Source organism: Paenibacillus etheri (assembly GCF_001012825.1).
GTDB lineage: Bacteria > Bacillota > Bacilli > Paenibacillales > Paenibacillaceae > Paenibacillus_AQ > Paenibacillus_AQ etheri.
This window is the reverse complement of sequence record NZ_LCZJ02000019.1, coordinates 354811-412481: the sequence shown is the minus strand read 5'-3', so window position 1 is coordinate 412481 and position 57671 is coordinate 354811. Positions and strand designations below refer to the sequence as shown.

The 57671-nt window shown below is 43.1% G+C and carries 32 protein-coding genes and 5 pseudogenes (2 of these 37 only partly in view); 27 read left to right on the top strand and 10 right to left on the bottom strand.

Translation table 11 applies throughout. The features are described from left to right. The 4 genes from cydD to UQ64_RS11415 form a co-directional block, all read left to right on the top strand. Positions 1 to 1335, top strand: partial view of a thiol reductant ABC exporter subunit CydD gene (gene cydD, locus UQ64_RS11435; protein ID WP_060623587.1) — the 3' portion only. Its footprint begins 498 nt before the window's first position; the window shows 1335 of its 1833 coding nt (coding positions 499-1833); the start codon falls outside the window, past its left edge; it ends in the stop codon at positions 1333 to 1335. Next, positions 1332 to 3059 (top strand): thiol reductant ABC exporter subunit CydC, encoded by a 1728-nt coding sequence (gene cydC, locus UQ64_RS11430; RefSeq protein ID WP_060623586.1) that lies wholly within the window; start codon positions 1332 to 1334, stop codon positions 3057 to 3059. Before cydD ends, cydC begins: the two co-directional genes overlap by 4 nt. Before the next feature lie 862 nt (positions 3060 to 3921). Further along, positions 3922 to 4161 carry a site-specific integrase gene (locus UQ64_RS11420; protein ID WP_245237929.1) on the top strand — a complete coding sequence of 80 codons (240 nt, stop codon included), beginning with the start codon at positions 3922 to 3924 and terminating at the stop codon, positions 4159 to 4161. Between the two features lie 459 nt (positions 4162 to 4620). Continuing rightward, positions 4621 to 5781, top strand: a complete 1161-nt coding sequence (locus UQ64_RS11415; RefSeq protein ID WP_060623584.1) for an amidohydrolase family protein — start codon at positions 4621 to 4623, stop codon at positions 5779 to 5781. A 101-nt stretch (positions 5782 to 5882) separates the two neighbouring features. Here the strand turns inward: UQ64_RS11415 and UQ64_RS32855 are convergent. Next, positions 5883 to 6722, bottom strand: a pseudogene (locus UQ64_RS32855) (IS110 family transposase). Between the two features lie 647 nt (positions 6723 to 7369). Here UQ64_RS32855 and UQ64_RS11400 point away from each other — a divergent pair. Genes UQ64_RS11400 through UQ64_RS11390 form a run of 3 tightly spaced genes read left to right on the top strand, consistent with a single transcriptional unit; the run spans position 7370 to position 11758 of the window. Then, complete coding sequence (locus tag UQ64_RS11400) at positions 7370 to 9073, top strand: molecular chaperone HscC (protein ID WP_060623581.1); 1704 nt, start codon at positions 7370 to 7372, stop codon at positions 9071 to 9073. Continuing rightward, positions 9074 to 11086 (top strand): J domain-containing protein, encoded by a 2013-nt coding sequence (locus UQ64_RS11395; RefSeq protein ID WP_060623580.1) that lies wholly within the window; start codon positions 9074 to 9076, stop codon positions 11084 to 11086. It abuts the gene before it with no gap. Between the two features lie 21 nt (positions 11087 to 11107). Beyond that, positions 11108 to 11758 (top strand): DUF1266 domain-containing protein, encoded by a 651-nt coding sequence (locus UQ64_RS11390; RefSeq protein ID WP_060623579.1) that lies wholly within the window; start codon positions 11108 to 11110, stop codon positions 11756 to 11758. A gap of 332 nt (positions 11759 to 12090) precedes the next feature. On the opposite strand, the pseudogene UQ64_RS11385 reads toward UQ64_RS11390, so the two are convergent. After that, positions 12091 to 12912 (bottom strand): annotated as a pseudogene (locus UQ64_RS11385) (ABC transporter permease); the annotation flags it as partial. After that, a pseudogene (locus UQ64_RS11380) lies at positions 12887 to 13543 on the bottom strand (dihydroxyacetone kinase subunit DhaK); the annotation flags it as partial. The pseudogenes UQ64_RS11385 and UQ64_RS11380, both read right to left, overlap by 26 nt. Positions 13544 to 13733: 190 nt before the next feature. Between UQ64_RS11380 and dhaS the strand changes: the two are divergent. Together dhaS and dhaQ are read left to right on the top strand one after the other, a co-directional pair. After that, positions 13734 to 14318, top strand: coding sequence for a dihydroxyacetone kinase transcriptional activator DhaS (dhaS, locus tag UQ64_RS11375; protein WP_060623577.1), 585 nt, complete (start codon positions 13734 to 13736; stop codon positions 14316 to 14318). Further along, positions 14315 to 15313, top strand: a complete 999-nt coding sequence (gene dhaQ, locus UQ64_RS11370) for a DhaKLM operon coactivator DhaQ (protein ID WP_060623576.1) — start codon at positions 14315 to 14317, stop codon at positions 15311 to 15313. Before dhaS ends, dhaQ begins: the two co-directional genes overlap by 4 nt. A gap of 113 nt (positions 15314 to 15426) precedes the next feature. Here the strand turns inward: dhaQ and UQ64_RS11365 are convergent, their stop codons facing one another. Both UQ64_RS11365 and UQ64_RS11360 read right to left on the bottom strand, forming a co-directional pair. Continuing rightward, positions 15427 to 15972: a DUF1097 domain-containing protein gene (locus UQ64_RS11365; protein WP_060623575.1), complete on the bottom strand. Its 546-nt coding sequence runs from the start codon at positions 15970 to 15972 to the stop codon at positions 15427 to 15429. Positions 15973 to 16028: 56 nt separating this feature from the next. Beyond that, a complete protein-coding gene (locus UQ64_RS11360; RefSeq protein ID WP_060623574.1) occupies positions 16029 to 17081 on the bottom strand; it encodes an alpha/beta fold hydrolase in 1053 nt (350 codons plus the stop codon). Positions 17082 to 17645: 564 nt separating this feature from the next. Here UQ64_RS11360 and UQ64_RS32850 point away from each other — a divergent pair. Then, positions 17646 to 17927, top strand: a pseudogene (locus UQ64_RS32850) (hypothetical protein); the annotation flags it as partial. Here UQ64_RS32850 and UQ64_RS11350 read toward each other — a convergent pair. After that, the gene (locus tag UQ64_RS11350; protein WP_060623572.1) at positions 17928 to 18488 is read right to left on the bottom strand and encodes a histidine phosphatase family protein; all 561 of its coding nucleotides are present in this window, start codon (positions 18486 to 18488) and stop codon (positions 17928 to 17930) included. An 18-nt stretch (positions 18489 to 18506) separates the two neighbouring features. Beyond that, positions 18507 to 20534: a M28 family metallopeptidase gene (locus tag UQ64_RS11345; protein ID WP_060623571.1), complete on the bottom strand. Its 2028-nt coding sequence runs from the start codon at positions 20532 to 20534 to the stop codon at positions 18507 to 18509. Between the two features lie 176 nt (positions 20535 to 20710). Here UQ64_RS11345 and UQ64_RS11340 point away from each other — a divergent pair, with 176 nt between their 5' ends. The 14 genes from UQ64_RS11340 (at position 20711) to UQ64_RS11275 (ending at position 51336) form a co-directional block, all read left to right on the top strand. After that, positions 20711 to 22693, top strand: coding sequence for a M36 family metallopeptidase (locus UQ64_RS11340; protein WP_060623570.1), 1983 nt, complete (start codon positions 20711 to 20713; stop codon positions 22691 to 22693). Positions 22694 to 22821: 128 nt separating this feature from the next. Continuing rightward, on the top strand, positions 22822 to 24111 hold the full coding sequence (locus UQ64_RS11335; protein ID WP_209445757.1) for a hypothetical protein: 1290 nt from the start codon (positions 22822 to 22824) through the stop codon (positions 24109 to 24111). A gap of 582 nt (positions 24112 to 24693) precedes the next feature. Continuing rightward, positions 24694 to 25287: an RNA polymerase sigma factor gene (locus tag UQ64_RS11330; RefSeq protein WP_060623569.1), complete on the top strand. Its 594-nt coding sequence runs from the start codon at positions 24694 to 24696 to the stop codon at positions 25285 to 25287. 85 nt (positions 25288 to 25372) lie between these two features. After that, positions 25373 to 26197 (top strand): hypothetical protein, encoded by an 825-nt coding sequence (locus UQ64_RS11325; RefSeq protein ID WP_060623568.1) that lies wholly within the window; start codon positions 25373 to 25375, stop codon positions 26195 to 26197. Between the two features lie 383 nt (positions 26198 to 26580). Then, positions 26581 to 27528 (top strand): ABC transporter permease, encoded by a 948-nt coding sequence (locus UQ64_RS11320; protein ID WP_060623567.1) that lies wholly within the window; start codon positions 26581 to 26583, stop codon positions 27526 to 27528. 13 nt (positions 27529 to 27541) lie between these two features. Continuing rightward, positions 27542 to 28411 (top strand): carbohydrate ABC transporter permease, encoded by an 870-nt coding sequence (locus tag UQ64_RS11315; RefSeq protein WP_060623566.1) that lies wholly within the window; start codon positions 27542 to 27544, stop codon positions 28409 to 28411. A 65-nt stretch (positions 28412 to 28476) separates the two neighbouring features. Further along, the gene (locus UQ64_RS11310) at positions 28477 to 30063 is read left to right on the top strand and encodes an extracellular solute-binding protein (RefSeq protein ID WP_060623565.1); all 1587 of its coding nucleotides are present in this window, start codon (positions 28477 to 28479) and stop codon (positions 30061 to 30063) included. A 288-nt stretch (positions 30064 to 30351) separates the two neighbouring features. Further along, positions 30352 to 32091 carry a sensor histidine kinase gene (locus tag UQ64_RS11305; protein WP_060623564.1) on the top strand — a complete coding sequence of 580 codons (1740 nt, stop codon included), beginning with the start codon at positions 30352 to 30354 and terminating at the stop codon, positions 32089 to 32091. Beyond that, positions 32088 to 33713, top strand: a complete 1626-nt coding sequence (locus UQ64_RS11300; RefSeq protein WP_245237927.1) for a response regulator transcription factor — start codon at positions 32088 to 32090, stop codon at positions 33711 to 33713. Before UQ64_RS11305 ends, UQ64_RS11300 begins: the two co-directional genes overlap by 4 nt. 84 nt (positions 33714 to 33797) lie before the next feature. Continuing rightward, the gene (locus UQ64_RS11295; protein ID WP_060623562.1) at positions 33798 to 36029 is read left to right on the top strand and encodes an FAD-dependent oxidoreductase; all 2232 of its coding nucleotides are present in this window, start codon (positions 33798 to 33800) and stop codon (positions 36027 to 36029) included. Between the two features lie 17 nt (positions 36030 to 36046). Then, positions 36047 to 37255 (top strand): SGNH/GDSL hydrolase family protein, encoded by a 1209-nt coding sequence (locus UQ64_RS11290; protein ID WP_060623561.1) that lies wholly within the window; start codon positions 36047 to 36049, stop codon positions 37253 to 37255. Positions 37256 to 37528: 273 nt separating this feature from the next. Next, entirely contained in the window at positions 37529 to 43135 is a 5607-nt protein-coding gene (locus tag UQ64_RS11285) for a golvesin C-terminal-like domain-containing protein (RefSeq protein WP_060623560.1), read from the top strand. Between the two features lie 364 nt (positions 43136 to 43499). Beyond that, positions 43500 to 44441 carry a hypothetical protein gene (locus UQ64_RS11280; RefSeq protein WP_060623559.1) on the top strand — a complete coding sequence of 314 codons (942 nt, stop codon included), beginning with the start codon at positions 43500 to 43502 and terminating at the stop codon, positions 44439 to 44441. A 109-nt stretch (positions 44442 to 44550) separates the two neighbouring features. After that, positions 44551 to 51336, top strand: a complete 6786-nt coding sequence (locus UQ64_RS11275) for a putative Ig domain-containing protein (RefSeq protein WP_060623558.1) — start codon at positions 44551 to 44553, stop codon at positions 51334 to 51336. 421 nt (positions 51337 to 51757) lie between these two features. Here UQ64_RS11275 and UQ64_RS32060 read toward each other — a convergent pair whose 3' ends face one another. From UQ64_RS32060 to UQ64_RS11265, 3 genes and pseudogenes are all read right to left on the bottom strand, one after another. After that, positions 51758 to 52474 carry a discoidin domain-containing protein gene (locus tag UQ64_RS32060; RefSeq protein WP_280818190.1) on the bottom strand — a complete coding sequence of 239 codons (717 nt, stop codon included), beginning with the start codon at positions 52472 to 52474 and terminating at the stop codon, positions 51758 to 51760. Next, positions 52451 to 53599: pseudogene (locus UQ64_RS32055) on the bottom strand (family 8 glycosyl hydrolase); the annotation flags it as partial. The gene UQ64_RS32060 and the pseudogene UQ64_RS32055, both read right to left, overlap by 24 nt. Positions 53600 to 54249: 650 nt before the next feature. Then, on the bottom strand, positions 54250 to 54453 hold the full coding sequence (locus tag UQ64_RS11265; RefSeq protein ID WP_060623557.1) for a hypothetical protein: 204 nt from the start codon (positions 54451 to 54453) through the stop codon (positions 54250 to 54252). 545 nt (positions 54454 to 54998) lie between these two features. Between UQ64_RS11265 and UQ64_RS11255 the strand changes: the two genes are divergently transcribed. From UQ64_RS11255 to UQ64_RS11245, 3 genes are all read left to right on the top strand, one after another. Continuing rightward, complete coding sequence (locus UQ64_RS11255; protein ID WP_082651078.1) at positions 54999 to 56852, top strand: peptidoglycan D,D-transpeptidase FtsI family protein; 1854 nt, start codon at positions 54999 to 55001, stop codon at positions 56850 to 56852. Then, entirely contained in the window at positions 56849 to 57067 is a 219-nt protein-coding gene (locus UQ64_RS11250) for a hypothetical protein (RefSeq protein WP_209445756.1), read from the top strand. The genes UQ64_RS11255 and UQ64_RS11250 overlap by 4 nt, the downstream gene beginning before the upstream one ends. 275 nt (positions 57068 to 57342) lie before the next feature. After that, a protein-coding gene (locus UQ64_RS11245) for a response regulator transcription factor (RefSeq protein ID WP_060623553.1) crosses the window boundary here: on the top strand, positions 57343 to 57671 show its beginning. The gene runs 349 nt beyond the window's last position; only the first 329 of its 678 coding nucleotides appear in the window; it begins with the start codon at positions 57343 to 57345; the stop codon falls past the right edge of the window.

Here is a 57671-nt window from a genome sequence, read left to right as displayed (position 1 = left end):
ACTGCTCCGTTCATTCCGCTGTTCATGATTTTGGTAGGGCTGAAAACGAAGAACAAATCCGAAGAAAAATATGCGCAACTGGCTGAGTTTTCAGGTACGTTTCTGGATTCTCTTCAAGGGCTGGTGACGTTGAAAATATTTGGACGGGCTCACCGTCAACAACAGAAGATTGAACGCAGTAGCCTGAGTTACCGAGATGCCACGATGGGCATTTTGAAGATTGCGTTTACGAATACCTTCATGCTGGAATCGATCGTGATGCTAAGCATTGGCATCGTCGCTCTCGAACTGGCCATCCAGTTGCTCGTTTTCAAATCGATGACCTTCCACACCGCCTTTCTCGTTTTGTTGCTCGTTCCCGAATTTTACAGCCTGTTAAAGAATACGGGAACGGCCTTTCACAGTGGTCGCACAAGTATGGGGGCGGTTCGTAAGGTGGAGCAGATGCTCGAAGAACCGACAGGGGAGAGCAAGGACGCAAATGGCAATGAAGGAGCATTAACATCCGATGGAATCGACGAGATTGACAACATGGATAGGGTCGACAGGATAAGCAAATTAGAGATTGCCCATTCCGGAGACCTTTCTTTGCCGCCATCCATCGTAATTGACCATCTTCGGTTTCGATATGCTCCAGATTCATTCGAGCTTAAGACGGGTCGGATCCAGTTTAATCCGGGAGAACACATTGCGATTGTAGGTAAAAGTGGTTCCGGCAAAACGACTTTACTCCATCTCATTGCCGGTTTGCTGAAACCTGCATCGGGAACGGTTCTGGTGAATGAAAGCCCACTCTCGCAATACGATGAGACAGCATGGTTCGAACATGTTAGCTACATTACACAGCATCCGTATATTTTTGCAGGTACATTTTCTGAAAATATCGCGATTGGTGCTCGCGGGAGCATCTCCAAGGCAGAAATTGAGCGGGCGGGGGAGGAAGCAGGACTCGCAGCTCTTACAGCCCAATTGGAGCATGGCTTTGATACCTTTGTTGGTGAAGGAGGCAGAGGACTGTCTGGTGGGGAAAAGCAACGGCTTGCCTTGGCACGCGCTTTTTTGAAGCGCCCTGCCATCATTTTGTTTGATGAACCCACAGTTGGACTGGATTTGCACACCGAGCGGGTACTGCAAAGCTCCATTGCCAAGCTGGCAAAAACGGCTACGATGATTACGGTGGCTCACCGATTATATACGATTCAACAAGCCGATAAGATTTTGTTTATGGACAATGGAGTGCTGGTGGACTCCGGACGACATGACGAGCTTCTGGAGCGCCTACCTCAGTATGCTGAGATGGTTGATGTAGAGCGGAAAGGGGGGGTATCCTCATGAATGAGCTGGCTGTTCTGTCAAAAGCGATGATTCAGGAACGCAAGGATATCATTCTTTCAATTTTGGGTGGATTTATTGCCGGCATAGCCGGTGTGGCACTCTTTTCTACGAGCGGATATCTAATTTCGCAAACGGTATTTGAGCCACCACTTTATACTTTGATTGTACTCACCTCGATGGTCAAACTGCTTGGTCTCCTTCGGGCGGCGAGTCGTTATGGAGAACGCTTGTATTCTCATCGAGCGACGTTTTCCATGCTTAGCCGTTTACGTACATCCTTTTTTGCCAAGCTTATTCCTTTAACGCCGGGTATATTGAACAAAAATCGAAGCGGGGATCTGCTTGCGCGGATCGTTGGGGATGTGGAAAGCTTGCAAAATTATTTTTTACGCGTCGCTTATCCCCCGATCATGGTCGTCATGGTGTTTTTGGCTACGGTGTTGTTTACTTCTGCTATTTCGTTCTGGATTGCCGTCCTGTTTTTGCTAGGTATGCTGATAACAGCATTCGTTGTACCGGGAATTGTTTTGCTCGGGCAGCGGAGAATACATGGACGCGTTCGTGAGCAGAGGGCGCAGCTTTCCACGGAAGTCACCGAAGTGTTATACGGTTTCCGGGATTTAAAAGTGTACGGGCAATTGGCACAGCGTGAGGAGCAGCTTCAGCAGGCTTCCTCTGTATTGGCAGTTGAGCAGAAACGAGCAGCAGGGCACTTACTGCGCGGGCAATCGATGCACACTTTTGTTACGTTTCTCATTTCCTGGGGAGTGCTGGCGCTTGGCGCCTATTTAATTATGGAAGGAGCGCTTGCCGGCGTATTTCTTGCCATGCTGGTCATGGCTTCGCTAACCGTATTTGAAGAAGCAGCGGCTATGGCCACATTACCCGCGTATAAAGAAGATAGTGAACACGCAGCCAAACGACTGACGGAAACGGTACAGAACTTAGATGAGGAGTCTTCGCAGCCAGGCGGCGCATTGTCTTTAGATCATGCCGTTACGATGGAACTATCCGGTGTTACGTTTCAATATGAAGGGGAGTGGAGACCGGCGCTTAAGGATGTGTCCCTGCACATTTTACCTGGCTCCAAAACGGCGATTGTCGGGCCGAGTGGGTCAGGAAAATCAACGATTATCGAATTGCTGCTCAAGCTGCGAACACCAACGGCTGGCGATATACGATTAAACGGCATTTCGGTGAAGGAACTGGATGAGACGAGCATTTGGCAAACGGCTAATGTGGTATTTCAGCAAAGTCATTTCTTCCGAGGAACGATCCGGGACAACCTGCTGCTGAATGGAGAAGATTATGCTGACGAACAATTGTTGGATGTGCTAGCTAAAATGCAGCTGCCCAATACATCGTTGACCGATATAGTGTATGAAAAAGGGGAGAATCTGTCAGACGGAGAGAAGCAGCGGCTGGCTCTGGCACGAGCGATGCTCCGCAAAGGACGGGTATGGCTTCTGGACGAACCAACTTCATCGCTGGATTATGTGACAGAGCATCACGTTTTGAAGCATCTTTACGCACAGGCGGCAAATGATACGCTTCTCCTGATTTGTCATCGGCTTACCGGATTGGAAGAAATGGACCGGATTGTAGTCATGGACCAAGGCAAGGTAGTCGAAACGGGTTCCTATTCGGAGCTGATGGGACAAAAAGGCTATTTTTATGAGATGAAAAAAATCGAACAGCAAATGATCGGAGAAGTTGGAGTGTAAAAAAACAAGACATCCTCTGAGTGTTTTGTCAATCTTACTATGCAACAGGCTAGAGAACAAATTCCATTGGGATAACGGAGGCCGTTCTTTAGCCTGTTTTGCGATTTTCGCCCCTGGACTATAACCAGGGCATGTATAAGCCAAATAAATCAATTCATTGCAAATGTCACTGTTATTTCCGAAGAGAAGATTGTAAGCGAAAGCGGGTGAATAACTTGGAAGTACCACCATTGCTGGACGGAGCAAATGTTTTGATTTATACAGCAAACGAGCATTGCAATAATTACGGATATGTTTTGTTCGAAGGTGAAAACAAAAAAAAGTGGGTATCACTGCTTTCGCGGTAACTAAATATGACGGTGCGAGAGGGTATTATCTATTCTCTTGCGACCTAGATTGGAATGTTATCCGTGAAACTCTGCACGATTCACTACAGAAAGCTAAAGAATGCGCAGAAAACTCAAACCATGTACCGATAAATTGGATTTCAATAGGCATACATCATTAGAAATCTTAGTCGAACGTTTTAAGAATAATGAATACGGCATTGAAGAATTACAGAGCAGATTAAACACCGCTGTAATGCCTGATCCTCCAATAACTGAAATTTCGAATAGACTCTTAGACTTGGATAATGATTTAGAGATTATCCTTTATACCCAGTCAGATTCTGAACAATATCAATTAGCGGTCAACGTACGTATTGGATGCCTTCATTGATTTTTTACGGAAAAATCATTGAGCTAAGGGAGAAACATTAGTTCAAATCAGAAAGATTAAAACCTTCTATATAGAAGCAAACTAGATTTAATAGCTCTAATAGGAGGTTTTGTTATGATCTTAAGTGAGTTGTGGCGACTGTATGAGACTGATAACTATTCAAGGATTTAGTCCAAAAACATTGAAAGCATACGCTCTCCAGCACAAAATGCTGATGAAGGAACTCGGTGACCTGGATATCACCGAGATAACTTTAACTCTGCTGAAGGAGTACTTAGCGAAGCAATCTGATTGGTTGAAGCCACTTAGCCTAGGACATCGGATTCGGTTTGTTCGTTCCCTTTTTCGCTATGCTTTTGAAAAAAACATACTTGACTTCTAATCCCTCCTTAAAACTACGAGAACTTAAAATGGATAAACGAATACCTAAGTTTTTAATCGAGGAAGATGTAATTCACTTAAAGATCGCTTTCAATCACTGAGGGAAAGGGCGCTGCAATTGTTAATGGCAAGGGTTCAAAGCAGAGAGAGGTTTATTTCACGACAGAGTGAAAAGTGTGGCTAAAGAAGTATCTGGCGAGTCGTCAAGACAACTGTAAAGCCTTTACGACGACGAGAACTTTATCGTCGAATTTTTTTAGCATTTTGAATAACAGCAGATTCCCCTTAAAGTCCGCCTTTATTCAACTAACGGGCAGTTTGATCGAAAGAATGATTATGGCGAAAAGGGTCAGCGTGAGTATGTATAAAATGATTTACAAACAAATAGTATCTACCTCGCTCCTCCATCCGGTACTATAATATTATGGAGGAATAAATAACAAAAAGTGAGGTTTATACCATGGTTTGCGAAAAAATATTGCTTACAAACGGAACCTTAATTGATGGGACCGGACGACCGCCCGTCCATCATGTAACAATAGAGATTGCAGATGGACGAATCGGTTTCATTTCGCAAGAATTGGATAACTATCCTGTGAATGAAAATGTAAAGCTTATAGACTTGAAAGGCCTTGTGATCCTACCGGGATTTATTCATACTCATGCCCACACCGGTTTCAAATACCTACAGAATGATCCTCTACATGGGTACCATAAAGAATATTTGGCAGCATGTCTTAAAGAGGGTATTACCACGATCCGGGACGAGGGATTGACGACAAACGCAACGATTGATGAAGTCATCTCACATACGAACGCACTCGATGGCTGTACATCACCTAGAATTCTTACATCCGGCAAAGTTTTTACAGCACCCGGGGGATACGGCGGGCAAGAACCGATTGGCGTAGGAAGTGCTGATGAAGCCAGGAGTAGGGTTCGAGAAGTGTTGGATAAAGGTATTCATTTTATTAAAACAGCACTTGAAGACGGGTATGACCCTAGCACGTTCGGATTGCCTAAATTGAATCAAGAGATTCTGGAAGTCATCTGTCAGGAAGCACATGCTAGGGGAACCTACGTCTCTGCCCATGTAACTAACGCTAAAAATCTTCAGATTCTTGTAAATTCCGGGATTCATGATGCTGCACATATGATCTACGACCGTTTGGACGACGGTTTAATTCAGCAAATGGTACAGAAAGGCGTCCGAATCGTTCCAACCCTTACCGTACTAAAAATGTTTCAGGACAAATTTGGAGCCCCCTTATTAGAACAAGGATTAGACAATGTTCGAAGATTTGTCCAAGCAGGTGGAGAAATCGGCTTGGGAGACGATTTTATTGAAGAAGAAAAACCATGGTATACATTAGGTATGCCGTGGGAAGAAATCCGATTGTTGGGACAAGCCGGCCTCACACCCATGCAAATTATCGTGTCGGCAACTTCTGTTGGCGCCAAGATATGCAATCTCACTCACGAAATTGGAACCATCGAAACTGGTAAGAAGGCTGATTTATTTGTAGTTGATGGAGATCCACTCGCTAATATAGAAAATCTTCGCAAGGTTAAATTTGTCATGAAGGAAGGCAAGGTTCTTTTCAACTCCCATGAAAATTAAATCTGTAGTTTCTGTAAAAGGGCAAAAGTAAATAAGACGCAGTCCATTCATTTTTTTGAAGGGCACAGCACCCGAAATAGGAATATTGGTATATTAATGAATTAAGAGACTTCTGCAATAGTTATAGAATAACCTAAGTTTTCTAGTCGTCGAACTGCGTATTTCACAATAGATTGTTGCTTCTGTTTGTCAAAGTAATCTTCGCCTAGGTCCACATACATTTCTTCGCGTGTTAACAGAAAGTAGGCTATTCTCAACATAGCATGCGCAACAGAGATTGCTGCTCTTTTTCTTCCTTTTCGTGCTGCCGTTCGTCTATACATAGCACCACGATAGTTCTTAGAGGCTACTACAGAATGGGCTGCCTCAACGTTCGACATCGTCATGAAATGGGACTACCCTCGTAGCGATTTCTTGATCTAAAAGCAGGGTCTGTTCACTTAAAAAATCAATATGAGTTAAAATCGTCTTTATCATCAGCCGCTGGTGAGGGGTTACATAGCCTTGCAGAGCTAGTTCAAGTTGATCTTTCTTTCGTATCATGGTAAGTCTAGCGAAGTTTGCCAATTTTCTCAGGATCATCTTCACCATCAGTAATGGCACGGAGCATGTCGCGAGAGGATACACCCATTATATCAGAGACAACAGAGCTAAGTTTAATATTGGCTCCTTCTAACACTTTTTGAATTCGGTTATTTTGTCTAGCTCTTTCTTCAATGGTACTCCGACGATACCGTACAAGTTCTCGAAGTTCCCGTTGATTTCGATCTGGAATGAAACTTGCTTTAAGTATGTTGTTTAATCCAATCAATTAATTGTAATAGAAACACAGTTTTAGTTGAAAACGTTTGAATCTCCTTTCCTTTAGACGTTAGAATACATGCAGTAATGTTATCCTTATGAATATCCATACCACACACTCGTTCAACTACGATTTCCACCTTAAAGCATCCTCTCTACGGCTAAATTAGATAAGAGGCTGTTGCTCCCATGAGTGCGTCCCAATAGGGAGCGACAATCTGTGATGCACCGTGATCGTTGGAGTCAGACTAACGGATGGGCTCACAGGCACCATAGTTCATCGACCTTCCTCTCCATTCTTTCGTGGAAGCATGGAAGCGATATGGGGAGGGCGCATTGCTGGTAGCGATGAGGTCAGGGGTTCGATCCTTCTTGGTTCTACCAAACGTAAAAACACGCCAAATGAGGCGTGTTTTTTGCGTTTGGTGAAATGTTACAAGGTGTAGGCCATGCACGTATAGCACAAGCGTAGGAGCACGACATCAAAAATTTTTCGTTGCGTATTGTAACTTTGAGACGACTTCTTAGAATTGGGCTTCTCGTTGGAACAAATTCGTCAGATGATGGGCGAGCAAGTCCCGATCGAACAATCAGGGGTATGTTTCAAATAAAGCAAAACGTATCCAATTTCCATATCCCCAACCTTCATTGGAATCAACCATGTCCCCCGAAAAAGTACTTCCTACAAAAGACGTTTAGGAACAACTTCATAATATATGAAAATACACCGATAAATAGGAGTGGAGCAAGCATACTCTATAATTACATATAAAGTGAGGAATTCAGTTTGACAATGATAGGGATTGACCTAGGTACGACGAATAGTCTGGTCGCTTATTGGACAGAAACGGGTCCTGCGATTATACCGAATGTACTTGGAGAGCATTTAACGCCATCCGTCGTTAGCTTAGATAGTAATGGAGAAATTTTGGTCGGTCAAATTGCTAAGGAACGTTTAATTACGCATCCGAACGCTACAGTATCCACCTTTAAGCGCTATATGGGAACGGAGAAAAAGTATCGGCTGGGTTGTTATTCTTTTTCTCCAGAGGAATTGTCTTCTTTTATAATAAAGGCATTGAAGGAGGATGCAGAGACGTTCCTTGGAGAAGAGGTGACGGAAGCGGTTATCAGTGTGCCTGCTTATTTTAATGACACCCAACGAAATGCGACGAAACGTGCAGCAGAGATAGCGGGCCTTAAGGTAGAACGGCTCATTAACGAACCGACAGCTGCAGCGATCTCCTACGGTCTTCATCAGCAACAAGAGGATACGAGATTTCTCGTCTTCGACTTGGGAGGGGGAACGTTCGACGTTTCGATCCTTGAGTTCTTCGAAGGTGTTATGGAAGTTAAGTCGATCGCGGGAGACAATTATTTGGGTGGGGAGGATTTTAGCCAGTTGCTGGCTTCTCACTTTATTTATTCCCAAGGTATCGATGGTGACCAATTGGACTATAAGACGAGCTCTGCCATCTTAAAGCAGGCGGAGGTATGTAAGTTGGCTTTAAGTCGTAATAGCATAGGGGCGATGAGCTTAACGCTGGGAGAACGGACGTTTGAGATGGAAGTAGATCGGGACGATTTTGAGAAAATAGTGAATCAACTGCTCGTCCGTCTACGTCATCCGATTGAACGCGCGATGAGGGATGCCGCACTGTTGCCTGAAGAACTGGACGCGATCATTCTTATTGGGGGAGCGACTCGGATGCCGGTTATTCGTTCGATCATTGGGAAGATGTTCGGAAGGCTACCGTTTACTGAGATTAATCCCGACGAGGCTGTGGTACTTGGCGCAGCTATTCAAGTTGCGCTAAAGGAGAGAAATCAAGCGTTAAGTGAAGTGGTACTGACGGATGTGAATCCCTACACACTCGGGATAGAGATGTCGAAGCAGGTAGACAGGGACCGTAACTATGAAGATGGCTATTTCAGCCCGATAATCGAACGGAATATGCCGATTCCGATCAGCCGTGTAGAAGAGTTCTGTACGATAAGGGATAATCAATTGCGGATCAGAATCTATATTTATCAAGGCGAGAGCAGGCGGGTTGAGAACAACATCAAGCTTGGAGAATTAGCTGTCGAAGTACCGCCCGCACCGGCAGGCGAACAGAGTATTCTTGTCAGATTCACCTATGACATTAATGGTATTCTCGAAGTGGAAGTCACCACAATAAGTACAGGAATCATGAAACGACTTGTCATTACGCAGAATCCAGGGAATTTAACGGATCAGCAGATTGAAGATCGTTTAAAGGTACTTAAGGATATAAAGATTCATCCTCGTGACAGGGTCGCGAACCGACTCCTCCTCGCCAAGGGGGAACGACTGTATGAAGAAGTGCTCGGTGATAAGCGCTCTGAAGTAGAGTTTGTGATGCATCAGTTCGAACGCGTGCTGGCAACCCAGGATGAGAAACGGATAGAGGAAGTCGCTTCCGAGCTTAAGAGGAAGTTGGATCACCTAGAAAGGTGGCGTGATTTCTAGATGAATAAGTATTGGACAATTCTCGAATTGGAACCGACGGATGATAAAACGGTGATCAAGAGAGCCTACTCTCAAAAGCTGAAAGTTTACCATCCTGAGGATGATCCGGAAGGTTTTCAGAGGCTACGTGAAGCCTATGATTATGCAATGAAACAGGCCAATAAGCAAGGGCAAAGCGGAAGGGCCAGCGATCGCTATAATGGTCCCAAGGATGATGAAGATGACGATGACGACGACGACGTTGAAGATGACGACGACGATCGCCGAGAAAAACGTGTCCCGCGAATGTCGATTTGGGAGCATTATACGAATGTAAATGAGACGGGTGCGGAGGATATAGATAGTAATATTCTACACCCTAAGGGATATCACGAGTTCAGTCAACCGTTTGACAAAGGAGAGGAAGACGACAAGCCTGACTTCGATGAACAGCTAGCAGATTTCGAAAAACAACTAGAAAATCTATACCAGGATTTTCCTTTGCGGATCAATCCAGTCAAATGGCTTGAACTACTCAATTCTGATCTTTTGTGGAACATCAAATATAAGAAGTCTATGACGATCACCGTATTAGAGTTTCTCGAAGAGAATCTTTTACTTCCGAGAGCAGTATGGGATGCGATTGAATCGGTCTTTGGTTGGAACGGTCTGAACGTGGAGGAACGGGAACAATTTAATGAAGAGTATCCCAACGTGTATGCCTACATATTCAACAAATTCGGTGCCCAGAACTTCGACTATTATATTCTTCTTCGCAAGGGTAATCTTGATTACGATGCTTATCTGCTCGCTCGGCTAGCCGCTTACGAGGGACTCTTGGACGATGATCTTCAGACGGCGGGGAATATGCTCAATCGAGCATATAGTCTTTTCAAGGGCGACCCCGACCTGCTTCGCTTACTAGTGAATTATTTCAATCGCTTGCATGATGAGGAACGGGTATTAACCTTTTACACTGAATTAGTGTCGCTTGTACCTGATGATCGGGATGTTCGACTATCTAGAGCCCGCTTACTTCTTCGGAAAGGGGACTGGTCGAATGCGCTGAAAGATGCCAATCATATTCTCGTACTGAGCCCGTACGATGCGGATGCCCTGTTTTTTGCGGGGCAATGCTTTCACAAGCTTGGTCAGTTGGAGAATGCGCGGGAGATGTTGGAGCGGTTACTTCAGGTCAATCCAAATGATGTCGATGGCATCCTATCGATGGCAGAGTTAAATAAAGATATCGCAAACCAATTGCGGCAGAGCGGTGGGGATAGAACAGCTCTCAAGAGGGTGGAACGGGAATTAGGGAAACTGCCTTGGCGAGAGCGTCTGTTGACAACTGTGCTGAATTTTTTCAAGGGGAATTACTTCGTCCTTTTCATTTTGGTGATTCTGCATGTAACCATCACAATCTCGTTCGTCAATCAGAGCGGCTATTCACAAATTCAGTACATGATTGAAACGTATAAACGAGTGGAGATTAGGGATGTTACGACGATAGAAGAGTTGAATCTTTTGTCACCTAACGACAATGCAGTACGCTTGAAGCTTACGGATACCAGATATTTAGCTATTCGTGAGATCATCAAGTCTGATAAAAAAGGGAATGAGGTACTCACTTATCTTCCTTCTAAAGAGAGCGAAGACTTGGTGACGAGTAGCTCTGGTTACCTATGTATCGGTAAGTTGGGTGATTCCTTGATCCTTATTAATGCCGATTATGAACAAGCAATGGAAATGTTCAAAAATCATACCATCGAAATCGAGGGTAACGTGTTGACGTTGGACAACGTAGAGCTCCAGACCCAGATGGACAAATGGTCAGACTATACAAACAATACCTCCTCGTATATAAAGGAAAGCTCAATAGCGAGTAAGTATGTTCTCTCTAAGGATGGGGCGAAAAAGCCATCTCTTCCTAAGATTCCGGTTTGGATCCGTATTTTAGAGCTCATTTTACTCCTTTTTTACGTAGCTATCTTCAAACAGATCAGAAAATTTTGGAAATTATTCTTGTATATTTAAGCGATCGGAGGCTACAAGACAATGAATCTCAATAAGGAAGAAGACAGAACTGCATGGAAGCCATTTCTAGATGTCATTCTCTCGTTATGTGTAAGTGGAGATAATGCTGATTTTTTCATTCTGAATCCGGAGCGCATTTATTCATCCCGCAGTTCGTGCAGAGCAATCATTGAGTCATATGGCATCACGGATGCCGACAAGCTGAGTGAAATCCTTTCCTGGATGGCAGTTGGTAATGGGAGCAAAGAATATCTAGACATGCGGAATACGCTGTCTTTGATGTCACTAACTGAACGAAACTCCTATATCCAGATAGAGAAGCACAGTCCGGAATACAAATACAAGCTGTCGATCGTGAATCATTATATGGGACGCCTCCCTTCGAGCGGAATTGACGCTTATTCTTATGGGTGGGCGATGTTTTATTGCTATGCAGGCAAAGAGTTGGAGTATATGAAGGAAGAGGAAAAGTGGGAGTATGTAGGTTCAATACTTCAGAAGGTATTGAAATCCTACTCCAGTTGGCGAGAATTTATTCATGCCTTTGCAGTAGGGAGATTGTTCCATTCCTCTACGTTGTCTGCTGATATTTCAAGGCAGACCAGGGCATCACTGATTAAGCTTCTAGTATCGCCACTTAGTCCAATTCACAAGGCGCATACTTGGAAATAGAGGACATAACGAGGTAATGAGTGGGGGACTGAAAGTTCCTTTTCGAGTTCCGCTACGACCTATATTCCAATATATTTAATGTGGCAACTAGTCCTCATAACATAGTATTTGTATATTCACTGTATAAAGCAATTTTGGACTATAAGCTTGGGCTAAAAGAAATCAGTAAAACAGTAGGTTTGAAAGTATCAGAAGAGAAGATTCTTGAGTTCTTAAGTCATTCTGGTTCGATCTGAAGGCTTCGTGAGCCGACCTCCACCCGAGACATTTACAAGGGCGGTTGTTAATCAAACGAATGGCATATTGCCGCGATCAGTTGTCGCCGTCTGACACTATTCTGTACTTTTTAATGATTCAATCATATTTATTTGGGTTACTTTTCTCCGAATCAATAAGTTCGAAAGAATAGTGAGCGTAAATGCAGTAGAAACAGAGATCACTATGACAACCAGATTTACTTGATCCGGGATTTGCTGATGGGCGCTTGCCATTGCATTAACAGCTAATTTATACAGATAGGCACCAATCGGTAACGCTACAACAACCGCAAAGGTGGTCAGTATCATATTTTCAAAAAAGATAAGCCGGTTTATTTTATTCCTAGGGTAGCCTAATACCTTTAGTGTCGCCAGCTCACGATTTCTTTCATAAATGTTAATGGAGGATATCGTATAGATGGTACCAAAGGAAAGAACAACGGCACTAATGATAAACAAGATAAAAACAAAACTATTTTGCTTCAACATATAAACCGCGGATCTCTTTAAATCACTCTTATCTGCGACTGTTTCTACTTGTTGATCCTGTTCGAAGTAAGTACGAATGTTTGTAAGGACTGTGGTGCTATCGGCTTCCACTAATAGTGACGTAGGATTGTAGTCAATGCCAAAGCTCATTAGGTACGATGGTGTAATATAAAACGACGGATTCGAATACTGGGTGGATATGTGTAAAACCTTCATATCGACCGTTTTATTTGCAAACTCTGGCGCAGTGAACTTGATTCCGATGCTATCACCTTCTGCAATCCGATACTCGTCGGCATACGATTTAGGTACTAGCACACCACTGTTGTTCAAACCGATCCGATCTCCATTATCGTCCACGTATTGAATAAGATTGTTTTCTTTCTCCGTTATAACTAACCCCATATTCAAACTCGTCTACACCCAACGCGAATGTAGGCGAGCCTTTGGCGGGAACGGTGCAGGAAGTAAGGGTGACGCCAATGCTTCGTACGTTTGCGGCCGCTTTTTCTGCTGCTTCCTTAACCTGCCCGAGATCTCTGCCTTCTTCCGCCGCAGCCCCAGCGATTTTATGAACCAGCACGGTTCCGGCAACACCGTGGCGCCCAACAGAATACAAGCTATCTTCGACTGCGATATCGTCATCCACCCGAACGTATTCAACCTGCAAGCCTTCTTCTTGCGCCAATGCCGCGCCATTTTTAAAATTCATCATATCGCCGCTGTAATTCTTAATAATCATCAGAGCGCCTTTGCGACCGGAAGTTGCCTTGATGGTTTGATACACCTGGATCTGCGATGGAGAAGCGAATACGTCGCCGCATACTGCAGCATCCAACATGCCTTTCCCCACAAATCCCGCGTGAGCCGGTTCATGTCCGCTGCCGCCGCCGCTGATCAGACTTACTTTATTTACATTGATTGCTTTTTTCTTGATGATTTTATACTTTTTCAGAAACTCCAGTTCTGGATGCGCCATCACCATGCCGTTACACATCTCCACCACGAGGTTTTCGGGTTTATTCATGATATTTTTCACTTGCGTTTCCCCCTTATTTAGACATGGAAGAAGTCCGAATGAATGCTTATTGTCAATACTCGTATTAGAGTGTAAGCGTTTCAAGGTAAACGGACAAAAAAGCGCATCTGTCAAAGACGCACCTGTTTATCTTTACTAACAGATTTTGTTATTATAAGGATGGAATGAATATGGTGACAAGGAGATTTTGATGACCTCATCGATCATTACACAAAAAATGATTGCAAAATCATTAAAAGATCTAATGGAGACGGAAACGTTCCATAAAATCTCAGTGAGCGACATCATGATAAACTGTCAGATGCGGAGGCAAACGTTTTATTATCATTTTCAGGATAAATACGAATTGCTGGGTTGGATCTATAAAGAAGAAACGAAGGAGAACATTACTGACTTTATTGAATATGAGAAGTGGGAAAATATTTTTAATCAGTTATTCGGGTATTTTTATGAAAATCAGCGTTTTTATCGAAATGCGTTTAAAGTTGTCGAGCAAAATTCGTTTAACGAGTATTTATATGAGCATACAAAGAACTTATATTTAAAAATTATCGATGAACTATCGTTGGGTTTTGGAATAAGCGTTTCCGAAGAGAAAAAAAGTTTATTGGCCTCTTTTTATAGTCACGGGTTTGGGGGCACGATCAAAGATTGGATCCAGAATGCTTGCATGATCAACCCATCTGTCATGTCGTCTTTGATGAAAACGATGATTCATGATCAATTGATATTATCCCTGCGGCAATCAGCAAATCATAAGGTGGAGAAACGATGAAAACGATTAAAAACGATGTTCAAAATATAGTTCGAGATATGTTGCAAGGTTTTTATTTCGAACATAAAGAAAGGGTTTATTATGACTCGAAACATCACATTATTTATCGGAAAGACCTGGGTGACATTGGGCAAAACGTCGTTCTTTTAAGCGGCGGGGGGAGTGGCCATGAACCCGCGCATTTCGGTTACGTTGGAGACGGAATGCTCTCCATAGCGGTTAGCGGACCTATATTTATTCCGCCTACACCGGAACAAATATTGGCTGCGATTCGTAAGGCAGACAAAAATAAAAGCGTCCTGATGGTTGTGAAAAATTTCAAAGCGGATGTGGACAACTTCTTAACTGCAGAATCCATCGCCCTAAAAGAAGGACGATCTGTTGATCATATCCTTGTAAACGATGACGTTTCCATTGAAAACGACGCAACATTTAACAAAAGAAGAAGAGGGGTAGCCGGCACCGTTTTTGTGCATAAAATAGTTGGTGCGGCAGCAACGGAAGGATTTTCTTTGCAGAAGCTGAAGGAGATTGGCTCTTCTGTCGTTAGTAATCTGCATACTTTGGGCGTTGCGCTGACCCCTGCTAATAACCCTACTCAAACAGAGACTTCGTTTACTCTGGAGGATCACGAAGTTTATTTTGGCGTCGGAATTCATGGCGAAAAAGGATACCGCAAAGAGACTTTCGATTCATCCGAAAAGCTGGCGATTGAATTGATGAACAAGCTGAAAAGCATTTACCGTTGGAAAAAAGGGGACAAGTTTGCCGTCTTAATCAATGGATTAGGCGCAACGCCCTTGATGGAACAGTATATTTTTTCCAATGACATCAGGCGCTTAACACAACTGGAAAGCATCGATGTCAGATTCTTCAAAGTCGGTTCGCACTTGACATCCATGGATATGAAGGGGATTTCCTTAAGTCTGTTAAAGATCGAAGACCCCAACTGGGAAAAATGGTTGAAGGCGGATGTTCGCGTATCAAGCTGGTAGTTGGAAGACTCCATTCACGATGGGTAAATAAAAATCTCCTATGATTTGGACACGGCGAGTAACCGCAGCATAGGAGATTTGAATCATTCAAGCGCTTACATATTGGCGTTTATTCAATTAATTTGGATTCCGTTTGTTTTATTGTTTACAAAGTGCTTTTCATACCAGCCTCTGAACGTAACGGTAACATATCCGAATAAAAGTCCGAGAGCGCAATAGATTAATTCGGTGATGGCCGCGCCGGTATAGGTAGCGGCTTCGATATAGCTCATAAATCCGAAGTATACGCCCGCTCCCACAAACATGGCAGGCACATAACTTAGTAGGGACGGTGCAAGCTCAAAGTAAATGACAATCGGCACAACAATCAGAAGCACAACAGGTATTGTGAAAAATCCAAGACCCGATAGCATTCCGCCGCTGACCATGATCGCTACGGAAGCTAAAATTCCGATTCCGTAGCTGAAAAACGCCTTGACGGCTCCAACAACATTTAACCCTGATAAAAAATACATCGCCCACGCCTGGAAAGAAATCCAGCCAAAACCCACATTTCCGTCCGGTGGACATAGCGGAGCCAGCACCTGATCAATGACTTGGAGTAAGAAAGCTTGGGCCCCTATAAAAAATGCGATCCAGAAAAACTTTCCTTTTGTCATAGTTTCAGTCTCCCAATTATTTTTTGGATTTTTCGATCCGCGTACTGTTCACGCGCTTACATCGACAACAGCTCACGCAAACAGGCGTCGACTTGCTCCATGTATTTCGGCTCGAATCCGTTCAACGCGAAATGACCTTCCTTGGACTCGATCAATCTGAATTGGGAGTCGGGAATCAGCTTCTGGTCGGCTTCGCATTCATGCGGAGGGAAAAACATGTCATGGCTGATGGCCAACACGAAGGTTTTAGCCTTGATGCTTTTCAGGGCTGTTTCAAGGTTGCCACCGGTATTTCGCGAGATATCGGCCCGCTGCCATTTCCATACTTCGTACAGCAAGGCGTTCGGATCCATCGGTTCAAAATAGGCCTTCATGAAGCTGTTCATGAAATCTGTGAGCGAAGACATGCCTAAGATGGTTCGGAAGCGTTCTTCTTGATAAAATTCTTGGCTCCATCCCTGGAGAGCCACAATTTTTGCCATCCGATCCATACCTCTTCGAACGTGCATTCCGTCTTCGTACCATCCATCTTTCCAAGCGGGGTCCGACATCAGGGCTTCTTGCAAGGTTTCGGTGAAAATGATCTGGTGCCGCGAAATTCGAGCGGTCGAAGCAATAGGCGCCGCGCGTTTGACCATATCCGGATACCGTACAACCCATTCATACGTCTGCTGTGCGCCCATCGAACCGCCGGTCACCAGAGCGAGCTGGGTAATGCCGAATTTTTCAGTCAAAAGCTTGTGCTGTGCGCGCACGTCGTCTCCGATTCGGATTTTCGGGAACTTCGCCATCGACTGAGGAGCAGGTGTGTTCTGCGGTGAAGAAGAAGTGCCGCAACCGATCTGATCCACGATGACGATAAAGTACTTGTTGGGATCGAGCGCATGTTCAGGGCCCACATAAACGTCCTCCATGATTTTGCCGGTGCCCGAAAACCAGGTGGTCACAAGGATCGCATTGTCTTTGGCAGCATTAAGATGACCAAACGTACGATAGGCCAGTTTGCAGCCGCGCAGCGTTTCGCCTTCTTCAAGCTCCAGACTGCCGATCTCATAAGACTCGTACTTCCCCTGAAAATGTTCGGATGTGTAGAAAGGGTTCTTGATCACACATTTTTCCTCCTTTTATGGATGTTCTCCAATGATTAGTAAGTTTCACTCGCTTCTTTCTATACCTATATTAAAATGTAAGCGCTTTATAGTAAACGGACAAAACCAGTTTTCTGTCAAAAAACACTCTACCAATATACCAAATATTCTACAGTGCTCTGGCTCATCTTCAGCATTCTTAGGAGGGAAGGGACAGGATATAGAACCTATCATGAAAAATTCAGCTAGGTGAAGCAGGGAAGAAGTTTTGATATTATCCATATCGAGGTGAAAATCGAAAGGGAAAGTAAAGATATTGGATTTTCTGTTTGGCGAATCTATAATTGAAACAACAGTTTCACCTTCATAAAATACATATCTGAGAATGGTCAGCGGCGGGTGTGATATCGATAAATTGGTGGAAGGCAATGTTTGAAAAGTTTATCAGCCAATTTAAAGATATATAATCTTGATGCATTTACCTACATGCTTGGGAACTTTACAGAACTCTCTGCTGTCACAGTACAACAGTTTCCTAAATTCGAATTGGTGGATATTCATAAATTCATTTAGAAAACGACGGATGATCAAATAATGATTACAGGAAAATTAACTAACGTTGCAGCAGCCAGCGTTCATTTTCAAGGTGGATTCAAACATCAGACTGGACTTAAAATGGATATATTCGGAGATAAGGGCACAATCGTGTTGAGTTCTACAGCTTCGATTCAATTCGGGGAGCAGGACCTAAGGAGCAAGAGTTACATGACTTACGCTTCATATTACTGGTTAATCGTTCATAGTAGGATAAGAAGAAGCAGAAGCAGAATTAATTTGAAAGTAAATTCTGCTCCTTCTAAAAATTAATTACAAACTCCAAACCCGTCTAATACTAGGTATTTCATCAACAAATTGTAATTCATACACATCGGGGTTCGTTATTGACACTCCCTTATCAAAATCCCAATTTTGATCGTAATAATTAAACAAGATCATCATTGTCAAACGATGGGTAAACAAGAAAGTGGGATGTTGATTATCATGCCTTATTTCATCTATTAGGCTGGTTGCACGAACACGTACTTCTCCGTTAGATTCACCATTTGGAAATCTATGATTCGTATCGGAAAAGTGATTTTTTAGATCTTCAAATAAGTTACTTCCCTGGTAATCGCCTATATTGCGTTCTTGTAGTCTTTTATCTTTGGAGAAAGTTTGGTTTATTCGTGCCGCAACAATTTCAGCCGTTTTGCTTGCTCTCAAATAAGGACTGCTAATTAATCGACTATTTTCAATATTGGTGAACCGAGATAAAAATTCAGCCAATTGTTGAGCCTGCTTCTGGCCAACTTCAGTCAGCGGTGCATCTGGTTCGTTAGAACTTGCCTCACCGTGTCGAATAACGTAAATAGTTGAGTTTTGATCCATATAAAAACACTCCCTCATTTATTTTCTGGCGAGTTCTAAAACTGCATTGGCTAACACATTTGTTATGCTCGACCCATAAGAAGCATCGATAAACAAATCGCTTGCATGATGATAATTTGGATTTGGATCATCCACAGGTTCAGATGGAAAATTGATAAAAAAATCTTCAGAAACAACAACAGCCGGATACCCTTGTTGATGGAAAGATGCATGGTCACTTCTACCGATCGCACCATCGAATAAAGTTCGGTCGGGGTTAGTATCCGTACTTGTCCCTTGATAGATTTGAGGTGGGGACAGAGATGGTACTCCAACAACATGATTTGCTATAGTTTGAGCTATAGGTAAAGAAGCATTCCGAATATCTGCATCAATATGACCTGCATGGATTTCAAACAGATGGTTTTGATCACTGTTGAAGCCAATCATATCAATACATATTGCAGCTTTGACGGGTGCGCCTGTCGCTTTAAGCATAGATGCATATACCTTGCTGCCAACAAGTCCTGACTCCTCAGCATTAAAAAAACAAAATCGGACGGTATGAGTTAGCTGCTCCTTATACTCCAATAGACACTTAGCAATTGACAAAACAGCCGCTATTCCAGAAGCATCATCATCTGCTCCAGGCGCGGGATCAGAATCAGGATGGTAGATGCTATCATTAGCAGCTGTAGAATCCAAATGACATCCTACAATAATTAATTTAGCCTCAGAGTCTGGAAGGGTACAAGATTGTAACCACCATGGATACCAAGGACTTAGCCCAACCGAATCCTCTATTGATCTTCTTAGAGCAATTGGATTCGCATCATTTGTGATTTTAGATGTGAACCATTCGTTTCCAACAATATTTTTAACGGAAGGTAACCAATTTTCAATGGGCATAGGGTTTGGGTATTGTTGAAACAGTTCTCTTAGTTTTTCTTTAACATTTAGTTCAAAAGAGGAAGGTACGATACCGGGTAAATCAGCAATTACGTTATTTAAAGAAATCCCATTGAAGTTAAAACGATGTACGGTTGGACATAATCCGAGTTCAGATAAATCCTGTTGAAGTGCATTAATTACTCTGACATTATCAGGATGTAAAACATGACGAGATTTAATGGGTCCGTCATGGTCTATGTCTAGTTTTCCACTGTAACGCTTTACTATAGCTTCAAAGGATTCTGGAGTAGAAGCTGTAATTTTCTCCATGTTCAATTCACTAAAATCGGTATTATTAACAACTTTATTATCATTCCTAAAGTCGTTAACTGGATACAACATTTCTGGACTGGGTAAAAGCAGTTGTGGATGTGCATGACCGTTCGGCCCATGTACATGTAGGGATTCATTGAGTTCAGCGGGGCCTAACGCAACAATGATCTTTCTACCCTCGATGGATAGTACTTTATGCTTCTTCAGAATTTCCTCCGTTTCCTTATTCCATTCTTCAATCTCTACGAAGATCGGATCTTCAGTTGACAAATCTATAGATAACTTTTCTACTATAACCCCATTTTTTTGTAATTCTGAAAAGTTCTCCTCCACCATAACTGAAAGCATACACCAACGATTATCTTCAATTTTGTAATAAAAATAGGGTAACCCGTCACTTATACTTCTACATTGTTCTTTTGATCCAAAAATCAGAACCATTTCAGATATCTTATTATTCAATATATTTAAGGCTACTTGGGGATGGGGAGTGGATATAAAACCTAATTCAGCAGCTGAACTTCTCAAGACACGATCGGAAGAAACTAAAATCGTTGAATTAGCACGTACAAGATATGGGTTTAACTCTTGCTGAAGCACGCTTGTATTTTGATAAATGACAATTCGATTGAATTGAGGAAAATAATTCTTCAAATTTTCCACAGATTCAGATACTTCAGGCAAGAACAAAAACATTTCTACATTAAAACTTTGTAAGCTTTCCATCAATGTGATGATCCCCGGTAAGAAATCAACTCCAACTACTTCACTCTTCTCACTAAAACGAAGCATGCCGAATGATTGGTCAAACAAAAAAATAATTGATTTTATATTCGTTGACATTAAGTTATCCCCTTTCAATATGTATTCGTAATTAATATTTCAAACCTTATTCATATTTATGATAATTAAAAAGTGGTCTAATTGGATTTGATTTCATCGGATACTTTGTAAGTACTTGTAAAAAATAAGGTTCGATGATTAAACAACAATATATCGCTTAAGGAGATAATAGAATTATGATTAAACAAATTGATAAAAGAATTTACCACTTTACTAACGAGCCGCAGCTTAATCGACCGGACGAATCTTTCAGTGATCCCGAGTTGAAGAAAGAAACCTCAAAATCCACAATAAATCCGCTAACAGGGAATGTTAAATTTGTAATGTTGAATCTTGAGGCGTCGAATACTGATGAGTCATTCATAACAAGGGCAATAGAAGCGGTTAATCATAATTCTTCTGTCTTGGGGTTTTCTAGGGATTCAGTAAGGGAAGGAATGGAATTTGTTCCGGATCCTAGGGTAATCAAAACAAGTGCAAATACATCTGTTGTTCATTTGCATCAGGTTTATCGCGGGGTACCGGTTTATCAAATGTCTAGAACCTGTCGATTTAAGGAAAATGGCACTCTTGAAGACATTGTTGGGGATAATGTGAGTTTAAATGAAGAAATCAACCTCATACCTGAAACTGATGTGGATTCAGCAATAGTAGCAGCAAATGAGTATATTATTGCTAACCAGACTTCAACTGAAGGTCAAGTTGATGGGTGGGGGCAACCACTTCCAAATGTAAAAATTAATACGGCAGGATATTCCCCTAAAGTATTAACTACGTTTCCATCCCCTGCACAGTACACGGTATTAGACAAAGGAGTGTTTGAAGAAAACATCACAGCACATTTAACGATATTCCCACAGTATCCACAATCACGTTTAGCTTGGCACTTTGCAATTACCCTTCAAGATACTATGGAGCAGTATGAATTCATTGTAGCAGCTGATCAGAAACAATCGAGCGAGGTTTTACTCTGTCAAAGGAAAAGTTTTCATATGAAGGCTGAAGGAAGTGTCTACGAGTTTAACGGTGGGGAACAGCGAAGACTCTTTCCATTCCCGAGACCCATAACTGAATATCCAGTCAAACCATCATCAGCACTTCCTAATACGTTTCCTGTTGATTGGGTAGAGGAAACCAAGACCATTGGAAACAGCACGCAGACACTGATGTGTGATTCAAACGTTTCAACCGCTGAATGCACGCCGGCTGTACCAATGGAAGGAAAGCTAGACCATGAAAAGGTTACATTTATTCCTTCTGATGATTCTGGAGATGATCAGAAAATACTAAATGCCTTCTATTTTTGCAACTACATGCATGATTTTTTTTATATACTTGGTTTCGATGAAAAATCAGGGAATTTTCAAGACGAAAATTTTACTGAATTAGGTTTGGAGAAAGACCATGTTAAAGTAAATGTATTTTCTGGACCTGTATTCGGGACAGCTAACATGAGAACACCTGCTGATGGAAGAAATCCGATTATGAACCTTGGTGTCGTGTCTTCTACTAATCGTCATACGGCGCTAGACGCTGATGTTATATTCCATGAGTACACTCATGGTGTAACGAATAGACTTGTTGGGGGACCTTTGGATCAAAACTCTTTGGATATGGCACAAAGTAGTGGAATGGGTGAAGGTTGGAGTGATTACTTTGCTCTTACAATCCAAAATTTCAGTCGTACACAAGAAAAAGTGGTTACAGGAGCTTGGGTAGTTAATAATAATAGAGGAATTCGTGAATTTAAGTATGATGATGATTTTCCCGATCACTTTGGCGATCTCGGAACGGGACGGTACACTGAAGATGACGAACATAATATTGGTGAAATCTGGTGCGCTACTTTAATGTATTTAAATCGAAGATTAGTAGAAAAATTTGGGAAGGATAAAGGTTATAACTTGACTTGGAGAACTGTAATTGACAGTTTGAAAATTTCTCGTGCAAACCCAAGTCTAATCGATGCACGAGATAATATGTTAAATGCAATTCGAGACCTAAGATTAATTAATCAACTCAGTGAAGATGATTTTATAACAGCAAATCAATGTGCCTGGAAAGCTTTTTGTAAATTTGGTATGGGTCCTAATGCAAGAAGTAATGGAGCGACCTTAAATGGAATAGTTGCAGATTTTGAACTGCCACAGAATATCTAAACAGTCCCTTGGCTTTACATGAAAAAAGGCTCACTTAAGTTTGAGTGAGCCTTTTTGACAACCGCATCCGACAGCACAATAAGGTTATAAAAAGTTTATTATCTTTCACGAGAAGGGATGCCATAAAAATGATAAATGAACAGCTTGCAGGAGTATGGACATACCGTAGCTTTCTTAATGTTCCTGAAGAAGTTGGAGATTTTAACAAAATAAAATTTGGCGAAGGTGAACTAGTATTCGAAATGAAGTCTGAACCAGGCACGATTCGTGGCCAGTTAGTCTTTCGATCTGAGAAACCGGACCCGAAAGATGCAAGGTTATTTATTTATGGTTACATTGAGAAAAGTAATTTTAGATTCCAAGGTACAGGGGTTAAAAAAACTGATGCTGAAGATTGGGTCTATGATTATAATGGAGAGATTACACCAAACTGGATAGACGGGACAGAGAAGAAAACGATAATGACTGGTACAGTTATTCGAAGTGTACCTCATGATGGAAAGCCTGCTGGAGTAGTTGGTTCATTTATTGCTGTGAAGCGTGAGTTTTTAGAGCCTAGCCAAGTAATTCCCTTACCGGAGAATGTGCTGTCTATGCTTTCAACAAGAATGCACAGATTACATCATAGTGTTTGGCACAGCGTAAGAGACAGATGGACCAGACTGGATGAAACAAAGAAAAATGAAATTAGAAAAAGAGGATGGCAACCTGGTGAGATAGATGACGAACGGCCATCCATAACACCATATGAAGATCCTATTGTGTTAAATGGTTCAGGTGAGGATTTTCTGTTCATGCATCGCAAAATGATTATGCATGTTAACTCGATGATGACAGAACCAATAAAAGGATGGAGCGTTATTCCTGCCCCTGGTCCTTACTTGATCGAACCGAAATTTGATAACGGTAATATTTCTGTTTTTCCACCAGGTAATCCGAATGGGTTCACAGTTCCACCATTATGGATTACAGGAAACGAAGAGTTCGATAGACGCAACGCACAGTTAAAAAGTGATGGACATTATTGGTCAAGAATGAAATGGTGGGATCGGAAGTTTAAAAATCCGCAATATCTTGCAACTTTGACACTTTATGAACTGGGCTCATTAATTGAGTGGTCAGTGCATAACGACATGCACATAAGATGGGCTTCAGTTCCTAGTGACAAAGATCTAGTTCCGATTCCAACTGGCCGTGATGAGCGCGATATAAACGCATTAAAATGGGATCGAACCAGTTATGATTTTTTAGGGGACACTTATTCGGCTCACGTAAACCCTGTTTTCTGGAGACTACACGGTTGGGTGGACGATAGAATCAATGACTGGTTTGAAGCTCATGAGACTGTGCATAAAGGGCAATTGAAAGAATACAGATTGATGGTGTCCCGTGGTTCAAAAGTGATAAATGGGTTTTAAATGATCGCCCATGGGATGGGCCGAAACATTCACATAGTGATGAACATTCAATTGCTCAGATGGAAGAATTAAATGAGATCATTTATGGTGTGAAGCCACAAAGTTTCGAACTTGACCAACACAGATCAGTACCGCCTCTAACTTGGTTTTAATGGAATAGATCACCAAATGTAATTGCCGGGTGACAAGAAAATTGTCCGATTGGCGATAGTTGTATAGTGAAAATTGTAAGTGTCAAGAATATAGTCCTTTTGAAATCCGCGCTGAGCGCGGATTTTTTATTTTAGCGCGATGATGGACAAGGACATGGTACTATTGCCGTAAAAGACAAAAACTTGGTCCGTGCCAGAAACAGTCATCCAACATCGCTAAACAGATAATTCTTTGACTATCGCGAGGATACCATCCAAGATACCGACGGAATGAGCGATTGGTTGTGTGGTATTGTAGTGCACTTGGTGGGATTACGGAAAAGGCTGAACAAGCTCCTTGCGAAGCTCGATTTAGATTGTAGTGATTTTTATTGCTGTCACATTTTGGGTCGAGCTCTTCGTTGTATAGAGTGAAAGGGGGGGAGACAGCTTGAATGATACGGAGTTAAGTCAGATCATTGCAGATGTGTTGAATGGGGAGACAGAAAAATTCGAGAAAATCATGGAGGTTTATCAAAAACCGATTTTTCTCTACTGTTATCATATGCTGGGCAATTATGCCGAAGCCGAGGATAACGCACAGGAAGTATTTTTGAAGACATTCCGCACCTTGAAGAAATATACCCAATATCAAATGAATTTTGGCGCCTGGGTATACAAGATTGCTTACCATCAATGTATCGACATCATCCGTAAGCGAAAGTTGGTGAAATATTTGCCTTTCTTCTACCAGGATGAGAAAGAAAATAATGAAGTCGACTTGCATATTGAAGCCAACTATTTTGATGAATCCGTACATCAAGCCATGGCAAAATTATCGGTGGAAGAGCGTAATTTGTTAATCTTACGTTGTGTCGAGGATAAAAGCTACCAGGAGATCGGATTGATTCTCGGCAAAAACAGTGCCAGCCTTCGTAAAAAGTACGAACGTGCATCTGCAAAATTTCGAAAGTATTATGCTCAAGTGAAGGGAGTGGGAGTGTATGAATATGGACAGGGATCGGGATTTGAAAAGACTGTTTGATGACCCGCGCATTCCCGAAGCCGACTTGACAGGAAAAGTAATGAGAATATTACATGCTAAGCCAAAAGAAAAGGAGAGGTTTTTTATGAAATATAAAGTTGTTTTGACTGCGTGTGTAGGGATGATGTTAATGGCCTCCACAGGTTATGCGGCAGTTCAATATCATTCTTTGACGAATAAGGATGGCGAAGTCGTATATGAGACTAAATCGACGAAAGATTACGGAAAAACAGAATCGAAAGATGAGATAGAGCGTTACAAGGCATTTTATGAACTTAAGGATAAGGTGCTAAAGAATGGGGAAGCTGGGCTGTTCTATATGGTTGCCAATAATCCGAATCATGAAACAATTCTTGGAACGAAGGTGACTATCTTCCAAGATCTTTCTCAGTTGAGAGATAAGATTACGGATAAATCCATTAAGATCGCAGACAAAGTCAATGGAAATTATACATTCCAAAAGGCGGACGTAATCTTTAAAAATGCTCAGGAAGTGAATCCTCCTTCTTCGGAAGAAAAAAAGAAAATGGCAGAAAAGCTGAGAAAGCAGGCGGAAGAATCCAATCAGGGATATGCCATGATGCCGGTTGAAATGACAGATCAGTTTTTCCTTCTCTTTGCTACGTATCAAAATGGCGAAGATAAAATCGGGGTTAATATCACTAATCTGAGTGGAAAAAGCGAACCTACAATGTATATTGACGAGAACGTTGAATTTAAGCAGGAGAAGGTTCAAGTGAAGGGAGTAGAAATGCTGCATACAGAATTTGCTCCTTCGCAGACGCATGAGCTGAAATGGGTATACGAGAGCCCAGACAAAAAGGTGAAATACGCCTATACTTTACGTGGAGACATAAATAAAGTAAGCAAAGAAACCCTGATGAAACTTGCCGAAGGCTATTTGGAATAATAAATATTTAAACAATGGGAATCTTCTCCAAAGCTAATTGGGGTTGATTCCTCTTTAAATGAATTAACTCCGTATTGATTTAATAAAAGGCTGAGAATCCGATTAAGATTCTCAGCCTTTTGTGCGTTTTAGCAGCGTAAATTCACATTAATACATATTCATCTTAAATGTAATTGTTAAAGATGTTATAGGAATTCAGCATCATGAATGCAGTCGAAGAGAGGGAGTTGCCAATAAACTCATTCCGTTTTTTTATGCCTATTGTAATGGAATTATCCAAGGCAGTACTTACTTAATATCTTATAAGAAATTCTTGAAATCACAGAAATTTATCCGATAGTGGGATGCTATTATACAAATATAAATAGAGACGAGGTGATGTTATGCAAGCGAAATTGGCAGCGGACGCCATTCCCCTCACCAAAAAGCGGAATTCTTGGTTAAGAACGATAAAAAAGTATAAAGTGATGTACGCTCTCTTGTTACCCGCATTAGTTTACTTTGCCGTATTCAAATACATTCCTATGGCGGGAATCATTATTGCTTTTAAAAACTATAACCTAGCTTTGGGACTATGGGATAGCCCATGGGTGGGATTTAGAAATTTCACAGATTTTATGAACGGCGTTTATTTCTGGGACATCATGAGAAATACGATAATCATATCGCTGTATAAGCTATTGTTCGGTTTTTCAGCTCCTATCATACTTGCTTTGCTGCTCAATGAAGTTTATACCCAATGGTTTAAGAAAATCGTACAAACGATCACTTATTTACCCCACTTTCTATCATGGGTCATTGTTTATGGAATGATGGTCGCATTATTAGCCCCAGGGGATGGTCTTTTTAACATGATTTTGAAGGAAGCTGGAGTTGAACCCATCTCATTCCTAACGGAACCTGCCTGGGGCAGACTGCTGATCATCTTATCTGAAATATGGAAGGATATTGGATGGGGAGCGATATTGTACCTTGCCGCATTAGCAGGAATCGATCCAAGTTTATATGAAGCGGCTCGAATTGATGGCGCTTCCAAATGGAGACAGCTATGGCATGTAACACTTCCCGGCATTCGAGGAGTTATGATTCTGATGCTGATCCTTAAATTAAGCCATATTCTGGATGCTGGTTTTGACCAAATATTCATGTTTGCCAACAGCTTTAATCAAGAGAAGATCGACATTATCGACACATGGGTATACCGTGAAGGGCTCGAGCGACTTAAGATTGGCTTGGCTACTGCTGTGGGATTGTTTAAAGCGGTCATCGGATTTGTTTTAGTGTTGGCAGCGAATAAGCTCGCCAAAAAATTCGATGGGCAAATTTGGTGAGGTGGTTATCAATATGATCAATTTGACAATCGGAGAAAAAATCTGGCAAGCAGTCGTTTATTTTATTCTTATTTTGCTAGCTCTACTTTGCTTGCTACCCTTTCTATATGTGGTTGCTGTTTCAGTGACGCCAGAATCGGAAGTGTTAAGAAGAGGAATTGTTATTATACCAGAATCCTTTACCTTTCTAGCCTATAAAGAAGTATTCATTTCTCATGGTATCGGGCAGGCGTATAAAATTACATTGTTTCGAACGATAGTAGGCACTGCTCTCAATGTGTTCTTTACGGTAATAGCGGCATATCCGTTATCCAAAAAATATTTGCCGGGTCGAAGCCCATTTTTACTATTCATTGTCTTTACCATGATGTTTGGGGGAGGATTAATTCCGACTTATTTACTAGTCCGCTCTCTGGGATTGCTAAACAGTCCGTGGGTATTGATTATTCCACATCTCATTAGTGCATTTAATCTGGTGATCATTAAAGGCTTTTTCGAGCAATTGCCTGCTGAAATCGAGGAATCTGCGAGGGTAGACGGTGCAAGTGAGCTTCAGTCGTTATGGCGGATCATTTTACCCCTGTCTTTGCCCGTCCTTTCCACAATTTCCTTATTTTACGCAGTCGGGCATTGGAACAGTTACTTCGATGCTATTGTTTATATCAACGATTCCAACTTAATGCCGCTTCAAGTGATCTTGCGCAACATCCTGCTTAACGTCGCAACACAAAGTGCTGATTCGCTTGCCAATTCTGGAGCTGTTAGTACGTTCGCTGTACAAATGGCTGCAGTTGTCGTGACTACAGTTCCGATTTTGATCGTTTACCCATTTATGCAAAAGCATTTTACCAAAGGTGTACTCTTGGGATCGGTTAAAGGATAAAAGATATTCCAACCTGAGTTGTTACGGGGAAACCGTGATAATATAGAAGCAAAGGAGAGGTCATTATGCAACGTAAAGCGATTACATTTGCTATTCTGACAGCAATGGTCGGTGTGGGAACGGTATTGTCAGGATGTGGGGAACAAAAAGAGGTTACATCGACAGCTTCGAGTAATTCACAAGGCCAGTCTAGTCCCTTTGAAACCAAATTGAAAATTTCGATGTTTAACCAAGGTACTTTCAATGCTGCTGCTCCGATTCCTCCCCGTGAAGAAGATATCCAACGCCAAATGTTGGAAAAAGCAGTGAATATCGACTTGGAAATGCTGATTCCTCAATCAGGGCAAGCAACGACTAAATTAAATACGCTCATTGCGGGCGGAGATATTCCAGATTTGATCTTCTTGAAGAGCCGGGCTGATCTCGCGCAATATTATGACCAAGGCGTTCTTGCGGATTTGACACCGTATTTGGATCAATTTCCTGAATTGCAGAAACGTTTTAGCAACGACTCCTGGGAGGCGATGTCCTATCAAGGAAAAACCATTGGAGTTCCAGGTTATGATAATGTAAACGGTATCAGTCGGAGCTTCTTCATCCGCAATGATTGGCTGAAAAAGCTAAATATGGAAGTACCAACGACACCTGACGAGTTATTCGATGTTATGAAAGCCTTTACAGAGAAAGACCCAGACGGTAATGGCAAAAACGATACGTACGGATTCATAGGCGGTATGAATAAAGAAGGCAATCTTCAAACCTACGGCTTCGATAGTTTGATGTGGATGTTTGGCGTCAATCCTCCCTCAGCCATTGATGTGAAAGACAATGAACCGGTGTTCCTGTATACCGACCCAAAAATGAAAGAAGCGCTCGCTTATATTAATAAAATGATGGAAGCCAAAGTGGTAGATCCAGACTGGGTGACGATGAATACTCCCGATTTGTTGGACCAAAAGTTATTTAAGGGTAAAGTTGGCTTCATGATAAGAGATGCCCGCAGGCTGGAACCAGATTATCAGCAGAAAATGAAAGAAATCAGTGGAGAGGTGCCGGAATGGATCGTCATTCCTCCAATGACAGGTCCTTATGGTGATCAAATTGTAGAGAGAAAATCGTTCCAAGGCAATTCATGGGCCATATCCAAAAAAGCGAATAAGGACAAAATCATTCGGATCTTGTCCATGCTGAATTATCTCTTTACGGACAAAGAAGCCTATCCGAATTTTGCATACGGAATTAAAGGGATTCATTGGGATTTGGTGGACGGCAAGATCAAAAATAAAACCTCCGAATTATCAAAGGAAATGAAAGAAAAGTACCTATGGGTCGATCATTATAGAATGCCGCGTCGTGGTGATGATGCTGAGTACTTCAGCTTCCAGAATCCTAAGACGGCAGAAGCTTTTGAGAACAATCAGAAATACGTGGCGGCTACTTTGCCCGGGAATTTATTGACTGAAGACCCGAGCGATTCATTGGCAGCTGACCGCCAACGTTATATTAATGAAAGCTTGGTCAAATTTATGACTGGCAAAGAACCTCTTTCGAGCTGGGACAATTTCCTCAATACATTGGAAACCAAGTTTGACATGCAGAAATATAAGGACTCAGTAATCAAGCAATTTAAAGAAGCAGGCTTAATCAAGTAAATCAAGTAGAAACGGCTTCGCCGTCCTTTTAAAGGACGGTACCGTTTCAGCGAGAAAGATAAGGAACATTTATGCGCGAAGCATATAAATTCTTATCATTTAAACAAAGAGAGTGGCTATAATTAGCCCCTCTCTTTATTGAAATATAAGAAAGTATAAGTTTTACTTTATACTTTATCCTTCTATTTTTCGAAGAAACGCTTATCGTCCTTAAAAAGGACGCCGAAGGCGTTTCTTCTTATCATATGCTATTATTTGTTTACTACAGATTTAAAAGGAAGATGATAGATGCGAAGAAGAATCAGCTTGCCTTTAAAACTATTTTTTATCGTGTTTGCATTTGTATTAAGCTGCATAATCTTGATCAGCCAATTGTCTTATCGCTATGTCCAAAAGGAAATAAGAACCACTGACATTTATTACACCAACCAAATACTTGACAAAGTAGATCAGTATTTCACAGTTAATTTTTCCTCCTTCCAAACGATGCTGTTCTCGGTCGAGACATCGGTGAAAGCCAACATTGACAATACGGAAGTGATTAAAAAGCAATTAAGAGAGCTGTATGAACTCAACAGTAATTACGTCAGTAATATTTATTTGATCAAAAGTGATTTATCCATTTTAGGCGGAAGTACACCTACCCGAATATTCGATGAACCTTTAGCTGAAAGAGAACCTTTGTTTGATGCGGCTGATAAGAACAGAAGGACTACATTCGTCAGTGATCCTTACAAATCTAAATATTCCGGCTGGACAGTTACGATGGTTCGATATCTGAACGGCGCTCCGTTTCCTATGGCCATTGCGATAGATTTGGATCTAAATGCCATTGAAGAAACCTTGTTCAAGATTAATAAACAAGAACAAATGAATTTGGCTCTAATCACCGCATCGGGGAAGATTATTGCCGGATTTTCGGAAAATAAAGGACCACTGAATATTCAAGATCATACTTTTTCAATCGGGGAAACGTCAGCGGAACAACTTCTGGATACTACAGAAACAAGCCTTCAACTACATACCAAGGATGGCATTCCGGTCTCCCTTCTGAAAAAACCGACTGAGAAATTCAACTGGACCATCATCTCGATCAACGATGAATCACGCTTGAAAGCTGCTTTGTCCAGATTGGAAACCTATTATATCGGGCTTCTAGCTGCAGGTTTTCTCTTAAGCCTGTTCATTTCCTTTTTTATTGCCAAATATATAAGGAACCCACTCTATGCACTCAAAACAAAAATGAAGCGGGTGGAGCAAGGCATCCTCACTACTACAATATCGATTAACCGAAACGATGAGTTTGGAGATCTCTCCCGAGCATTCGATCGTATGCTGCAGCAAATTGTGGAACTGATTCGGGAAGCTGAGCTTTCAAATGAACTTGAGCGGAAGCTTGAAATCCAAGTGCTGCAGTCTCAAATAAACCCTCATTTTCTGTATAACACGCTTGGTTCTATCAGCAATGTCATACGACTCGGACAAATAGAGAAAGTAGATGTGGTGATAGAGTCTCTCATTTCAATATTGGAATATGGGATAGCCGATGCTTCGGAGAAGGTTTCACTACGTCAGGAATTGCAAAATGTATCGGACTATATCGCGATCCAGAACATCCGCTATAACAGGAACTTCCACTTGATTGAAAATATCGAAGCAGGGTTAATAGATTTTCCAGTTTTTCGAATGCTGCTGCAGCCCCTTGTGGAGAATAGTATCTTCCATGGTTATAACGGAGGGGCAATTGAAGGCCCAATTACTATTCATGCGTACAGGGAGGGCGGCATCGTCATCATAGAAGTAGTTGATCAAGGCGAGGGAATTCCAACTGATAAAATAAAGCATATTTTAATTTCAGAACCAAGTGATGTGGAAGTAAAAAGGAAAAGAATCGGGTTAAATAATATTCATGGCAGAATAAGACTTCACTACGGAGAACAGTTCGGACTCCAAATCATAAGCATACCTAAGGAAATAACCCGAGTTCGCGCCTTATTCCCAGCAGACTTGTTTAAAGGAGATGCATGATGGTGAGAGAATACACCTGCTTCATTGTTGACGATGAAGATCTGATCATTCAGAGATTGGAATTGTTTTTTAACGAGCTCTCCCATAGGGATAAGCGATTTCATTTAGTGGGAAAAGCGAATAATGGGCTGAAGGGGATAGAGGAGATCGTAAAGCTTAAGCCGGATATCGTGATATCTGATATCGTTATGCCGCGAATGGATGGAATTTCCATGATTGAGCAACTAAAGCCAAAGCTTCCCCATACTCAATACATTCTTTTGACCGCCTATTCATCTTTTGAGTACGCCCAGAGAGCTATTCAAGCTAACGTATTGGAGTACATTGTTAAGGTTCCGCTCAGGGATGCCGATTTGGATCGCGCTTTAGATAAGGCAGCCGGGATTGTCAACGAGGTTAAGAAAAAAGAAGCGGAATTTCAATCGTTAAACGTATCCGTGCTTGAAAATAAATATAGAGTCCGCAAGCAATTTTTTAACGAGCTTATCAGAGGCGAAATTCCTTCTCATCGGGCATCGGATTTTGCCAATCGCATGCAATTCCATTTCTTTCAAGCCAACTATTGCTGTTTCATTGTTGAAATGAATCTGTATGAAAGTTTCCGAAACGATTATTCAGCGTCTGATCAAAACATCTTGAAATATGCGATTACGAATATAATCGAAGAAACGGTGGTGAATGGTGGCAGAGGTGTAGCTGCGGATCTATCCGATAATCGTTTTATCGGCTTTCTTTCCTGGGAAAATAATCGCAGTGATATGGATACGGAATATGCTTGCCATTCATTGGGTAGTCAGATCGTCTCCCATTTACATCAATATTTGAATCAAAGGGTATCCGTCGCTTTTGGAGGTCCGCACCGAGGCTGGGAATCCATCAAACAAGCTTACATGGAAGCTAATAACGTGAGTGAGGATTTCTATTATCATGAAGAGAAAGTAGTCAAAACACCCATGCATCGGTTCCATTACCGTAATGACAAAAAGGAGGACTTTCAGCTGAAACTGGCTGATTTTCTCACATGGATACAAAGAAAAGTTTCCAAGGAAGAGCTGGAGAAAGAACTCTCTGATTTAAACCAATTTGTGACGAAATATAAAATCCATAAGTCCCTCATGGCACCTATGCTTCAAGACTTGTACAGAGACATTACTGCGAAATTTAAATCGGGGAACTCGTTGACCACGGATGCATCAGAGTTTCCAATAAAATTTATGACATTTCGGGAGCAGCTTGCCTATATTGGCGACTTCACCTTCGAATATGTACACGCTGGCCAACTTTTACATCGTATAGAAATCATGAGCGCTATGCGGTTTATAGAGAAACACCTGAAACAGCGATTAACGCTGGAGGCGATTGCCGAGGAAGTGAATTTAGCTCCATCGTATTTCAGCAGCTTATTCAAAAAAACAATGAACGAGGGCGTTATCAGCTACATCAACCGTAAAAAAATTCAATTAGCTCTCGAGCTGTTAAATGTTCGGGATTATTCTTTATTGGAATTGTGCGAGGAAGTAGGAATTGTTAATGAAGGTTATTTCTGTAAATTATTTAAAGAATATACGGGTGATACGCCTAAGCAATATCGGATAAAAATGACACGGTATGAATCCAAATAAGGTTGCAAAAAATGTATAAATTTCTCGCGATATCATGTAAAAAAAAGAGCATCAAAAGGATTACCATGATAGAAGGATCTAATCATGGAGGTTATCAAAATGGAGCTTATTAAAGCAGATGTAACCGTCGTAGGTGGAGGTATTGCTGGGATATGCGCTGCCATTGCTGCCGCACGCCAAGGGCTGCAGGTTTCACTTATTAATGATCGACCGGTTCTTGGGGGAAATGCGAGCAGCGAGGTCAGGGTTCATATCAACGGGTCGGCATATCTCGGAAACAGTCCATCCTATTATGCACGCGAGGGCGGGTTGGTGGAAGAACTCAAGTTGAAGATTTTTCACTATAATCCGGTATACAACAAGAAGCTTATGCTTTCGCTTTCGGATACGGTCTTGTTGGATATGGTCTATGGTGAGCCTAACATTTCTCTATTTCTGAATACATGCGTGCATGAAACGGGCATGGAGAACGGCAGAATTAAATGGGTGGAGGGCCTTCAATTGGCTTCCGAAAGAAAATTTCGTTTTGAAAGCCAATCCTACATCGATTGCTCCGGAGATGGAGTTGTCGGATATCAAGCAGGTGCTCTCTTCCGATGGGGGAGAGAAGCGAAGCATGAATACAAGGAAGAATTGGCTCCTGAAGTGGCGGACCATTACACCATGGGCGATACGATCTTGTTTCAAGCCCGTGACGTAGAATATTCCGTTCCATACAAAAGACCTGGCTTTGCATATGATATTACGAAGTTGGCCTTTTTCGATAGTATCAGAAAAGGCTTAAACCATCGGGCTTTACCAAGAAAAATCAACGGGCTTGGTGGATTGTGGTGGCTGGAATACGGTGGACATATGGATATTATCAAGAATAATGAAGACATCGCATTGGAACTGCGGAAATTGGTGTATGGGATTTGGGATTATATCAAAAATAGCGGCGAATTTGATGATGTAGACAATCTCATCTTGGATTATGTATGCCCGATTCCGGGAAAGCGGGAGTCGAGGCGGTTTATTGGTGATCACATGTTGTCTCAGAATGATCTTACAGCAAAGCCGCATTTCGAAGATGCTGTATCCGTCGGTGGATGGTATATGGATTTACATGCTAATAAGGGCATCTACGATGACGGACCGGCTACAGCTTGGAATTTCGTACCTGGATTGTACAATATCCCTTTCCGCAGTTTATATTCACGAAATATTCCTAATCTTATGTTCGCTGGTCGCAATATAAGTGCTACTCATGTGGCTTTCGGATCTACAAGGGTAATGGCAACCTGCGGTTGTATGGGGCAGGCAGTTGGAACGGCTGCTTCGTTATGTTTGAAATATGAGGTAGACCCAGCGGCCATAGTCGAAGATCATATGGGGGAGCTGCAGGCGCTGCTGCTTCGAGACGGGCAAACGATTGTAGGGCTTCAAGAAGAATTGGATCCTTACTTCGCTGACGGATTAACTATTCGAGCCTCGTCTCAGCGCAGCTATAACAATCTTCATCCAAGCGAAGAGATTCCCTTGGAGAAAGGGTTATGTTTGGTCTTTCCGATTCAGACAGCCGAGGCTGAAAGCGTACGAATCAAAATTAAAAATAGTTCCGAGCATTCGGAAACATTGCATGTGAAGCTGTTTGGCGGGGAACGGAAGGAAAATTACATTCCCACCAGTGAGTTGAAAGACTACCGCTTGGTTATTGCAGCCGGTCATGACGACTGGATTACGTTAAACTTGGGGTGCAAGAAACCGGCTGACGACAAAATCTACATCGTATTGGAAGGTACGACGAGCCTTGCCGTCTACGGAAATGAAGAGAAAATGACAGGAGCGGTCAGCTTCCATTATAGATCGGAAGAGCCATCCAGACTGAAGAAATTTAATAAGAGCATTTGCTTCAAGGATCTGTTACCATCCCAGAATATGTATAGTCCTGAAAATGTCGTCAACGGCTTCTCCAGACCTTATGGTCTGCCGAACAGCTGGATTTCTAAACGTACGGAAGGACAGGAATGGTTGGAATTCTGTTTTGCCAGCCCCAAAAATCTGGACGAAATCCATCTTGTTTTCAATTCACAGCTGGATTTGGAGCATTTTAACGACCCAATCGAGTCCCTTATCCAAGATTACGATATGACCTTGACCTTAGAAGACGGAACCGAGAGTAAAATCATAACTCGTGGAAATTATCTCACGTTGAATAAACATAAGGTGGATGCGAAACGTGTAACCCGAATCCGGATTAATTTCTGCGCAACTTATGGTTCGCCTTATTTTGAAGTATTTGCTGTAAAATGGTTTGCTCCTAAAATTGATAAATGAGGTCAGGTGAAGTCACGATGAAGGAATTATTCCCTCGTAGAGGGCTCCCCAATATAATTCAGAAATTGGAAAATGGGGATACCGTAACAATCGTCTATTTCGGCGGCAGTAATACCCGTTCTGAAGGTTACAGGGTCATGACGGCGGATTGGCTTCGTGAGAAATATCCCCAGGCGGATATCCGCTCTGTGAATGCAGGCATTAATGGGACAGGATCGGATTTGGGATGTGCCCGTTTGGAGACAGATGTACTGCGTCATCGTCCTGATCTAGTATTTGTTGAATTTGTCGGTAACGATGGCGGAGATCCCGAATCCAAGGCGCGGATCGAAGGGATTGTCCGTCAGATCCGCAAGCGGAGCCGGTTTACCGATATCCTGTTCGTTTATACGCTGAAGGAGCGGGATGTGGCCTTATTTCAGTCTGGGGAATACCAGAAGGGAGCTCTAATGCAAGAGGAAGTGGCCGACTATTATGGTATTCCTTCGATTCATCTGGGCGTAGCGGTCAGTCACTTGGTGTCGGAGGGAAAACTCGTTTTTACCTCAAGGGAAGACGTGTCCATTTCCGGAGCCATTATTTTTACACATGATTCGATCCATCCGACCATTCCCGAAGGACACCAGATTTACACGGATACGATCACCCGATCATTTGAGACAATTATCGAACTCAGAGGTCATCTGGGAAGGTTAGTACATCACTTGCCTCAGAATCCGTTGGTCCCGGCTAATCCTTGGGAGTATGCGACCATGCTGTCACTGGATGGTCTTACTAATTTTTCCGCAGGATGGTCTTACATGACGCCCGATGATTCTGCTTTAGTGCGCGAGTACAATTGGCTGTTCCCCGGCCTATGGCGAGCAGTCGATCCTGGAGAGGCTATTATGGTGCAGTTCGAGGGAACCCATATCGGGTTATTCGATATCGGTGGGCCTGATTCTGGCAGATTGAAGGTGTCGGTGGATGGTGGGGAACCCTTTATTATCGATCGATTCACACTACACAACGATCATAATCGAAATCAGTATGTATTCTTGCCGGAGCTCCCGAATGGAAAACATACGGTTCGCTTTGAAATCGATACCGAGAAGACAGACAAAGCGGCCGTGTTTGAAGCATGCGGCAATGAACGAAGTAGAGAGCATGTTCGGCAGCATCCAGATTGGTATGATCAAACGGTGATCCAGCTTGGGAAGTTGTTATTGGTGCAGCCGCCATTATAATTGATCATTAGGCATTGTCTAATTGGAAGACCTACATCATAAATGGCTGAAGTTGAGCCGTCATTTATGATGTAGGTCTCTTTTTTACTTAAAATCTTATAAGAAATTCTTAAAATTAAAGAAATTTCACAGTAATGTGACATGCTATGATAAAAACGACGACGGAGCGGGATTAGCCAGAAAGATAAGGCTAATTGCTACTTTACGATTTTCGAACAAAGGAGGGCGCCATTCTTTGAAAGCGTTATCAACTTAAGGGAGGCTGTGAATTGTATGATAATAAGGAAGCTGTTTTTCTTAATCGTTTTCATCGTGACGATATTAGTTCCTTTCAGCCTAGTCGGAATAAGGACCGCTTACGCGGAGACCTTACCGTATAAGACGATTATCATCGATGACGGGAGCATCACGATCAATGATGTTGTGACACCTGATGCGGGTAACGAGAACAACGGATATTTGGCTCCGAATTGGACCACAAGTACAGGGGTGAAAGGGTATGATAACTCCAGTTCTAAATATACGAGTACAGCAGGCAGAACGATTTCATGGAATCCACGATTGGAAGCGGGAACGGCAAGAATATCGTTATACAAGCTTAACTGGGAGGATAAGGCGGATAGCAATGTAAAAATTGAAATTGTTCATAATGGAACGACGGATGTTCTCATTATGGATTTGCGACCTTCGTTTGGTGCTCCTGCGGGATGGGTGGATTTGGGAGAATACTATTTTTCCGGGGTTGGTGAAGAATTCGTTAAATTGACTCGGTCTACCAGCAGCACGAGCACGATAATTACGCGAGCTGATGCGGTCAAGTTCGAAGGGAATATTCAGCAAAAAGAGCCTCATAAGACGATCATCATTGATGATGGAAGCATCACGATTGATGGTGTTGTCACCGCTGATGCAGATAACGCGAATAACGGGTACTCCGCTCCTTATTGGACGACAAGTACGGGAGTGAAGGGATATAATAATTCCAGTTCCAAATTTACCGATGCTGTAGGAAGAAGCATCACATGGAATCCGCGATTGGAAGCAGGGACAGCGAGAATTTCGTTTAACAAGCTTGATTGGGCGGATGAAGCAGATAGTAATGTTAAAATTGAAATTGTTCACAATGGGATTACGGATGTCATGTTTATGGATCTGAGACCCTCATCGGGCCCATCGGTCGGATGGGTTGACTTGGGGTCCTATTATTTCAGTGGTGATGATAGCGAATTTGTCAGACTGACCCGAACGCAACCTACGACCGGAAAGATCATTACGCGGGCCGATGCGGTCAAGTTTGAAGGGAATATCCGGCAGCAAGCTCCACCGTTGCCTCCGCTGCGCAGCCGTACATTGGCGAATCTCAGTTACACGGAAAAAGGCAGCATCGAGAATGCTAGCTACAAAACAACCTTCTATGAAGCAGCTTGGGATGGTGGCAAATCCATCGTTCGGGATTTGTTCTACAAGGACTCGGATACGGGGAACTGGGTGCCTGTCAATAATGTGGCGGAAAGACTTGAAGAGCAATGGGTCTTATTAGATGGGAATGCGGGGAGTCTAACCAATTACTACGATACGATGAACAAACGCTGGATTACATTCGACGAGATTGATTTCCCTGACAGCCACACGGCGATATTAACCGATTCTTCACATGGAAGCGATTACGATTTACAAGTGAACTGGTCCATGTCAGGGGACAAACCTGATGTTTCCTTCGCCTTTACACCCCGTCGGGATGGCAATTATGTGATCGGCTATCAGTCTTTCACAACTGAGCAAATCTCTGGAATCAATGAAGTGTTAAATGGTTTCAGGTCACACGCCAAAATGGTAGGTTCGGTGGAATCAACAAGCTTAAGGGAGCTAAGCGCTCCAATGAGTCTGGTTGAGAAGAATGACGGTTCGGGGAATCCATTGACGTATGGGGTATTTGTACCTTCGGATGAGCTTCCGGTTGAATTTGAACCGACAGGAGGTGTTACGAAACAAGGGCTTGGCATGAGCCTTGTCAACAACGAAGGCAGCGTACAGCCAATCTTGTATGCTCCTCAATTTGGGACTTATTCGCAAATGACCGCAGAAAGCACTTATCAATTTCATATGGGACTAATCGCTCAAAAAAGCAATTTGTATGAGTCCTACGCGGATATTCTTCGCAATGAGTATGGTTATTCCGCATACCGGGAAAATGTATCAGATCTGTCGCTTACTGATGCGATGTTCAATATGATCGATTTACTTAAGATAGAGCCGCAAGGGGATGACTCTGTTGATTATGTCCCGTCACCCAGCGGATGGTGGAGCCGTGCCAAGGGCTTTATTGACATCGAAAACGAGGATAGTGTTCGAACAAGCTCGAATGCGGTTCTTTTGGGGGCTTACTATTTGACTGGGGATGACCAGCTTTACGATACGAGAGCATTGCCGTCCGTCCAGTATGGCTTATCGCGAAATGGTATAGGCTGGTCGCCGACGCAGAAGCCAGTATACGGTGTGCCGTCGTTATGGAAAATGGCAACCTTGCCGTTTGATTTTTCAAGCGTAGCCGCTGTCAATCAGATGATGGGGACTTCGGCAGGAATTGAGGCGCTGGCACAGGAAGAGTACCTCGTGCGTGATCCTGACCAGAAAGACCGGGGTCCTGTCATTCAGCCCCTGATGATGTATCGTATGACGGGAGATGCGCAGTATTTACAGGCTGCCAAGGCTGCAGCCGACAGCTATATCATGCAGCATATTGATACGCCTGCATCCGTAAATGTGAGTAAAAATGAGTTCATTTATTATTATAGCAAGCTGTGGATGGAGATCTTGGAGCTTTACGAGGAAACTCAGGAACCCAAATACTTGAATGCTGCTTATAAGGAAGCCAAACGGTATGCAACTATGTTCGTTGCTCGTCCGGTTCCTGAAGGTGCCGTTACGATTCCGCAGCCTGAAACGTATAATTACGCGGAGTCATTCCATTGGCCGGAAACTGGTAAATATCAATATCCTCGGATCAAGCTCCCAGAAGATGTAGCCGGAGGCGTACAAGCGGATAGTTGGCTTGTCTCTCCCAATGGATTGACGTTTGAAGCAGGAAGTACAACTGGCTATTATCGGATGAATGCGCAGGAAGCTCCATTCATGCTGAGATTGTCGCTCTATACAGGTGATAAACTGCTGCAGGATATTGCTCATAATTCGATTATTGGTCGATATTCGAGCTATCCAGGTTATTACTATAAGGGCTTCGCCGTTAGTCAACTTGAACCGGAGTTTCCTCTGGAAGGCCCAAGCGGGGCTACATCTATCTATTATCACCACATACCAGGACAGCTCGGGCAAACGATGGATTATTTGATCAGCGAACAATCGTTGAAATCGAATGGAAATATTACATTTCCTTCTGTATTTGAAACTAATTTTTTATGGTTCAAATATCACCTCTATGGAAATAAACCAGGGAATTTTTACGGTAATTCCGACGTTTGGCTCTGGATGCCCAAGGGAATTATTCAGACCAACCATCCTCAATTAAACTGGATAACGGGAGAGAGCGGGAATAAATTCTATATCGGGTTAAGCAACGAATCGTCAGCTGAAGTTCAGACTCCGATCGAATTGAATGCGCAAATCATTGGGTTCAACCCGGCACAAGATTATACCGTAACCATCATCCGCGATAATGGCACACCAGAGCAAGCGGTTATGAGTGGCGGAATCATTCAAGCCACGGTTTCAAGCAAGGGAATAACCGCTATCATAGTAGAAGGTCTCAACATTGAAGTGCCGCTGCATCAAGTTAGAACTGCTGATACATCGGATGCAAGTTATTTCTTCGATATCCACAGTCCAATAGATGCGGTTAAAGGCATGCTGATCGTCAAGCCCGACGGAACGGCCTACGATGCTTATGTGCAGGCAAAAACGACAAAACCAGTGACGATCCATTATTCCTTGGATGGCGGGGCTACGTATACGACCATTCCAGATACGATCTATCCGATGGAATGGTCGATACGGGTAAACGATTTATCCCAAACCTTCACTTATTATGTGGAATCGGACGGGAAACAGACTCGCAAGCGGACACTCTATCTGCCTGATCAGGTAACGGTAACTCCAGTTCAACCGGATTGGCAGGAGGGTTCATCTATCATTGTGGATAATACGGAGGCGGAGACAGAAGGCGTCTGGATACGGGATACAACAGCTAACGACTATTACTATGATAACTATGTGTATGCCAAATCTACTACCGGCACAGCGACAAGCAGAATTGCATGGAGGCCTGAGCTGCCGGAAACTGTTACTTACAGCGTGTATTACAAGCTTCCGCAAATAACCGCTACCAGTGAAAATTGGGCAACGAATGCCTCATTTACCGTTAATTATAGTGGAGGCTCCGAGACGGTCACCATTGATGAGACAAAGGCCAACGGGACTTGGGTTCACTTGGGAGCTTATCCTTTTGCAGCAGGCGATAGTGGATATGTGGAATTAACCAATAAGGCCAACAAGTCCCGGGTAGTTGCCGATGCGATGATGTGGGTAGACCCGAACCAGATGCCGCAATTGGAGTCTGCGGTGATCCTGTCGGATCGGGCCGAACTGCAGATGACTCAAACTGCACAACTGAGCGTAACCGGCTATTTGGATAACGGTCTGATTGGTGATCTAACACAGGCAAATGTGCAGTATTTCGTTGATCGAACCGATCTGGCTGAAGTGGACAGTAGCGGTTTGTTGACCCTTCTAAGTCTCGACGGTGAAACGGATCACGTTGAGGTATGGGCCACTGTAACGATTGACGGGGTGACCTTAACAACACCGTCTTTGACAATAACGATCAGGGACTTAACGGTTATTGTCGACAGCACGAATACGACTGGGTTATACACGACAGAAGGGTCTTGGAGCCAAAGCAATTTAGCCGGATACAAAATTGGTGTTAAGTCCCGTTACTCTACCGTTCAAGGATCATCAGCGACGTGGAAAGGCCAGTTTCCAGAGGGGAAATATACGGTCTCCATCTACAAGCTCGTTCATACGACGGCAAACGATAATTATGTCAAAGTAGAAGTGAAGCATCAGTCAGTTACCGAAGTCACGTATATCGATGCAACCGTCGGCTCGTCGGGTTGGGTTAATCTAGGAACGTTCGATTTTACTGGAGACGGCAGAGAGTATGTTCGTTTAACTAGGGTTACTCCGACAACGGTAGATCCGCCAACTCTACCTGCTGATATGATTTATACGAGGGCTGATGCAGTCAAGTTCGAACGGCATTCCGTTAGTCCGGCATTGCCTTCAAATGGGGTGCCAGGTAAACCGACACTTTCGGATAATAGCGGTGTTACGACTGGCTTAAGTGATGGCAATTATGAGGTTACCATGAATATGTGGTGGGGAAACAATGGCTCACTGTATAAGTTGTACGAGAATGGCCAATTGATTCAAACGAAGTCACTGGCCGATGTTTCGCCAGCTGCCCAGACTTCCATTATTCCTATCCAAGGAAAGCCGAATGGAACCTATGTGTATACATGTGAGTTATCGAATTTGTATGGAACGACTTCATGTGATCCACACACCGTCACCGTGGCTGAGGCAAATCCCGGCAAACCTGTGTTATCCAGTGATAACTGGGATCAAGATGGGAACTATAACATAACTGCTAATATGTGGTGGGGTACGAATGCAGCACAGTATCGATTATATGAAAATGACGAACTGATTGAAACGCAATCTTTATCTTCACAAACACCAAGTGCTCAATCGGCCATTACACAAATTTCAGGGAAATCCCCTGGCATTTATCAATATCGTGGTGAGTTTATGAATGAAAGTGGAACAACGGTAAGTGATATTATACAAATTGTTGTAAAATAAACCTATGAGCTGAGTGGATGAGAACGATCCATTCGGCTTTTTTATTTCTTAGAATCTAGATGGCTTCGTCCTTTGTTTTCAGAGGCGAAGCCATTAGTGTTTTGGGGGATTATAAGGACAGCTCGCTATAGGCCGTCTTGTGGATATTGATCCCCTAGCACACGCATAATTGCGAACTAGGACTGTTTTTTTGCAAGTCAAATTTGTTCTAATTCAGTCTAAATAAGCGCTTACATTCAGGGTTAGCTAAACTTACAATTATGTCTAATCATTAAATTTATGAACTTCTCCTACAACGGCGACGAATTTCACTGTCATAGGCTTTTTTGCAAAGCTAGGTAGAATATTGGAAAAGGAGGGCGACATGGGGATTATAAGACGAAAACCAACAGTGATTATCTTGCTTACCGCTCTGATTGTTCTTGCTTTACTCGTGTTGAGCTTAACTAACAAAAAGGCGGAACTGCCTGAAAATTGGATATTCACAGTAGATGGATACGCCGTAACAGAAGAAGAATTTCGATTTTATGTCAAAGAGCAGAGAGCGATAACGGTAGACTATTTCTTCAGAACTTATGGGGTCCAAGTAGATGAAGGCTTCTGGACACGTCAATACGGCGAAAATCATGAAACCCCATCTGAATACGCCAAAAAATCTGCGATGACTGCATTGCTAAAAACCAAGCAGGAGCAATTTATTGCAGACGAGCGGGGGATCGCCCCTTACAAAAGTTTTGATGAGCTAAAATCCGACATGGAAGATGAAAATGTTAAGCGAGCTAAGATGGATGAATCAGGAGGGACTTACTATGGGTTGCCTCAGTTTGATTTAAATCAATACATGCAATATTTAAGTGGCGCCCGTTGGCCGGATTTGGTAGAAACCCAGGTTAAAAAAACGAAAATGAGCGAAGCAGAGTTGCAAGTTGAGTATGCATCAAAAAGTGCGGAATATGTTCGTGTTGCTAATGAATTAACGGCTGCGTTAGCGACAGCGGGACAGGCCAAGGAAGAGAAAGTGCTAAATCGTTTGGATATATCCAAAGAAGATACCGAGTCTCTTAAGTTCTGGGAGTCATTAGCTGCTGCTTCTGTAGGTGAGACAGTAATCGGTAAATATATGGACGAGGATCACGTTGCCACATTAATCACAAAACCGGAAATCACCAAACTTAAACTGGAAGAAGTGAAAGATTCCATTACATACGGATGGGCGGAATCTGACTTGCGCGCGTTAATAGCAAATACGAATAAGTTGAAGATCGTGTATAACGATAATCGATTCAGTGAATTAGTAGTGAACTAGAATAGTTTTGTTTTTAAGTTTATAGAAATCTATGTCTATTGAGACTTCCATAGATGCAGATTTTTTATAAAGTATAAATTTATTAATTTCAAAGGGAGGAATTTTTTGGATGATACGATCGAAATGGATGCAAAAAGCTTTGTCGATGGTTACTGCAACGACGTTGGTATTCCCTGGTCTGTTCGGCTTGGCGCCTTCATCTGAAGTGTCAGCTGCAGGAGGAGGCGAATCTTTTGACTCTGTTGTACTAGAATTGAAACAAGCGGCAGGTCAGGCAGGCAGGATGAATCTTACCTATAAAGGTTTGCCTTTAAGCAGTCTGGTGAAAGGACCGGTTATTGACGAGGTAAATTATGATTCCAGCAATTCGAATCTTTTAACTGTTAATAATCAGGGGAACATTACTTTAGCTAGCGGTTATACATTTGCGTCGCCAGGTGCTCCGGGCATCCCGGTGACAATCACGGCCACGGCGAGTTATTACCATGACTCAGATGTGTTATTCATGGAGGACTTCGAGAACAACAATGGTCCGATGACATCAACGGGCAAATTAGGTTCGTCATACACGCTGTCCGATGCTCAGTCCCGTTCTGGATTGAAAGCGATTACACCTTCGAATGATACGAATAATGAAAATGTAGCCCAAGACGTGGCATTGCCGGCAGGTAGCAATTATAAGATGACAGCATGGTATTTTGACCCGTATCCTGATGAGGAGAAGACAGCGACGGATAGAACTCAATTTGCTATTGTAGATGGCAAAAATGCCACCTTTGCCGGGACATTCTACCAAAGTTCAGAGGCAGATGTTATTCATAACCCGACGAGATATACTTGGGCATATGCACCATCATCAGCGGGTACAGCAGGCAACCGTTGGAAAGATAGCGGGGCTTTACGTTCCACAGGCTGGCATAAATTCGAGTGGCTCATTACACCGAATGGTGCGACTTTACGAATAGACGGAACATTAATATCCGATTCAGCGCAAAGTGATATTTACAAAGCTATGAAGAGCGGTACAACCATTCAGCCTAAAATAGCTGGAGGATGGAACAACCAGCCAGGCAACAAGGCTTATATTAAAAATAAACATCTAATCGACGATTTTTATGTTGTAAAAGATGTGGCTAAAACAACAGGAACCAGAACATTAACAATGAATTTGGTGCCTCCCGGTGGATTGCCAAATTTAGAAATAATCACTCAGCCCACAGCGGCAGAAGTGAAACAAGGTGAGACAGCAACATTTAGCGTTACGGCATCAGCCGCTGCTGCAGCATATCAATGGTATGTATCTGACGACGAGACTGGCTTGAACGGGGTAAAAGTCAGCGGAGCTGATAAGGCGCTATTAACGCTTCCCAATGTGGACTCAGCTTCACAACAAGGCAATTTCTATTATTGCGAAGTGTCCTCGTCAGAGGGAGTTATGGTGAAATCCAATGCTGTACCGTTGTTGATAACCACCAATACACTGGTGAATGCGCCAATTAACCCGACACTTGACTCGGACACAGGTATTTATAGGGGGGCTTCCAATTACGGCGATACCCTTGTAACACTGTTCAAAGACGGTGGACCTGTTGGTTATTATTTATCGAAAAATGGGGGACCTGACCAGCCTAACAATCATGAAAGGCATCATGTTCTGCCCTATGCAAGGGCACTGGGAGTGGGCAACTACACGGTTACAGCCATTGTCATTAATAACGCGGGGGACATTAGTGAAGAAGTTACAGCATCTGGAATATTGACGATTGAGAAATTGCCTGCACCTGCAAATGTCAGATGGAATGGCACATACGCTACATGGGATCGCGTCGCTAATGCAGCTGCCTATTCGGTTCAACTCTTCAGTAATGGAGTAGCTAATGGAAGCCCGATTGCAGCAACAAGCAATGATGCGGCTTTGTCTCCGACTTTAAATGATACATTTAAAGTAAAAGCAAACGGCAACGCTACATCACGATTCTTGGACTCTGATGAATCAGGGGAGAGTGCACAATATTCAGCCAACATTGCGCTAATTCGCCAGAACGATACTTTACGGGCTGGAGATAGAACGCGGTTAATCGTTGACACTGCTGATATGTTCGTTGCTGATAACATCAGCTTCAGCCCGGCAGATCAAGACAAGGATAAGATTGAAGTTGATGATGCCGGATTCGTGACGGTTAAGAAAGGTTATGTTCCGACAGGGAACGAAGAGGTCACTGTTCAAGTGAGCGTTGATTACTTCAATAAGGCTGACACTATGTTTTACGATGGATTTGAAGGGGAAAAGAAATTTTCAAATGGTACGAACGGATATGTTCACAGCGATGTGATGTCCCGTACCGGAGGAAAGGCAGCGACATCAAGCGGCGCCGGTCAGGTAGCTACTGTTCCGGGTACTTATAATTACGCGCCTGCAACCGGTAAGATAACAATCGTTACTGCTTGGTACTATGATGATGGCAGAGCGGCTTCCAATGACCACGCTGTCTTTGGCCTAACCCCATCGTCCAATGAACATATCGCAATAAATTATGGCAATGCAGATGGCGATTGGGCGGCAAATCTGACCAATTACGCAGTCAGACCCGGATCATCCGGGAGATTCTATCCTGTAGATGTCAAGCGAAGCGAAGGCTGGCATAAATTTCAGTGGTTCGTTAGATCAACGGGAACAACCTATAAAATCGATGGACAAGACATTCAAAGGCAATCTACAGATGGCGGCAATTTTGATACCCTAGTTAAGAACAATATTACCAAGATCGATGCATTGCAGCTTGCTACGAACTGGGGCAACAAGCCTGGAACGGTTAAGGATATACAGAACAAGCACTTTATCGATGACGTATATGTTATCGATAGTGGAATAACAGCCCAAACCGAAACAGCTTCTATTACGCTAAAGCTCTTGTCTAAAGAGTATAGTCACTTGGAAGACAGCACATATGTTATGGGTCTGGATGACTATAATATCACCGTAAATCCTGATTTAGCGGATCTAGCTGGAGTGGAGATCGGCGCTGTAACTCTGCAGCGGGATGTGGATTATACGGTTAGCGGTAATGTATTGAAGATTAATAAAGAATCATTTGCAAGAAATAATATCGTGCCGGGAAAATATACCGTTAGACTTGATCTGAATCCTGCCGAAATCACATTCGAGTTGAACATTGTACCCCTTGAAGTCCGTGATTATTATTTCTCCAATAACGGTGACGATCATGCAGATGGACGCACACCGGATACGGCATGGAAATCAATCTCCAAGATTAATGAATATGTATTTATGCCAGGTTCAACCATTTATCTGGATGCGAATAGCGTATGGAATGAACAAATCAGACTGCGCGGCAATGGTGAGGAAGGAAATCCGATTACGCTTACAAAATATAATACGACCGATCCTAACCAACGCCCGATAATTAATGGTGGAGGAACAGCGTCAAGCCCATCAGGCATTTCCTTAAACGGTACAATTGAGTTATATGACGTAAACTATTGGGTAGTCAGTGGAATTGAAGTAACGAACATCGGCAATAAAGCAGGTGACGGCCGTTCCGGTATCGCTGTAATGTCACGGATTTCCAAGCTGGGACAAGGTCAGTTTAATATTCAAGATTATGCTGATGCTCGTATTCAAGGAATCGTCATTCGAGATAACTACGTTCATGATGTTAATGGGCTGCACCAAGCAAATGGAGCAAGTAAGGTATCCGGCGGTATCATTATTAATGGTTATGTAGATATATTGGTTGATGGCAACAAAACCCTTCGCTGCGATAACGAAGGTATTCGCAATAATGCCTACGGGCCAAGCAATCCAGGGACTAATAACACAGGCATTACTTGGAGTAATTCAAGCTATCCTTGGGCATCAAACGCTGTGTTTAGAAACAACTGGGTTTCTAGTTCGGTTGGAGATGGCATTGTCATGTCCGGCGGGAACAACTCCCTTGTGGAACGAAATGTGATCACAGACAGCGGTTACAGCTATTTAAGCGATAAGAGCGGCAACCTGGTTACGAACTGGGGGCCAAATAATACAACGCCAACATATCTAGGCTCGCAAAACTATGCGGCAGCTTGGATTATGGCAAGTAAAGGCACGATCTTCCGCTATAATGAAGCTGTGGATAACCCTTATCATGCAAGTAACGACGGTATGGCTTGGGACATTGACAACTATTGTCAGGACAATGTGTATGAATACAATTACAGCCGAAATAACTATGGCGGTTGGTACTTACAGATGAATGCTGCCAAGGGCAACATCGTTCGCTATAACATTAGCGTGAACGACGGTCGCAGCCCGGATTTTAACAAGAGCTTTAACAGTCTTATATTACTTGCGGGAGGTTCTTCAACGAGCGAGGAGTTAAGCGGATTATACTATAACAATGTCATCGTCACGCCATTGAAGAATAGCAGTTCGTTAGTATTTGACCCGACAGCCTCCAACTTGCACATTTATTTCCAAAATAATATATTCGCCTACACTGGGGCAAACAACCAGGTTGGTCTGAAAGGCGGGGGAATATCAGCTCCATTTGCAGCCGGACAGTTTACGAATAACATTGTATATCCGGCTAATCTTTTTGGTAGCATGAACGCAGGAGGAGGCGGGTATCTAGGTGCAGGCGTAACAGCAACAGACAACCACTATGTAACGGAAGAGGAACTAAATTCTATATTAAATGATTATAAATCCGCGCCAGAACATTGGATTACCAACAGCGGAACAGTGGATGCCAAGCTTGATTACAGTGCGATGAACGGGTTCCGTCTTGCTGACGGTAATAACCTGGCCTATGGTGCAGGTGCCGAGATTGTAAGCCCATATGTGGATCGCGCGAACGCTCTACCTCATATGACGGAGAGAACAGACTTCTTCGGCAATCCACTTAGCGGCAGAATGCCTTCCATCGGCGCGCACAACCCTTATGCAGTAACTTTTGATTCCAACGGTGGCAGCGAAGTGGTGATGAAGTTCGCTGATATGGGCGGGACAATTACCGAGCCAACAACGCCGATAAAAGAAAAAGCTGTTTTCGGCGGTTGGTATCAAGATGCAAGATTAAATGATGCCTGGGATTCCGTCGCTGATCCTGTGACTAGGAATATTGAATTATATGCGAAATGGGTTGAAGACACAGGAACGGCACCAACGATTACGACGAATTCGCTTGCGGATGGCAAGGTAGGACAACCTTATTCCGCAGTTCTTACCACTGACGGCGATAAGCCGATCAAATGGGCCGTTGTAGATGGTCAGATGCCATCCGGATTGAGCTTGGATGAAGATGCTGGTGTTATCTCTGGTACACCGGATCAATGGGGTCAATTTACGTTCAAAGTTCAAGCTAACAATAACGCAGGTAGTGACACGAAACCGTTTAATATCGTAATCACTGAAGATGTCTCAGTTGACACAGCTCCAGAGATTATCACTAAGAATTTGCCAAGTGGCAAAGTTGGACAACCGTATACGGTAACATTAGCGGTATACAGCAGCGAACCGATTACTTGGAAGGTCCAGGGAGGAGATTTTCCAGTAGATTTGAACCTAGATGAAGCAACAGGCGTTATCTCGGGTACGCCTCTAGAGGCAGGATATTACGAATTCACTGTTGCAGCAACGAATGAATTTGGTATAGATAAGCGAGTAATGAGCATCGAGGTTAAAGAGGATAAGCCAGTTGATACAGCTCCGGAAATTATCACTAAGAATCTACCAAGCGGCAAAGTTGGACAACCGTATGCGGTAACATTAGCGGTATACGGCGACGAACCGATTACTTGGACAGTGAGCAATAATTATTTACCCGCTGGATTGAATTTAGAAGGAGCTACGGGTGTTATTACAGGTGTTCCTACTGAAGCGGGAACATACAAATTCACTGTTACAGCTTCCAATCATGCTGGCTTGGATACGACAGAGTTAACTACCGTAATTACTGCAAATGACAACGGCGGCAATAATGACGGAAGTTCAGATGGCCAAAGCAGTACGCCGGCTCCTTCGCCAGAATCACCGGTAGCGGATCGTATTGATGCCACAATCAGAGAGCAGCTGAAGAAGGGCAATTCCTTTGAATTGACGATGTCAGCCGGAATAGACGAGCTTGAGATTCAAAGCGATACGATCGGTGCGATTATTAAAGCCGACAAACCGCTAACCGTTACGAATGACACCGTATTTGTTGAATTGTCCCCTGAATTGTTGAAGCAGCTGAATACAGGCAAGAGGATGAAGGTTGTCATTAAACCCGTAGATAAAGGAGACGGAGTTATAGGGCGGGGATATGAGTTGAAGATCTTCGCGGATGGCCGGGAAGTAACGGATTATACAGGTCTTATACCCGTAACCTTCGATCTGACAAAAGAGAAGTTGTCAAATAACGATGTTAGAATGTTATGCGGTGTCATGCTTCGATTAAACGGTAACCTAGAACGTTTAGGCGGCAACTATGACCATAAGACAGGTAAATTTACCTTCACGGCAAAAGGGTTAGGCTATATCTTCGTTACAACCAAACCTGAACCTGTGAAATTGGAATTCACACTAGGTAAGACAGGGTATAAATTAAACGGAATCGAAATGAGTATGGATGTTGCGTCGATGGTAGTTAAAGGCAGAACGTTAGTGCCACTGCGCTTCGTTGCTGAGAGCTTAGGAGCAAATGTTGGCTGGGATAATGTTACGAAAACCGTAATGATTACCTTGGAAGGTCAGACTTTGTCGATTGCGATCGGTGAACTTGCACCAGGAATGGATGTAGCAGCTGAAATAGTAAACGGACGTACTATGCTGCCATTACGCTTCATAACTGAGTATTTTGGTGCAGATGTATTCTTCGATAATACTACGAAATCCATTAGTATCAAGAAGTAGTATTCGCTAACATTAGCAGCTAAGCACGAAACCCTCTAACATGCACTGCAATGTTAGAGGGTTTCTAGTTTTGGCACGGCAAAAGCCTCCTCTCCCAGCGTCTCATAAAGTTTCATTTTGAGGACGTTGAAAAGGCAATGGCTGATTAATATCGAATATTTTATTTCCATTGATCATCAAAAAAATTCTGATGATTACTGAAGTGCACCCCTTAGAGTAGACATTGGATAAACCCCCTGGTTTGTCCGATGAAATTCTAGGGGGTGCATTTTTATGGCGATTAAAGGGCAGAAGTTTACAACATACTCAAATGAGATCAAAAAAGAGGCCATTCGTTTACTAACGAACACCCGAGAAGTTACATTCTGCTCTTTTACACAAACAAATCCTGACGGATTCATATCCGCCAGGATTTGTTCAATTAAGAGCTGTAAACCTCGAAATCGAATATCGAATATCCGTATACGGTTCCTCTAGCAGTACACAGCACTCTGACGTAACGTCCGCTATTCGCAGTAAATGTAATATCGTCAAAAGAACCATTACCGGTCGTTGTTACGTAAGTATCCGTCCATGTTGTTGCGTCGTTAGACACCTGAACTTTGTAGCCTTTAGCGTAAGCGTCTTCCCAATTCAACTTGACGCGGTTTACGCTTTGGGTTGCGCCCAGATCGACGTAAATCCATTCATTGTTGCTTCCTTCCACGCTCGCCCAACGGGTAGTGGAGTTGCCGTCTGTTGCCTTGGAAGCTTCAAATCCTGCATCTTCTATAGAGCTGGCTACCGCTGTCTTGCCTAGCGCAAGGTTGGTGCCGTCAGGAGGAGTTGAACTTGTAGTTGCTGTTGCAGTATTGCTGTCAGCAGACAGGTTGCCTGCGGCGTCGACAGCTTTCACCGTATAGCTGTAAGCTGTCGATGCGGTAAGTCCGGTATCGCTGAAGGATGTGTCTGTAGGTGTGCCTACTTCCACGCCGCCACGGAATACCCGGTAGCCTGTTACACCGATATTATCGGTGGAAGCAGTCCAACTCAGATTGATTTGGCTGCTTGAAGCTGCTGTTGCGGTCAGATTCGTTGGATCCGAGGGAGCTTCTGTATCCGCTGCACTGTAGGTAGGCTTCCACCAGTTCCCCGAGATGAACAGTAGGTTCAGCATGTTAAAGGAGTCGCTGAAGTAACTTTCTTTTTTGTTCTTCATCCAGTCCCAACCTGCATTGACCCAAGCTTGATGCGTGCTGGTAGTCGTCGCTGCGGAGATGAAAGGAGCTACGAATACCGCTGTTGCATAAGTACCGCGATTCGAACCGTTCAGTTGGTAACCGTCCTTCACATTGTTCGGATTGTTGCCTGTTTTTCCTTTGATCCATACTACCATTTTATTGGCGATATCCTTACCACGGGTGTCTCCGTACAAGGCATAATCCATTACGATACGAAGTGGTACACGGCTTGCATTGTAGTTGTATTCATTTGTTTCAGGGAACTCTTCCAAATAGTTTGGGGGGGCCGGCTTAGGCGGGTTGCCTACCACAAAGTCCGAAATCAGACCTGTGCTAGACGAATAAGCTGCTGTAAATTGGCTGTATACGTTATACAGATTGTTGATGACATTTAGCCAAGTTGAATCTCCAGTTACTTCATTGAAAGCCCGCAGATGACTGAGCATCCAGTCGGAGGGACGCGTATTTAGGGCGCTCTTCGTATCCCAGTCACCAAGGTTCAGCCTGTTGTTAGTTGTCACATTGCTAAGCTTAATAGCGCCAATCATCTTTTTGGCTTCAGCCAAATAATTGATCGTTCCAGTCGAGCCCCATTGGCGATCGGCTAGAATAAGGGAGTAAGCGATATCGAGGTCCCCATCTGTTGCTGAACCGAAGTGCCCTTGAGCCCCAGTACTATCTGCTATTACCCATCCCATCAGGTTCGAGTTGTTAGAGCTCTTGAACGCTCTAGCCGTTTTGAACAAACCGTCATAGATTGCTCTGGAATTCGTATCGTATCCGGCCATAAGCACGGTAATAACCATGCCGTATCCTTGGCCTTCCGATGTGCCGAGAGGATCGAAGCCGTCCGCTTCACCAGTAATATCACCTTTTACATAGTATCCTCCAGGAAGCGAGGACAAGTTGTTTTTAAGATAAGTAGCCTTCCAGTAGTCATAGTAGGAAGATACAGAACTGTTCATCGAGGATTGACTGACGTGGTTAGGTTTAATGATACCCGGATAACTGACTTGTTGAGGAAACGGTTTCAATTCACCCGCTCCATGAGCTTTCGGTTGAAGCGGTGCAGGGGCGGCTAATGTCGATAGAAGCATAACCGCCGAAAGCATGACAAGTAACATCACTTTCATTGTGCCTGAGGTCGATTTCAATGAGTACACAAAAATTCCTCCTTTAGTGATGGTTAGTTTAATTAACGTCAATGAATCCTCCTTCCCTTTAGACTGATCTCCAAAGTTACGCCTAACAATAAGTGCTATTCACACCAAAAGTTTAAGCGCTTTAACTTTAGGGCGGAAGTGACATTTTACATATATGCTGAAGAGATTTGAAGGTGCGCGCTTCAATAGGAATCATCGCATCCTCAAAGTCACTTTTCACCTACAGGTTACAAATCACAAACCAAATAGCATTACTTTATTCACACAAATGTATCACAACTATTTTCGTCGTGTCTAGGTGTTTTATAAAAAAATTAAAAAGTAATGCTCCATAAAATAAAAGCGTTTACACTAAGCAGATTATAATAAACAACATGGTCATACTGGATTAGATGGCATGAGGAACATTCTGCAATCATCCAAATACAAGAACCCGGAACCGTTTCTGAAGCAGCGAGGTACTAGTCCGAATGGGCTTTTTTTGTAATAATAATTAATTGGGCTGTCCAAATGTAGTTTTATCACCAGATTCAAGTGTTCGCATATTTTGAGGTATTCTCCCCGAAGCTGAACATCCAAAAAGAAATATTTGCATGCGGTTTCATAGCATAGTCACCAAAAATGAACATCAGTCCCACCGTAAACAGGCTGGCACCGGATACGATCAGGACATCAATAGACGCTGTTAATATCTTGGCATACATAGCGGTAATCGAGAAGATAGAAGCCGCCACAATTTTAAATCCTTCACCCTTAAAGGAAAGGAATAACTCTAGCAGATTACTCTGGATATTGAGATGATTATATCGATAAAGCCGAACAGGCAGCCGATGAATTTATTTTTGCTCAACCCCATGCTGGCTCAGCGCTCCTTATCTGAATGACCGTCTACAGAGAAATGGAGAATTCACAAAAATGTTCCAATTGTGTATTACATGTAGCCTAAATTCCCGAAATAGCGTAGTGACAAAGGATTCACAAAAATGGTTGTTTTTACCTTGTTATACATTGTACAATGTGTAACAAGCTTGGTCTTCATTATGGCGATCATTTATCAAACTAATAAAAAACCTGGCATTACCTATGCTTACAATAACGAGCCCTACTGGGACAAGGGAAAACAGCAATTCCATACCAAGGTTGTTCAGCTGCCATGGATATGGGATATCAGGAGGCGAATACCAACGATACCATTCATATCAGCGGACAAAACGCGGATGGGGACTATTAAAGAGCGATTTGCCGAAAATCGCAATATATATGTATGTGGGGTTTGCTTATGGTGAAGAGAATAAAACTTCGTACACTGTTTATAGGAGGGTGTATTACCCTCTTTTTTCTTGTTTTGCTCGGCAGAGTGTTCTGGATTCAGGTGCTGGATCGTGATTTCTGGCAAGCCAAGGCCGCAAAGCAATGGGCCCATACTTCGGTGTTTAAAGCGGTGCGTGGCACGATCGAGGACCGCAACGGCAGGGTGCTGGCCAGCGATGTGCCTGCCTACACGGTAGTGGTCAATCCGGAAGCGATTACTGCTCTCAGTATCGGGGAAGAAGTTATCACCGGCCTACATGAACTGCTCGGCAAGCCAGAGGCTGAGCTTAAGGCGCTCGTGGAAGCCAAAGACAAGAACGGAAAGTATCTGAAGAACCAGGAGATCCGTAATGAAGGCTGGAAGATAGACCAGGAGCTACGCAACAAGGTCACCGAGTTCATTGAGAAACTGAAGGATGAACATGACACTCTGGAGACTGGCATCGGCCTGATTAGGGAGCAGAAGCGCTACTATCCGCAACAAACACGGGCCGCACATATTTTGGGTTATACGGACCGCGACGGCAATGCGGTGATGGGGTTCGAGAAGTATTTTGACAAGCAGCTTAAGGGTACGGATGGCAAGCTATTCTACCAGAGCGATGCCAAAGGCATCAAGCTGCCTTACTCGGAGGATACTTACAAGCCTGTGGTCAATGGAAGTAATTTCAAGCTGACGATTGATAGCACAATCCAGTATTATATCGAACAGGCTATGCAGAGGGCCTATGAAGAATATAAGCCCAAGAGTATTACGGTAATTGCTGCGGATCCGAGCACCATGGAAATATTGGGGCTGGCGAACATGCCGACCTTTAACCCGAATGAGTTCTGGAATTATGCCTCCGATCCAGGGGTGTTCTTCAACCATGCCATCAAAACAAGATTTGAACCAGGCTCCACGTTCAAAATTGTACCTCTTGCCGGAGCGGTGGAGGAGAATTTGTTCGATTCGGACGCAACCTTCATATCCGGTTCTATCCGCATCAAGGGGTACGGCAAGCCGCTGTATGACCAGAAGAGAAGCGGTTATGGCGAAATCTCCTTCCTGGAAGGCGTGAAGCGGTCAAGTAACGTGGCCTTCGTCAAGCTTGGCTATGAAATGCTCGGTCCGGAAAGGCTGCTGCAATACGTGGATGATTTCGGATTTAACGATCTTACCGGTATTGACCTGCCGGGCGAAATCAGCGGAATCGTCAATCCGACTCCGAATAATGCTTCGGAGAACGCGACGATTGCATTCGGGCACGGCAAAGTGCTTGTTACTCCGATTCAGCAGCTTACCGCCATCTCGGCCATCGCCAACGGCGGCAAACTGATGGTGCCGCACGTGGTCAAGGCGACTACCGATCCGAATACAGGCAAGACTACCGTAACCCAGCCCCAAGTGGTACGTCAGGTTATTTCCGAGGAAAGTGCCAGGGAAACCAGCAGCTATCTGGAGCAGGTCGTTGCAGACCTGGTCCATGGAACCGGCCGCCGTGCGTACATTGAAGGCTATAGGGTAGCAGGTAAGACCGGTACGGCGATTAAACCTGACGGTAAGGGCGGGTATGACCGCGACAAGGTGCACTCGTCTTTTCTCGGATACGCACCGGCTAATAATCCGAAGATTGTGGTCTATGTCGGCATTGACGAGCCTGCTAATGCTGCTGGCGGTGGTGCTGCGGCGGGACCGGTGTTTAAAGAGATCGTATCCGAAGCATTGTCATATATGGGTGTGCCAAAAGTTATATCGGGCGATGGAGGCAGTGTTTCCATATCCGTCAAGAATGCACCTTCCACGCAGCGCTCCGCACCCGATCTGACCGAAAAAAAATGATGCAGGCGGCCAGAAAATTGCTGATTGATCAGGGCTTTGATTTTGAAACGGACGGAAGCTGCTCAATATCTGGACTATGGATTGGTGTCGGTGGACAAGAACATAGTCCCATTAGAACCCGCGCCTGGCGCGGTTTTTCTATTTTATGGGGTCAAGTTCTTGTCCTTTGCTTGGGACAAGAACTTGATCCCATTTCCGATTTCATGATCATCTAAACAAATTTTTATGCTGATACATCGAACCTGAAATTACACAAAGTTGTTTTTTGATAAAAGAACATGCATTATACGCCTGCCAAATGTTATTTTTTCTGTAATGCTCTTACGGAGTGTAAAACGACCGGCTCAATCAGTATCGGGTTGTTATTAGAATGCACGGTGAAGCCGCTATTGAAGCTCTTCAAATCGAATATAGAAATCAACGTGCTACTATTTTTTAGGTTGTGTTATTCTGTCTAATAGTAAACTCAGTGTAGAGAGAGGGATGTTACTTGAAAAGAAATGTATTGTATATAGAAGATAATGAGAAAATAGGCAGTTGGGTAAAAGAAGAATTGGAACAGCGAGGATTTTCAGTTCAGTGGCTGCTTTCTGGTGAAGGAGCCGAAAAAGAAGTGAATCAGCATGAAATCGTTATTTTGGATATCATGTTACCCGGTTTAGACGGATTTACTGTAGGAAAACGATTAAAAAAGGTAGCACCTGCTGTTCCTATTTTGCTGTTAACTGCTCGAACATCGATAGTTGATAAGGTAGAGGGTTTACAATTTGCTGATGACTATTTAACGAAACCATTCCATACGGATGAATTAGTTGCTAG

Coding starts and splice junctions, on each gene's coding strand:
- dhaS (WP_060623577.1), top strand. CDS start 13,734: ATGACCTCATCGATCATTACACAAAAAATGATTGCAAAATCATTAAAA.
- UQ64_RS11395 (WP_060623580.1), top strand. CDS start 9,074: ATGAATAAGTATTGGACAATTCTCGAATTGGAACCGACGGATGATAAA.
- UQ64_RS11275 (WP_060623558.1), top strand. CDS start 44,551: ATGATACGATCGAAATGGATGCAAAAAGCTTTGTCGATGGTTACTGCA.
- UQ64_RS11350 (WP_060623572.1), bottom strand. CDS start 18,488: ATGGATCAAAACTCAACTATTTACGTTATTCGACACGGTGAGGCAAGT.
- UQ64_RS11310 (WP_060623565.1), top strand. CDS start 28,477: ATGCAACGTAAAGCGATTACATTTGCTATTCTGACAGCAATGGTCGGT.
- UQ64_RS11320 (WP_060623567.1), top strand. CDS start 26,581: ATGCAAGCGAAATTGGCAGCGGACGCCATTCCCCTCACCAAAAAGCGG.
- UQ64_RS11345 (WP_060623571.1), bottom strand. CDS start 20,534: ATGTCAACGAATATAAAATCAATTATTTTTTTGTTTGACCAATCATTC.
- UQ64_RS11415 (WP_060623584.1), top strand. CDS start 4,621: ATGGTTTGCGAAAAAATATTGCTTACAAACGGAACCTTAATTGATGGG.
- UQ64_RS11325 (WP_060623568.1), top strand. CDS start 25,373: ATGAAATATAAAGTTGTTTTGACTGCGTGTGTAGGGATGATGTTAATG.
- dhaQ (WP_060623576.1), top strand. CDS start 14,315: ATGAAAACGATTAAAAACGATGTTCAAAATATAGTTCGAGATATGTTG.
- UQ64_RS11315 (WP_060623566.1), top strand. CDS start 27,542: ATGATCAATTTGACAATCGGAGAAAAAATCTGGCAAGCAGTCGTTTAT.
- UQ64_RS11340 (WP_060623570.1), top strand. CDS start 20,711: ATGATTAAACAAATTGATAAAAGAATTTACCACTTTACTAACGAGCCG.
- cydC (WP_060623586.1), top strand. CDS start 1,332: ATGAATGAGCTGGCTGTTCTGTCAAAAGCGATGATTCAGGAACGCAAG.
- UQ64_RS11335 (WP_209445757.1), top strand. CDS start 22,822: ATGATAAATGAACAGCTTGCAGGAGTATGGACATACCGTAGCTTTCTT.
- UQ64_RS11365 (WP_060623575.1), bottom strand. CDS start 15,972: ATGACAAAAGGAAAGTTTTTCTGGATCGCATTTTTTATAGGGGCCCAA.
- UQ64_RS11285 (WP_060623560.1), top strand. CDS start 37,529: ATGATAATAAGGAAGCTGTTTTTCTTAATCGTTTTCATCGTGACGATA.
- UQ64_RS11280 (WP_060623559.1), top strand. CDS start 43,500: ATGGGGATTATAAGACGAAAACCAACAGTGATTATCTTGCTTACCGCT.
- UQ64_RS11250 (WP_209445756.1), top strand. CDS start 56,849: ATGATGCAGGCGGCCAGAAAATTGCTGATTGATCAGGGCTTTGATTTT.
- UQ64_RS11390 (WP_060623579.1), top strand. CDS start 11,108: ATGAATCTCAATAAGGAAGAAGACAGAACTGCATGGAAGCCATTTCTA.
- UQ64_RS11305 (WP_060623564.1), top strand. CDS start 30,352: ATGCGAAGAAGAATCAGCTTGCCTTTAAAACTATTTTTTATCGTGTTT.
- UQ64_RS11295 (WP_060623562.1), top strand. CDS start 33,798: ATGGAGGTTATCAAAATGGAGCTTATTAAAGCAGATGTAACCGTCGTA.
- UQ64_RS11420 (WP_245237929.1), top strand. CDS start 3,922: ATGAGACTGATAACTATTCAAGGATTTAGTCCAAAAACATTGAAAGCA.
- UQ64_RS11300 (WP_245237927.1), top strand. CDS start 32,088: ATGATGGTGAGAGAATACACCTGCTTCATTGTTGACGATGAAGATCTG.
- UQ64_RS11290 (WP_060623561.1), top strand. CDS start 36,047: ATGAAGGAATTATTCCCTCGTAGAGGGCTCCCCAATATAATTCAGAAA.
- UQ64_RS11255 (WP_082651078.1), top strand. CDS start 54,999: ATGGTGAAGAGAATAAAACTTCGTACACTGTTTATAGGAGGGTGTATT.